This window comes from Mycobacterium sp. 29Ha (assembly GCF_032883055.1).
GTDB lineage: Bacteria > Actinomycetota > Actinomycetes > Mycobacteriales > Mycobacteriaceae > Mycobacterium > Mycobacterium gallinarum.
On the sequence record NZ_JAMQTI010000011.1, the window covers coordinates 55655 to 111769 of the forward strand.

A 56115-nucleotide genomic window follows, 5' to 3' on the forward strand; every position below is an offset into this window, starting at 1 on the left:
TGCCGTGGGACTGCGTGATCTCCGCCGAGTTGTTCCGTCACTACAAACCCGATCCCGAGGCATACCTCGGTTGCGCCGGCCTACTCGACGTTGCTCCCGGTGAGCTGATGCTGGTCGCAGCGCATCCCGGCGACCTGCGGGCCGCGCGCGACGCGGGGCTGATGACCGCCTACGTCACCCGTCCGCTCGAATACGGTCCCAACCAGCGAGCACACAAGGTCACCGACGGTGAATTCGACTTCACGGCAACGGATTTTCTCGACCTCGCCGACCAACTCGACACCTGATCACCGCGGCGTAGCGTGGAGGGGTGACCGATCAGTTGCACACCGATCTCCCGCAGGCACTCCGCAGGGCGCTGGATCTTTTGTCGGATCCGCCCGCGAATCCCGACGTCAGCAAGGGCTATCTGGACCTGCTGACCGATGAGCTCGCGACGGGCACACCAAAGAACACCGGCCTGATTCAAGCCGCGTGGGCTTCGGGGATCGGCTCGATGCTCTACGACAACGCGCAGGCGCTGGCCCGCAGGGTGGCCGGCGTGTGGCGGCTTCCGGTCGAGTGGTTGAACATCCCGTCCGGCGGGGTGGCCCTGGACGTCGGCAGTGGTCCCGGCAATGTGACCGCACAACTGGGCGAGGCGGCAGGCCCGGAAGGCCTCGCGCTCGGTCTCGACATCTCCGAGCCGATGCTGGCCCGCGCGGTCGAAGCCCAAGCGGGCCCGAACGTCGGCTTCATGCGCGCGGACGCGCAGCGGCTTCCCCTGCGCGACGAGACGGTCGACGCGACCACGTCGCTGGCCGTGCTGCAGCTGATACCTGATCCGGCGCAGACGCTCGCCGAGATGGCCAGGGTGCTCAAGCCCGGCGGGCGGATGGCCATCATGGTGCCGACCGCCGGGAACCTCGGACCGCTGCTGCGTCTGCTGCCTGAGGGCCAGGCCAACTTCTTCGCCGAGGACGAGCTCGCCGACATCCTCGAGGGCCTCGGTATGGAAGGCGTACGGTCCAAGACCCTCGCAACATTCCAGTGGGTGCGCGCCAGAAAGCCCTGACCCGTTAAGTTCGTGTCGTGAGCACCGTCGGCATCATCCTCGTAGCGCTCGCCATCGCCGTCGGCATCGTCGGCATCGTGGTGCCGCTGCTGCCCGGCACGCTGCTGGTGTTCGCCGCGATCGCGGTCTGGGCCGTCGTCGAGAACAACCTCACGGGCTGGGTGACGCTCGGGGTGGTCACCGCGCTGCTCGGCGCGGCCACCCTGATCAAGTACACCTGGCCGGTCAAGCGGATGCGGGCCAACGACGTGCGCACGCTGAGCCTGGCGGCGGGTGCGGTGCTGGGCATCATCGGCTTCTTCGTGATCCCGGTGATCGGCCTGGTGATCGGCTTCGTGTTGGGCGTCTATCTGGCCGAGTTGTCCACCCGCGGCGACCAGCGGGCGGCGTGGACGTCGACCAAGCACGCCGTGAAGGGTGTCGCGCTGTCGATGGGTGTCGAACTCGCCGGGGCCCTGTTCGCCACGGTTGCGTGGGTGTTCGGGGTCTACCTAACCCAGTAGCGAGCGGCGCAACCGATCCAGTTGTGTCCCCGTAACACCCAGAGCCTCAAGGTAATTACCCAACGAGCCGTATTGGTCGTCGATGGTTTTCCTGGACGCGTCGAGGTACACCTCACGCACGCCCAGCACCTCTTCGGTGAGCCGGGCCTCCGCGAAGGTCACGATCTCGTCGGTGGTGTCCTCGGACCGATTGCGGATCGACTCGAGGATGCTCTCCCGAAGCCGGGGCACCGCGGCGTTACTGCGCAGGAAATCCGCCATGATCGCGTCGCGGTCGACGCCGACGGCCTCGAGCACGGTCGCGACGGTGAAACCGGTGCGGTCCTTGCCCGCGAAGCAATGCGTGATGACCGGCCGTTCCTCGGTCAGCATCGAAATGACCTGCCGCACAGCCAGTTGTGCGCCGGCCAGGGTCGGGAAGCGCTCGTATTCCTCGGTCATGAACCGGCCCGCGGCGACCGCGACGTCCTCGTCGTCGGGCTTTTCCGTCATCATCCGCTCGAAGCTCTGCTCGTGCGGCGCCTCGGCACCCGGTTTGGACAGTTCGTGGAACGGCAGCCGGTGAACCACGACGCCGCCGGGTACCCGGCCCTGTCCGCGACGTTCGACCTCACGGTCGGAGCGAAGGTCGGCGACGTCGGTGATGCCGAATCGGAGCAGCGCCTCCTGACCCGAATCGTCGAGCCCGCTCAACTCGCTGGACCGGAAGAACCTGCCCGGCCGGATGCCCGCCTCTTCGGCGATGTCACGGAAGTTCCATGCCCCTGACAGGGCGTCAGGGTTCGGGGTCACCGAGAAGACCCAGCGGTGACCGCCGCGGCGAAAGCCGACTTCTCCCTGCCGAGTTCGGCCCGCGCGATGGTCCGCATGTGGACCTCGTCCGGGCCGTCGAACAGGCGCATGGCCCGGTGCCAGCCGTAGAGCCGAGCCAGCACGGTGTCGTCGCTGACGCCCGCCGCGCCGTGCACCTGGATCGCGCGGTCGATGACGTTGCACGCCATCTGCGGGGCGACCGCCTTGATCATCGCGACCTCGTTGCGCGCCTCCTTGTTGCCCTTCTCGTCGATCACCCACGCTGCCTTGTGGCACAACAGCCGCGCCTGGTCGATCTCGTTGCGTGACAACGCCACCTGCTGTTGGACCACGCCCTGCTCGGCCAACGGCTTACCGAACGCGATGCGATTGTTCACCCGGTCGACCATCAGTGCCAGCGCCCGCTCGGCCACCCCGATGGCACGCATGCAGTGATGGATGCGGCCAGGCCCCAAGCGGGCCTGAGCAATCGCGAAACCGCTGCCCTCCTCGTGGAGCAGATTCGTCACCGGCACCCGTACGTTGTCGAAGCTGACCTCGCAGTGGCCGTGCTGGTCCTGCCACCCGAAAACCGGCAGCGACCGCTCGATCGACACACCCGGCGTATCGACGGGGACAAGAATCATCGACTGCTGCTGATGGCTGGCGGCATCAGGGTTGGTGCGGCCCATCACGATGAGGAGCTTGCAGCGGGGATCGGCTGCCCCGGATATCCACCATTTGCGGCCGTTGATCACGTAGTCGCCGCCGTCGCGCAGCATCGTGGTCTGGATGTTGCGGGCGTCGCTGGAGGCCACCGCGGGCTCCGTCATCGCGAACGCACTGCGGATCTCTCCGTTGAGCAGCGGCTCGAGCCACTGCTTGCTCTGCTCGGAGTTGGCGAACAGGTGCAGGGTTTCCATGTTGCCGGTGTCGGGGGCCGCGCAGTTGGTCACCTCGGGAGCGATCTCCATGCTCCAGCCGGTGAGCTCGGCCAGCGGCGCGTATTCGAGGTTCGTCAGCCCCGACTCGGCGGGCAGGAACAGGTTCCACAGCCCGCGTTCCTTGGCCAGCTTCTTGAGGTCCTCGATCACGGGCGGGACGGTGTGGTCGTCACGGCCCTTCTCGTGCCGGTAGGCCTCGTAGTCCTTCTCCGCGGGAAAGACGTACTCGATCATGAAATCGGAGAGCCGCTTGTGGTAGTCCTGCCCTTTGGCCGACATCGCGAAGTCCATGACAGTCACGATATGACACCCGTAAAAAACGGGAATCGCGGCAGTCCATGACACGTATAACAGGGCATGACCGAAAGCCGTCCGCCGCTCCCGCCCTTCACGCACGAGACCGCCGTCCAGAAGGTGCAAGCCGCCGAGGACGCCTGGAACACCCGCGACCCGGAGCGGGTCAGCTTGGCGTACACCCCGGACTCGCAGTGGCGCAACCGCGGCGTGCATGTCGTCGGACGCGCCGCGATCGTCGCGTTCCTGACCCAGAAGTGGCAACGCGAACTCGACTACGTCCTGCGCAAGAGCCTGTGGGACTTCCACGGCAATCGGATCGCGGTGCGGTTTCAGTACGAATGCCGCGACGCAGGCGGCCAGTGGTACCGCAGTTACGGCAATGAACTGTGGGAGTTCGATTCAGACGGTCTGTCCCCCGCAAGCGGGAGGTGCCCCCAGGCGCGCCGGGAGGCCAGCATCAACGACGTCAGGATCCAGGAGGCGGAGCGCCGGTACTTCGGTCCGCGACTGGAGTCCGAGCACGGGGTCGACATCCCGCTGTGGTGAGAGGACCGGCGGGGGTCTCTTGTGGAGGGTGGTCTTGAGTTAGTCGCCCGACGGGACGTCGATGACGAACCCTTCGCCGGCGGGGTAGCTGTGATGGCGGGGCATCACGATGACCGGAGGACGGGCGATGACGTTCGGGGTCGCGACGATGCCCGGTCGCGGCTCGGGGTGGTACGAGTACGTGCCCGCGTTGGCCATCCCGGCCAGGCCGAGGGCGGCGCCACCGAGAATGCCGGCGGAGACGACGGGAAGAGCGATGAAGCGGGCGAAGATTCGGGTGGTGGTCACGGGAGTTTCTTTCCTGTCTGGTCGAGGTCTTCGGTTTTCCCTTGCCGGCTGTTCCGGCGTTGGGATAACTATTGCCCGCTGCGACCCTGCAGTCTGTCCGCTGATCGACCTTTGACCTGGGGGAATCCGATGTCCCCCGATCGGGGGACGGCGACCGATGGAAGCGGCAGCGCGAAGAACCAGGGGATGTGGCGGATCGTTTTGGTGTTCATTGCAATCCTCCTGTGTCACTTGATGTTTGGTACTTCTTGCCGGCTTGTTCCGGCGATGACTCAAGAGTGCTTGCCCGCCGCGGATCTGTATGTCGCGTAAGAGAACGGCGGCGCGGATAAACCGCGTGTCATTCATTCGGATGAACAACGCAGGTGGCTGTGCGAAGCTGGCAGCTGTGTCGACGGGCCTGACCAGCGAAAAAGTGCGAGTCGTGGTGGGTGACGACCATCCGATGTTTCGCGACGGAGTCGTCCGTGCGCTGATATCCAGCGGGTCGATCGAGGTGGTCGCCGAGGCTGACGACGGTGTTTCGGCACTCGAGGCGATCCGTACGCATCAGCCGCAGGTCGCGTTGCTGGATTACCGCATGCCGGGGATGGACGGCGCCGAAGTCGCCGCCGCGGTGGTCCGCGACGAACTGCCGACCCGCGTCCTGCTGATCTCGGCGCACGACGAGTCGGCGATCGTCTTCCGTGCGCTACAGGAGGGTGCGGCCGGATTCCTGCCCAAGGAGTCGAGCCGCTCCGAACTCGTGAACGCGGTGCTGGACTGCGCGAAGGGCCGTGACGTCGTGGCACCCAGCCTCGCCGCCGGCCTGGCCGGTGAGATACGTAAACGCGCCGAACCCGAGGGACCGGTGCTCAGTCCGCGTGAACGCGAAGTACTCAAGCTGATCGCCGCGGGCAGCAGCATCCCCGCGATGGCCAAGGAATTGTTCCTCGCGCCGTCGACCGTCAAGACCCACGTGCAGCGCCTCTACGAGAAACTCGGCGTCAACGACCGCGCCGCCGCCGTGGCCGAGGCGATGCGCCGCAAACTGCTGGAATAGCTTTGCTCGACCGCATCGCCCGATACCTCGCCGCAGAACCCGTGCGCGTCAGCGCGTTCCTCCGGCTGCCGCTGATCGCGCTGATCGGGCTGCTGGTGTGGACGTGGGACGTCGACCACTGGCTGCCCGGCGTGTATGAGGTGGTGCTGGGGATCTACGCGGCCGCCGCCGTGGTGTGGCTCGTCGTGGTGCTGCGCGGTCCGGTGCCGCGCTGGGCGGACTGGACCTCGACGACCTTCGATGTCCTCGTCGCCGTGCTGCTGTGCCTGGTTTCCGGGGGAGCGACGGCGGCCCTGCTGCCGGTCTTCTTCCTGCTGCCGGTCGCGATCGCCTTCCAGGACCGGCCGTGGCGTACCGCGATCCTCGGCACCGGCACGGCGCTGTGCTATCTCGGGGTGTGGATCGTGTACTCCAAGCGCGACGACACCGTCGGCATGCCGGACATCGTCTACTCGCACTTCGGGTTTCTGCTCTGGGCGGCGGCGGCCACCACAGCGCTGTGTCTGGTTCTGGTGTCGCGACGAGCGCGTGTGACGAGGCTGCAGGAGGTCCGTCGGCAGCTGGTGTCCGAGGCGATGCAGGCCGATGAACGGCACAACCGGGAAGTCGCCGAGCATCTGCACGACGGCCCGCTGCAGACGTTGTTGGCGGCCCGCCTCGACCTCGACGAGGTTCGCGAGCGCACCGGCGATCCTGCGCTGGAGGCCGTGCACGCCGCGCTGCAGCAGACGGCCGCCGCGCTGCGGTCCACGGTGACCGAGCTGCACCCGCAGGTGCTTGCTCAGCTCGGGCTGACGGAGGCCGTGCGAGAACTGCTGCGGCAGTTCCAGGCTCGCTCCGATTGCACCGTGGAGGCCGACCTGGCGGACGTCGGAAAGCCCGAGTCGCAGCAGCTGCTGTACCGGGCGGCGCGAGAACTGCTCAACAACATCGGCAAGCACGCGCGCGCGAGCAATGTCCGGGTGAGTCTGTCGCGGCGCCGCGACAGGGTGGTGTTGACCATCACCGACGACGGGACGGGCTTCGACCCTGCGAGTGTCGAAAGCTATGTCGCCGACGGACATATCGGGCTCGGGTCGCTGCTGGCGCGGTTCGATGCGATGGGCGGTTCGATGGAGATCGACTCCGTGGCCGGTCACGGCACGCAGGTGATCGCGACATCGCCGCCGGAGCCGATCGGCTGAAAAAACGTTGGCGCGCAATGCAGCCCCAGCGGTAGCGTCCGACGGATGAAGTGGCGAATCAGCGTGATCGCGATCGTCGTCGTGGTCGCCGCGCTGGTGGTGAACGCATTCCTCGTAGCCAGGGCGACACGTCAGGCCCAGCCGTTCGACGGCGGGCGGGTCATCGAACTCGACGGCCCGGACCTCAACGTCAAGGAGTTCGGCCCGCCTGGCGATCGCGCGGTCGTTTTGTTGCACGGCTATTCGGCGTCGGTCCAGTGGTGGGATCGCGTCGCGGCGGCGTTGCCCGCGCAACGCGTGGTCGCCATCGATCTCGTCGGCCACGGCGGGTCAGAGGCTCCCCGCAACGCCGAGAGTTACCGGATCGAAAGCCAGGCCAACGCCGTGCGCAACGCGCTCGATGCGCTCGAGGTGCGCCACGCCGTACTGGTGGGACATTCGATGGGCGGGTCCGTGGCGCTGGCTCTCGCCGGGCAGGATCCCGAACGTGTTGAGCGAGTTGTGATCTCCGATACCCCCGCCGAAATGAGCCTCGCAGAGATGCCCGCGTTGGCCGGGTTGGCTTGCGCCCCGATCATTGGGCAGGCCATCGACAGGCTGCGCCCCGTGGATGCGATCAGCGACAGCGCGTTGCAGACGGGCTTTGCCACCGATTTCGCGGTGCCGCCGCTGGCTCACCGATCGCTGGAGCAGTTGACACATTCGGGGCTGTGTCATGCCCGCGGCCAGGACGGGGCGCCCGCGGCGGTGGACCGCATCGCCCGCCTCGAGCAGCCGGTGCTGGTCGTCTGGGGTGAGCGCGACGAGCTGACGCCCACGGCGGCGAACGTCGAGCGCTACCGCGGGGCGGGGCTGACGCCGGTCGTCATTCCAGGATCGGGGCACAGCCCGATGGTCGAGGCGCCAGGCGAATTCGTGAACGCCATAACCGAATTCATCCAATAGGTTGGTCCCTCGCGAATTGTGCGCCACCATGAAGCGATGGAGCCTACGCAATGGCAGCCTCCGCATGACCCTGCACAACCGTATCCACAGTATGGACCGGCCAACCACGGGTGGCCTTCGCCGCCGCCGCAGTGGTCGCCGTACGGCCCTCCCGCCGGGCCGTCAGCGGTGTGGGCCGTCCTGCTCTGGTGCGTGGCCGTCGTCAGCCTGATCGGCTCGCTGATCTTCGGTGGTATCGCGTATGCGGGCTACTGGTCCAGCGGCTATCTCGATTCCTATGGTGTGACGACCACTGCAACCGTCACCGATGTGGAGGTCTTCACCGACACCGTCACCGTCGAGTTCACCACCGACGGTGGCACACCCGTCAGCGCCGAGATCGTCTGGTTCACGGGCAACAACCCCGATGTCGGTGACGAAGTCGAGATCACGTACGACCCTTCTGACCCGTCGTACGCCATCGAGGCGGGTGGTGATTCGGAAATCGTCATGGCGATCGTCTTCATCATTGGCGCATTCTTGGGACTGGTCGTGATGGTGGGTGCGGTCATCGGCGCGGTGATCGTTCACCGGAGAAGAGGTAAGGCTCACGGGTAGGCCATCGCTTTCAACGTTGTGCAGCGAAAGTTCGAATGAATCCCTGAATTTCGTTGATTTCGATGACCGAACCGTGCCGATCGCGCTCAGTTCGTCAGGCCGCGCGCGATGACCAGTCGCTGAATCTGGTTGGTGCCCTCGAAGATCTGCATGATCTTGGCCTCTCGCATGTACCGCTCGACGCGATAGTCGCGCGTGTACCCGGCGCCACCGAACACCTGCACGGCATCGGTGGTCACCTTCATCGCCGCGTCCGTGGCGACCAACTTGGCCACACTGGCCTGCGCCGAGTACGGGAGGTTCAGATCGCGACGACGCGCGGCATCGAGGTACGTCGCCCGTGCGCTGACCACAGCCGCACTCATGTCCGCCAACAGGAATCCCAGCCCCTGATGGTCGATGATCTTGCGGCCGAACGTCGTTCGCTCGTTCGCATAACGCACCGCTTCGTCCAGCGCCGCCTGCGCCAGGCCGGTGGCCACCGCGGCGATGCCGAGCCGGCCCGAGTCCAACGCGCTGAACGCGATCTGCAGCCCCTGGCCATCGGCACCGATACGGCGGTCCGCGCCGATGTGCGCGTTGTCGTAGAACGCAGAGGTGGTCGGGACCGCATGCAGTCCCATCTTCTCCTCGGGCTTGCCGAAGCTGAGCCCGGGCAGATCGCCGGGTACCAGGAAACACGAGATGCCCCTTGACCCTTCGCCGGTCCGCGCGAACAACGTGTAGAAGTCGGCGACCCCGCCGTGGGTGATCCAGGACTTGGAACCGTTGAGCACGTAGCCAGGCGCCGTCGCGCCGTCGGAAGACACAGCGGCGCACCGCAGGGCCGCAGCATCGGAGCCGGCCTGCGGCTCCGACAGGCTGTACGCCCCGATCTGGCTGCCGGACAGCATGTCCGGAAGCCAGCGTTGCTTCTGTTCCTCGGTACCGAACATCAGCAACGGATGCGACGACAGGCTGTGCACGCTGACCGCCACCGCCACGGCCGCCCACCGCGCCGCCAGTTCCTCGAGCACCTGCAGGTACACCTCGAACGGTTGCCCGCCGCCACCCCACTCCTCGGGCTGCGGAAGGCTCAACAATCCCGCCGCGCCGAGGGCGGGGAACACGCCGTCGGGGTAGGTCTCGTCCTTCTCATGGGTGTCGACCACCGGATCGAGAACCTTGTCGGCGATCTCACGGGTGAGCGCGATCAGGTCACGGGCATCGTCGGTGGGCAACAACCTGTCGACCGGCATGAGTGCAGACTCTAGTGGCCGGCGGAAACCGATTCCGAGAGCGCGGCGTTGATGGCGTCCACCCGGTCCTTGGCGTCGCCGAACAGCATCTGGGTGTTCTCCCGGAAGAACAGCGGGTTCTGCACGCCCGCGTAGCCCGATGCCATCGACCGCTTGAACACGATGACGTTGTTGGCGTTCCAGACCGTGAGCACCGGCATACCGGCGATCGGGCTGCTCGGGTCCTCGGAGGCCGCCGGGTTGACGGTGTCGTTGGCGCCGATGACCAGTACGACGTCGGTGTCGCTGAAGTCGTCGTTGATCTCGTCCATCTCCAGCACGATGTCGTAGGGCACCTTGGCCTCGGCCAGCAGCACGTTCATGTGGCCGGGCAGGCGTCCCGCGACGGGGTGGATACCGAACCGGACATTGACGCCGCGGTCGCGCAGCTTGCGGGTCAGGTCCGCGACGCCGTACTGGGCTTGGGCGACGGCCATGCCGTAGCCGGGCGTGATGATCACGGAGTGCGCCGAGGCGAGCAGGTCGGCCGCGCTGTCGGCGTCGATCTCGCGGTGGGTGCCGTAGTCCTTGTCATCCGCCGGGCCGGCTTCGATACCGAAGCCGCCGGCGATCACCGAGATGAACGACCGGTTCATGGCCTTGCACATGATGTAGGACAGGTAGGCACCGGAGGAGCCGACCAGCGCGCCGGTCACGATGAGCAGATCGTTGGACAGCAGGAAGCCCGACGCCGCCGCGGCCCAGCCCGAATAGCTGTTGAGCATCGACACCACGACGGGCATGTCGCCGCCGCCGATCGACGCGACCAGATGCCAACCGAGCAGCAGAGCCAGCACCGTGACGACGATCAGCAGCCACAGCTGGGGGTCGATGACGAACCACACGGTGAGCGCGGCGAACACCACCAGGGCGCCGACGTTGAGCACGTTCTTGCCGGGCAGCATCATCGGCGCGGACTTGATCCGGGCCGACAATTTCAGGTTGGCGACGATCGAGCCGGTGAACGTCACCGCTCCGATGAAGACTCCGATGACGACCTCGGCGGAGTGAATGCCCAGCATTCCTTCGGTGCCGAGCTGCACCGCTTCAGCGCCGGTGGCATCACCCTCGACGTGCAGGTAGCCGTTCCAGCCGACCAGCACGGCGGCCAGGCCGACGAAGCTGTGCAGCAACGCGATGAGCTCGGGCATGCCGGTCATCTCGACGACCTTGGCGCGCCACAGACCGATCGCGGCACCGATGACCATCGCGCCGACGAGCAGGCCGAGGCCCAGCGGTTCGATGTGCCGCGCCAGCGCGAGCGCGATCGTCGCGAGTAGCGCGACGGCCATCCCGGCGATGCCGAAACTGTTACCGGCCCTTGATGTCTCGTGCCTGGACAGCCCGGCCAGCGCCAGGATGAACAACAGCGCGGCGACGACGTAGGCTGCGGTCGCGGCAGTCTCTATGGTGAACATGCGCTTAGCTCCTCGAGAACATCGCCAGCATGCGGCGGGTCACCGCGAAGCCACCGAAGACGTTGATGCTGGCCAGCAGGATCGCCAGAAATGCAAGGACGGTGATGACTGTGCCATTTCCCCTGTCACCGTGGCCGATCTGCAGCAGTGCGCCGACGACGATGATGCCCGAGATCGCGTTGGTCACCGACATCAGCGGCGTGTGCAGCGCGTGGTGCACGTTGCCGATCACGTAGTAGCCGATGACGATCGCCAGCGCGAACACCGTCAGGTGTACCTGCAGCGCGGCGGGGGACAGTGCGATGAGGGCGAACAGCACCGCGGCGGCGGCGAAGGTGATGCCCAGCCGGCGTCGGGTCGACATCGGAGTCTTGGCGGGTTTGTGCTCGACCGGGGCGGCAGCGGCAGCCGCGGGCGCCGCGGACACCTGCACCGGTGGCGGCGGCCACGTCGTCTCACCGTCGCGGACCACGGTGACCGACCGCTGAACGACATCGTCGAAGTCCAGGGTGAGCTGTCCGTCCTTCTCCGGGGTGAGCAGCTTGAGCAGGTTCACCAGGTTGGTGCCGTAGAGCTGCGACGCGGTGGCGGGCAGACGCCCCGCCAGATCGGTGTAGCCGATGATCGTCACGCCGTGGTCGGTGACGATCGCCTGATCCTTGACGGTGCCCTCGACGTTGCCGCCGTTGGCGGCGGCCATGTCGACGAGCACACTGCCCGGCTTCATCGACGCGACCATGTCGGCGGTGATGATGCGCGGCGCGGGCTTACCAGGGATCAGCGCGGTGGTGATGATGATGTCGACCTCTTTGGCCAACTCGGCGTACAGGGCGGCCTCGCGGGCTTTGTAGTCGTCGCCCATCTCCTTGGCGTAGCCGGTCGCCGAGACCTCGGCCGTCTCCGGATCGACGGGCATGTACTCGCCGCCGAGGGAGCGCACCTGATCGGCGACCTCGGGCCGCGGGTCGGTGGCCTTGACGACCGCACCGAGGCTGCCGGCCGCGCCGACGGCGGCCAGGCCGGCGACACCCGCGCCGACCACGAGCACCCTGGCCGGCGGCACCTTGCCCGCCGCGGTCACCTGCCCGGTGAAGAACCTGCCGAAGCTGTGCGCGGCCTCGACGACCGCGCGGTACCCCGCGATGTTCGCCATCGACGACAGCACGTCCAGGGACTGCGCTCGCGAGATACGTGGCACGGCGTCCATCGCCAGCACGGTGATGGGGCGGGCGGACAGCTTCTCGACCAGTTCCGGGTTCAGCGCCGGGGAGATCAGGCTGACCAGTGTCGCGCCGTCACGTACCTTGGCGATCTCATCGTCGGAGGGGGCGTTGACCTTGAGGACGACGTCGGCCGCCCAGGGGTCACCCACACTGGCGCCGGCCTCCACGTAGGCCGCATCGGCAAAGCTGGAGGCAGCGCCTGCGCCCGACTCGACGACGACCGTGTAGCCCAGTTTGAGCAGTTGTCCGACGGTTTGCGGCGTAGCGGCAACCCGCGTCTCACCCGCCAGGGATTCGCGCGGTATCCCGATAATCATCCGAAAAGTCTCCCATCCGCCTCTTGGCGACGTTGTGCCCCTCCGCCGGTAAGCGGCTTACCCCGATTCGCAGCTGAGGCGAGCTCCCGAGGTCCACGTAAGGTTCGCGGTGATGACCGAGTCCAGACCGCCCGCCGCTGCGCTGCTGGTTCGCGCCGGCGGGGTGCGCGGGCTGGTGTACACGGCGCTACCGGTCACCACGTTCGCGGTGACGAACTCGGTGACCGGTTTGCGTCCGGCGCTCATCGCCGCGATCACCGTCGCGTCGCTCATTTTGGCGTGGCAGCTGTTCCGGAGGGAGTCCACCCGGCCCGCGATATTGGGATTCGCGGGCATCGCGGTGTGCGCGGCGTTCGCCTTGATCACCGGAAGGGCCAAGGACTTCTATCTGCCCGGCATCTGGATGTATCTCGGGTTGGCGCTCGCCTTCACCTTTTCGATCGTGATCCGCAGACCACTCGTCGGTGTCGGGTGGGCATGGATGACGGGTCGCGACGACACGTGGCGTCGAGTTCCGAAGGTTCGACTGGCGTTCGACATAGCCACCGCCGTGATGGCGACGGCATCGTGGTCACGCTTTCTGGTGCAGAACTACCTGTATGACACGGATCAGGAGGGGCTACTGGCGGCGGCGCGTATCGCGATGGGCTGGCCGATATTCGTGGTCACCTCGTCGGTGATCTATCTCGCCGTCCGGGTGAGCATCCGGGCTCTCCCTCGCGCGAGCGAGGCGTAGACGGGGGTTAGACGGGGGGATAGGCAGGCGGCGGATATACGCCACGCAGAATCCAGGCGAACCAGTTCGCGCCGTATTCCAGCTCGTCGCTCGCGTCATAATCGGGATTGGGATCCACGTCATCACCTCTCGTGTCGCGGCTGGTTCTCGCCCGAGTCTAGACCTGCCGCCGAACTGGCGACACCCTCAACGCATAAACTAGCCAACCAGTTGATTGATACCCCGGATCCGCTCCGGGCCTGCATATAGTGAGTCGCCATGCCAGCCTCGTCACCGGAAGCCTCGAACGGGATGTCACGTCGCGAGGAATTGCTGGCCGTCGCCACCAAGCTGTTCGCCGCTCGTGGGTATCACGGCACCCGGATGGACGACGTCGCCGACGCCGTCGGCCTGAACAAGGCCACGGTGTACCACTACTACGCCAGCAAAGCGCTGATCCTCTACGACATCTACAAGGGCGCTGCCGACTTCACCGTCGATGCCCTGCACGACGACCCGACCGCGTCGGCCAGGGAGACCATCTACCACTTCACCCGTCGGCTGCTGGTCGGCATCGCCAGCGACATCGAGCGCGCGGCGGTTTACTTTCAGGAAGGCCCCTACATCACGGAGTGGTTCACCGAAGAGCAGGTGGCTTACATCAGGGAGAAGGAAACCCAGGTCTACGAGCACGTGCGTGACGTCATCGACCGCGGCATCGCCAGCGGCGAGTTCTACGACTGTGACAGCCACGTTCTGGCCCTCGGCTACATCGGGATGACGCTGGGGTCCTACCGCTGGCTGCGGCCGCACGGTCGGCGCACCGCGCAGGAGATCGCCGTCGAGTTCAGTACCGCGCTGTTGCGCGGATTGATCCGCGACGAAACGGTGCGAGAGTCCGAGCCGCTGGGTGTGAACATCAGCGCAGCCAACTAGCCGGTGAGTCAGATGAGATCGAACTTGCTGTCGCGACGGGATCTCGATTTCCTGCTCTACGAGTGGCTGCGGGTCGACGAACTGACCAAGCGTGACCGCTTCGCCGAGCACTCCCGCGAGACGTTCGACGCGGTGCTCGAGCTGTGTGAGCAGTTGGCGACGCGGTATTTCGCACCGCACAACAAGAAGAGCGACGCCAACGAGCCACAGTTCGACGGTGAGAAGGTGACCGTCATCGGTGAGGTCAAGGAGGCGCTGGACGCATTCGCCCAGGCCGATCTCGTGGGCATGGGCATGGACCACGACTTGGGCGGCGCTCAGTTGCCGATGACCGTCGCCCAGGCGGCGTTCGCCTGGATTGCGGCCGCCAACGTCAGCACCTCGGGTTACGTCATGCTCACCATGGCCAACGCGAACCTGCTCGCGAAGTTCGGCACCCCCGAGCAGATCGAGACCTTCGTCAAACCCATGCTGGCCGGGCGGTTCTCCGGAACGATGGCACTGTCCGAGACACAGGCCGGTTCGTCGCTCGCCGACATCCTCACCCGGGCCGAACCGCAGCCCGACGGCACATACCGGCTGTTCGGTTCGAAGATGTGGATCTCCGGCGCCGAGCACGAGCTGACCGAGAACATCGTCAATCTGGTGCTGGCCAAGATCCCGGGCGGACCGGCGGGCACCAAGGGCATCTCGCTGTTCATCGTCCCGAAATATCTTGTCAATGACGATGGTTCGATCGGCGAGCGCAACAACGTCGTCATCGCCGGGCTGAACCACAAGATGGGGCAGCGGGGTATCACCAACACCGTCCTGAACTTCGACGGCGCCGTCGGTTATCTCGTCGGCGAGCCGCACCGCGGCATCACCTACATGTTCACCATGATGAACGAGGCACGCCTCGGCGTAGGTATGGGTGCGGTGGCACTGGGCTACACCGGATACCTCAAGTCGGTGGACTACGCCCGCGAACGTCCACAGGGCAGACCGGTGAAGGCCAAGGACCCGACGACGCCGCAGATCCCGATCATCGAACACGCCGATGTCAAGCGAATGCTGTTGGCGCAGAAGGCGTATGTTGAGGGCGGGATGGCGTTGCTGCTGTACTGCGCCAAGCTCGTCGACGTGCAGCACAGCGCCGAAACCGACGCCGAGCGCGATGCGGCGACGCTGCTGCTCGACATCCTCACGCCGGTCGGGAAGAGCTGGCCGTCGCAGTGGTGCCTGGAGGCCAACAGCCTCGCGATTCAGGTACACGGTGGCTACGGCTATACCCGCGAATACGACGTCGAACAGCACTACCGCGACAACCGGCTGAACGCCATTCACGAGGGCACCCATGGCATTCAGAGCCTCGACCTGCTGGGCCGCAAGGTGACCCAGCGCGGCGGCGCCGGCCTCGCGGCGCTCGGGGCGGCGATTGCTCAGACAGTCGACGCCGCGAACGCCGCGGGCGGGGATGCCGCGCAACTGGCACCTCGGCTCAGTGCACCCTGGGAGCGCCTGGTCGAGGTGACCGCCGCAATGTTCGCGTCCGGCGACATCGACGCCGCGCTGGCCAACAGCGTCGCGTACCTCGAGGCGTTCGGCCACATCGTGGTCGCCTGGATCTGGCTCGAGCAGGTGGTCGCCTGCAACGGCCGCACCGGCGACTTCTACGACGGCAAACGGCAAGCTGCGCGGTACTTCTTCCGGAGCGAACTGCCCAAGACGGGTCCTCAACTCGATCTGCTTGCCGCGTTGGACCGCACCTCGCTGGACATGCGCGACAGCTGGTTCTGACTGGATTTCCCACGGCGGAGTAGGCCGGATCACACAGTCGTGCCGTTTGATCCCCCGGGGTAGTCGGGAAGCCCATATGAATATGCAATCGACACTTGACTCACTTACCGAATGGCTGCTGACGAAGGGCCTGCACATCGCGCTGGTGCTGGTGTTCGCGATCATCGCCACGCGGGTGATCCGGTTCATCGCGCGTCGTATCAGCAAGCGATGGGACAGCGGCGACGCCGCCGACTCGGTGCTGCGACCCGAGAGCGTCAAACACCGCCGGGCGGTTGCCTCGGTGATCTCGTCGGTCGCCATCGCCGTGCTCTACGTCGTCGTCGCCGTCGACATCGCCAATCAACTCGGGCTGCCGATCGGCTCGCTGGTGGCGCCCGCGGCGGTGCTCGGTGCCGCGCTCGGTTTCGGCGCCCAGCGCATCGTGCAGGATCTGCTCAGCGGCTTCTTCCTGATCACCGAGAAGCAGTACGGGTTCGGCGATCTGGTCGCGCTGACCGTGACGGCGGGTGGTGAGGCCCGCGGCACGGTCGAGGACGTGACGCTGCGTGTCACGAAACTCCGCACCAGCGACGGTGAGGTATTCACCGTGCCGAACGGCCAGATCGTCAAATCGCTCAACCTGTCCAAGGATTGGGCGCGCGCGGTGGTCGACGTCCCGGTCCCGACGTCGGCCGACATCAACATCGTCAACGACGCGCTGCGGGAGGTGTCGACCATGGCCATGCACGACGACGGCCTGCCCGAGCTGCTGCTCGACGAGCCGCAACTGATGGGTGTCGAGAGCATCGAGAAGGACACCGTGAACCTGCGCGTGGTGGCACGCACGCTGCCCGGCAAGCAATTCGAGGTGAGTCGTCGTCTGCGCGCCCTGATCGTCTCGGAGCTGCGGCGCGCGGGCGTCGCGGATGCCGAAGCCGCGGCTAGTCGAACAGGATGATCTGCCGCACGGCCTTGCCGTCGGCGAGTTGATCCATGCCGGAGTTGATGTCGTCGAGCGTGATCGTCGCCGACACCAACGACTCGACCGGTAGCCGGCCCGCCCGCCACAGACCGACGAAGTGCGGGATCTCGCGCGCGGGCACGGCAGATCCGAGATAGCTGCCGATCAGCGACCGCCCCTCTGCGACAAAGCCCAACGGCGACAAGTTGACTCGCGCATCCGGGCGGGGGAGTCCGACACAGACGGTGCGGCCGCCCGCAGCGGTGAGGTCCACGGCGGTCTCCACCGCCTGCGCATGCCCGACCGCCTCGATCACGACGGCGGCCTTGAGCCCGGCCTCGCGCGCTTCGTCGGCCGTGTACGCCTCGTGGGCGCCCATGGTGCGGGCCAGCTCGAGCTTGGCGGGTAGCTGATCGACACCGATGACGCGGACATCGTCGTGCGAGAGAGCGGTCAGCACCGCAGCCATGCCCACCCCACCGAGGCCCACGACGATCACGGTTTCACCCGGTCGTGGCCGCCCGGCGTTGATCACCGCGCCGCCGCCGGTCAGAACCGCACAGCCGAGCAGCGCCGCGACCTCCGCGGGTACGTCGGCGGGCACCGGAACGACCGAACGGTGATCGACGACGGCGTGCGTGGCGAAGCCCGAGACGCCGAGGTGATGATTGACCGGCTGACCGTCGCGGGAGAGCCTGCGTTCACCGGTCATCAGGGTGCCGGCCGTATTGGCGGCGGTCCCGGGAATGCACGGGGTGAGCCCGTTGGTGGCGCACGCCTCGCAGGCACCGCACCGCGGCAGGAAGGTCATCACCAGGCGCTGACCGACGGCCGAGTTCGAACCCCCGGGTCCGACCTCCTCGACGACGCCCGCCGCCTCGTGTCCCAACAGCATCGGCACGGGCCGGACTCTGCTGCCGTCGACGACGGACAGGTCGGAATGGCACATTCCGGCGGCTTCGATGCGGACGAGCAGTTCACCCTCGCCCGGGGGAGCCAGGTCGAGGTCGTGCACTACCAGCGGCCTGGTTTCGGCGTACGGCCTTTCGAGCCCGATCTGTTCGAGTACGGCGCCGCTTATCCTCATGACTACAGCCTGCCCGCACTGACGCTGAGTCGACAATCCGCCGGCGAATTCGCATTACGCTGCTGGTGATGCTGGAAAGGTCCGAGATCCGGTTTCTGCCCGTCGGCGGACGCCGGGTGGCGTACGAGGTGCGTGGCAGCGGTCCACCGCTGGTCGCCCCGGCATGGTGGGTCAGTCACCTCGAACTCGACTGGCAGAACCCCGATTTCCGTCGATTCTGGGACGGAATCGCCGAGGGATACACCTTGATCCGGTACGACCGGCTCGGAGTCGGCATGTCGGACCACACGCTGCACGACTCCGACCTGACCCTCGACAGCGAGGTCGCGACGTTGCGCGCGCTCGTCGACGAGCTCGGGCTCGAACGCGTCTCGCTCATCGGCGGCTCGTCCGGGAGCTGCACGGCGGTCGCGTTTGCCGCGGCGTTTCCCGATCGTGTCGAGCGGATGGTGTTGTACGGGTCGTACCCGGATGGAACGGCGATCACGGCGCCTGGGGTCGGCGACGCGATACTGGCTGCGATACAAGCACATTGGGGCTTGGGATCACGCGTGCTCGGCGACATCTTCCTCGGCGGGGCCAACGCTGATGAGCAGGAGCATTTCGGTCGGCTGCAGCGTGAGTCTGCGACGGCCGAGACCGCGGCAGCGGTGTTGGCTCTCGTCTACCGGCTCGATGTTCGAGACCAGCTTCCGCTCGTCCGCGCGCCGACGTGGGTGGTGCATCGCCGTGACGACCGTGCCGTGCCGTACCGACTCGGGCGCGAGGTCGCGGCGGCGATTCCGGGCGCGACATTCATCCCGCTGAAAGGGAGCGCGCACTTCCCGTGGCATGGTGACGCCGATTCCGTTGTTCGCGCATGTCGCGAAGCGCTAGGACCGGCACCGGCGCTGCCACACGCGACGAGTGCGCAGGAGCAGGTCCTGTCGGCTCGTGAGCGCGAAATCCTCTCGTGCATTGCGCGTGGTCTCAGCGATCGCGAAATCGCGGAACACCTCGTGCTCAGCTCGCACACCGTCCACCGTCACGTCGCGAACATCCGCCGCAAGCTGGGCCGCACTTCTCGAACTGCCGCCGTCGCCGAAGCCGCGCGTCTCGGAATCTTGTGACGTGGCCGCAACGGGCCATCTGCACAAGATGGCCGCATCGGGCGATGCGCGCGCCCGGTGGCCGCGCCTAGCTTTGCGGAATGACCGACATCGCCAGCATCAAATCGACTGCGCGGGAGAACCAGCCGTCCGCCGCGTGGCTGCGGATCTTCGCCCTCGTGTATGACCCGTTCCTCTGGCTGGGTGAAACCGCAGGCATGCGTCGACGGCGTGCAGCCTTGCTCGCCGACGCCTACGGTCGCGTCGTTGAGATCGGCTCCGGGACCGGGCTGAACATCGCGCACTATCCCGAGGCGGTCACCGAGCTGCTGCTGACCGAACCCGAGCCGGGAATGCGCAAGAAGCTCTCGCGTCGGACAGACCAAAATCGTTGTGCCACAGAAATTGTCGATGCTCCAGCAGAGCGACTACCATTCGCCGACGCATCAGTGGATACCGTCGTTTCCACGCTCGCCCTGTGCACGGTCGACGACCCCGAAGCTGCGCTGCACGAGATTGCGCGCGTACTCCGGCCCGGCGGCCAGCTGCTGTTCATCGAACATGTGCGGGCGGGCTCGCGGTTGCTGGCGGCGGTCCAGGACAAGCTGGCCGGACCGTGGCGCCACTTCGCAGGTGGCTGCCGCTGCAACCGCGACACCGTCGGGCGGATGCGCGCCTGCGGCTTCACCGTCGCGGCCCAACACGTGGTGTGGCGCGGCATGCCGGCGATCGTCCACCCCCTTGCCATGGGTCGTGCGACACGAGATCACGGGCGCCCGCAGACTGTGAGGTAGCGGCGGCGCCTGCGAGACTGCTGCCATGAAGGAGCGCGAGCTCACCGGTGCCGACTTTCCGGTGCACTGGCCGGTGTCGACGAGGTGGACCGACAACGACATGTTCGGCCACCTCAACAACGCGGTGTACTACGCACTGTTCGACACGGCGATCAACGGCTGGATCAACACCAACTGCGGTATCGACCCGACGGATGTGCCCTGGTTGGGTGTCGTCGCCGAATCGGGTTGCAAGTACTTCGCCGAATTACGGTTCCCTGAACCACTTTTCGTCGGGTTGGCAGTGGCCCGGCTGGGCACCAGCAGCGTGACATACCGAATGGGGTTGTGGCAGGCGGGTGGGCCCGACGCACCCGTCGCGGCGGTCGGCCACTGGGTGCATGTGTACGTCGACCGGGCGAGCCGCCGACCCATGCCGATCCCGGCGGTGATCCGCTCGCTGCTCGAAAAGGCGTGCGTCGACTAGTCGATATGCTCGTGCAATGCCGTTTGTGAGCAAGACCGTCGAGGTCACCGCCCCCGCCGAGGCGATCATGGGGATCGTCGCGGACTTCGAGTCGTATCCGGTGTGGAACGAGGAGATCAAGGGCTGCTGGGTGCTGGCGCGCTACGACGACGGCCGGCCCAGCCAGCTGCGTCTCGACGTTGTCGTCCAGGGGCAGTCTGGCACCTTCATCACCGCGGTCTACTACCCCGACCAGAATCAGATCCAGACAGTGCTGCAGCAGGGTGAGTTCTTCGAGAAGCAGGAGCAGAAGTTCGCGGTCGTCCCGATGGGGGCGACGTCGCTGCTGACGGTCGACCTCGACGTCGAGACCAAACTGCCGATCCCCGCGCAGTTCGTGAAGAAGGCGATCGGCGACACGCTCGATTACCTGGCGGACAATCTGAAGGCCCGCGCCGAGGAACTCACCGCTTGATAGCGGGCCCGAGTGTGGGCTCGTTGCACGCAAATGAGGTGAATTGCGTGCGGGTAACCCACGTTCGCGCCAAGAACTCAGCCCCACAACTTCGTCTCGTCGAGCCGGGCGATCAGCCGCTGCGCGCCGTCGTCGAACTCGCCGCCGGTCAGCCTGACCACCGTCTCGACATCGCCCTTGCGCAGCGCCGCGATCATCGCGCGGTGCGTGGCGATCGCGGAAACCCCCCACTGCGGGCTTTCCGTATAGATGTGGCCTGGCAAATATCGCGCAACATGTAAGAGGAACCACGCGAGCTTGATGCGACCGGTGCATCGGTTGAACGCCCGGTGGAACGCGAACTCCGCGGACGCGATCGCGTCGGGCTCATGGTGGTCGACGGCCTCGGCCAGTGCTTCGTTGAGCTGCTCCAGCTCGGCTATCTGCGCCGGGGTGATCCGCTCGGCCGCCGTCGCCGCCAACTCCCTGGCGATCGTGGCCTGCAACCAAAAGATGTCCTCCACATCGCCGCGGGTCAGGGGAACCACGACGTGACCGCGGTGCGGTTCGAGCGCAACCATGCCCTCGCCGCGCAGGGTGCGTAGCGCCTCGCGGACCGGCGTGATGCTGACGCCCAGCTCAGCGGCGGTCTCATCGAGTCGGATGAAGGTCCCCGGCCGCAGGACACCGGTCATGATGTCGGTGCGCAGCCGGGCGGCCACCTGTTCGGACAGCTGCTCGCGCCGCACCTCGCGTCGGGGCTTCGCCCGTGCTTTCGAGGGTGCGTTCACTGGCTCTCCGGTCCGTCTGGCATAGGGTTGTACCCGAGCCGCCGAGGCCATACTGTGACCGGGGCAACACCAAATCTGATCAAATATCCTTGATCAAATACGAACGCAGCGCAACCGGGCCGGTGGGCCCCAGCTTGGGAGGGGAGGGGACACTCGCCGTTGACATCGCCTTCGATGCCCGCCCCGACTGAACAGCCCTACCTCGCACGACGGCAGAACTGGACCAACCAGCTCGCGCGGCACGCCTTGATGCAGCCCGGCGAAACCGCCCTGCGTTTCCTCGGCCGCACCACGACCTGGGGTGGACTCGATAGCCGCGTCACCGCCCTCGCAGGTGCCCTGAGCAGGCGCGGAGTCCAATTCGGCGACCGCGTACTGATCTTGATGCTCAATCGCACCGAGTTCATCGAGTCGTTCCTCGCGATCAACAAACTCGGCGCCATCGCCGTGCCGGTCAACTTCCGGATGACCCCGCCCGAGATCGCCTTCCTGGTCAGCGATTGTCAGGCCGAGGTCGTCATCACCGAATCGGTGCTCGCCAATGTGGCGACCGCGGTCCGCGACATCGATCCGACGCTGACGACTGTCGTGGTGGCCGGCGGCACCACCGAAGAAGGCCTCATCGGCTACGACGACCTGATCGCCGAAGCGCGCGACGCGCCATCGGGCCTCGACATCCCCGACGACTCGCCTGCGCTGATCATGTACACCTCGGGAACCACCGGCAGGCCCAAGGGCGCGGTGCTCACCCACCACAACCTCGCCGGGCAGGCGATGACGTTCCTGTTCACCAACGGCGCCGATCTCAACAACGACGTCGGCTTCGTCGGGGTGCCGCTGTTCCACATCGCGGGCATCGGGAACATGATCATCGGCCTGCTGCTCGGCAGGCCGACGGTGCTCTACCCGCTGGGCGCGTTCGACCCGGGCGCACTGCTCGACGTCCTCGACGCCGAAGCTGTGACGGGCATCTTCCTGGTGCCAGCGCAATGGCAGGCGGTCGTCGCCGAGCAACGCGTGCGTCCGAGGAACCTGAAGCTGCGGGTCCTCTCGTGGGGTGCCGCACCGGCCTCGGATACATTGCTGCGCAGCATGTCTGAGACTTTCCCCGGGACACAGATCCTCGCCGCCTTCGGCCAGACCGAGATGTCGCCGGTGACGTGCATGCTGTTGGGCGACGACGCGATCCGCAAGCTGGGTTCGGTCGGCAAGGTTATTCCGACGGTGTCCGCGCGCGTCGTCGACGAGGACATGAACGACGTCGAGATCGGCCAGGTCGGCGAAATCGTCTATCGCGCACCCACGCTGATGGCCGGCTACTGGAACAACCCCAAGGCCACCGCCGAAGCCTTCGCAGGCGGCTGGTTCCATTCCGGCGATCTCGTCCGTCAGGACGACGAGGGCTACATCTGGGTGGTGGACCGCAAGAAGGACATGATCATCTCCGGCGGTGAGAACATCTACTGTGCCGAGGTCGAGAATGTCCTGGCCGCGCATCCCTCGATCGCCGAGGCGGCCGTGATCGGCCGCGCGGACGACAAGTGGGGTGAGGTGCCGGTGGCCGTGATCGCGCTCGGCGGCGACGGTGATCTCGGGCTCGCGGACCTCGAGAAATTCCTGTCCGAACGCCTCGCCAGATACAAGCATCCGAAGGCGCTGGAGATAGTCGACGCGCTCCCCCGCAACCCTGCTGGCAAAGTACTCAAAACGGAACTACGGGTGCGTTTCGGCGGCGGAAAGCAGATTGACGCAGGCGAAAGTGGTGCTCCCCCAACGGTTTCTGCTGGCGCACAAAAGGTTTAGGGAATTGGGACGGATTTGCTAACGGTTAAGGACACAATCTTCCAGATGCCATGCAACGCGGGGATGGCATCGGGTACAGTCCTGTGGTCTGTCTTACTACTGGCGAGTAGGGAGACGCTGGTCACAGTCAGCGGGTCGGGGCAAGGAGGCCGCGTGCGACAGGATTTGCCGTCGCGCCACGATGGGCGGGGTCTCGTCGTAGGAGGATGTCGGTGACGGCGTCGACCGACATGGTCGGTTACGTCCGCGACCAGATTCGGCCAGGTCTGACTGCGGTCGGCGGATTCGTGCGGATGTGCGTGCTCACCGCCAAAGCGACTTTCAAGCCGCCGTTCCAGTGGCGCGAGTTCATCCTCCAGAGCTGGTTCCTGATGCGGGTGGCGTTCCTGCCGACCGTCGCGGTGTCCATCCCGCTGACCGTGCTCCTCATCTTCACGCTCAACATCCTCTTGACCGAGTTCGGCGCGGCCGATATCTCCGGGGCGGGTGCCGCGCTGGCCGCCGTCACCCAGCTCGGGCCGCTGGTGACCGTGCTGGTGGTGGCCGGCGCCGGCTCGACGGCCATCTGTGCCGACCTCGGCGCCCGCACCATCCGCGAGGAGATCGACGCTCTCGAGGTGCTCGGCATTGACCCGATCCAGCGCCTGGTGGTCCCACGCGTGATCGCCTCGACGTTCGTCGCGCTACTGCTCAACGGGGCCGTGATCACCATCGGTCTGGTCGGCGGCTTCATCTTCGGCGTCTACCTGCAGAACGTCTCCGCGGGCGCCTACGTCTCCACTCTCACCCTCGTCACCGGCCTGCCCGAGGTGCTGATCTCCGTCGTGAAGGCCATGACCTTCGGTCTGATCGCCGGTTTGGTCGGGTGCTACCGCGGCCTCACGGTCGCCGGTGGCGCCAAGGGTGTGGGTACCGCGGTCAACGAGACGCTGGTGCTGTGCGTCATCGCCCTGTTCGCGGTGAACGTGGTGCTGACCACGATCGGTGTCCGATTCGGAACGGGGAGCTGACGTGTCGACAACCCAGGTCCTGCGTTCTCGGTTCCCGCGGGCGGTCTCTCGCGGAACCGGTGTCGTCATGGCCCCGGCGCGATTCCTGGACAGCGTCGGACACGTCGCGTGGTTCGTCGTCACCGCCATCGGCTCGATCGGCCACGCGCTGCGCTACTACCGCAAGGAGACACTGCGGCTGATCGCCGAGATCGGCATGGGTACCGGCGCGATGGCCGTCATCGGCGGCACCGTCGCGATCGTCGGGTTCGTCACGCTGTCGGGCTCATCGCTGGTCGCGATCCAGGGCTTCGCATCGCTGGGCAACATCGGTGTCGAGGCGTTCACCGGCTTCTTCGCCGCTCTGATCAACGTCCGCATCGCCGCACCCGTCGTCGCGGGTCAGGCGCTGGCCGCCACGGTCGGTGCCGGCGCGACCGCCGAACTCGGCGCCATGCGAATCAGCGAAGAGATCGACGCCCTCGAGGTGATGGGCATCAAATCGATCTCGTACCTGGTGTCGACGCGCATCATGGCCGGCTTCATCGTGATCATCCCGCTGTACGCGATGGCGATCATCATGAGCTTCCTGTCGGCCCAGGTGACCACGACGTTCTTCTACGGACAGTCGATCGGCACCTACGAGCACTACTTCCGGACATTCCTGCGTGCCGACGACGTCATGTGGTCATTCGTTCAGGCGATCGTCATCTCGGTCATCGTGATGCTCAACCACTGCTACTACGGCTATTTCGCCAGTGGCGGGCCGGTGGGCGTCGGCGAGGCCGTCGGCCGCTCGATGCGCGCCTCTCTGGTCGCGATCGTCTGTGTGGTCCTGTTCGCATCGTTGGCGCTCTACGGCGTCGACCCGAACTTCAATCTGACGGTGTAGCGCCATGACCGCACCCCTGAATACGCCCCGCACCCCGCCGTACAAGCTGGCTGGGCTGGTGTTGACGCTGTTGACGATCGCCGCCGTGGTGCTGGTTTACTTCCAGTTCCGCGGGGACTTCCTGCCGCGCGAGCAGCTGACGATGATGTCGGCGCGCGCCGGTCTGTCGATGGACCCCGGCGCCAAGGTCACCTACAACGGTGTCGAGATCGGCCGGGTGGCCACCGTCAACGCGGTGGACGTCGACGGTGAGCCGAGGGCCAAGATCGTCCTGGACGTCGACCCCAAGTACATCAATCTGATTCCGAAGAACGTCACCGCCGACATCAGCGCGACCACGGTTTTCGGCAACAAGTACATCTCGTTCACGTCGCCGAAAGACCCGTCACCACAACGGATCACGCCGTCGGACGTGATCGACGTGACGAAGGTGACCACCGAGTTCAACACCCTGTTCGAGACGGTCGTGGAGGTCTCGTCTCAGGTGGATCCGATCAAGCTGAATCAGACGCTGGCGGCCACCGCGGAGGCGCTCGACGGTCTGGGTGACCGCTTCGGTCAGTCGATCATCAACGGCAACGCGATCCTCGACGACATCAATCCGCAGATGCCCCAGCTCCGTCGGGACAACCAGCTGCTGGCCGATCTCGGCGAGGTCTACGCCGACGCGGCACCGGATCTGTTCGACGGCCTGCAGAACGCCGTGACCACGGCCCGCACGCTCAACCAGGAGCAGGGCACCATCGACCAGGCGCTGATGGCGGCCGTCGGTTTCGGCAACACCGGAGCCGACGTTTTCGAGCGCGGCGGCCCGTACCTGGTGCGCGGCGCGGAGGATCTGATCCGCCCGTCGGAGATCCTCGACGAGTACAGCCCGGCGCTGTTCTGCACGATCCGCAATTTCCACGACGTCGAACCCAAGGTGGCGGCGTCATTGGGCGGCAACGGCTATTCGCTGCGGACGCTGTCGGCACTCATGGGTCTCGGTGCAGGCAACCCCTACGTCTATCCAGACAACCTGCCACGCGTGAATGCCAGGGGCGGCCCCGAGGGCAAACCCGGCTGCTGGCAACCGATTACGCGCGACCTATGGCCGGCACCACACCTCGTGATGGACACCGGTGCGTCGATCGCGCCGTACAACCACTTCGAGCTGGGCCAGCCGCTCCTGATCGAGTACGTCTGGGGACGCCAAATCGGGGAGAACACGATCAACCCATGAAAATCACCGGTACAGCCATCAAGCTCGGCGCCTTCTCCCTGGTGCTGCTGCTGTTCACCGCGATCATCATCGTGGTGTTCGGGCAGATGCGTTTCGACCGCACCACCGGCTACTCGGCGGTGTTCTCCAACGCCAGCGGGCTCCGCGCCGGACAGTTCGTTCGTGCGTCGGGTGTGGAGGTCGGCAAGGTCTCCAAGGTCGAACTCATCAACGACGGCTCGCAGGTTCGGGTCGACTTCGATGTGGACCGATCACTGCCGCTGTTCGACGGCACCACCGCCTCGATCCGCTATCTGAACCTGATCGGCGACCGGTACATGGAGCTCAAGCGCGGCGAGAGCGACAAGCGGCTGCCCGGCGGGGGCACCATCCCGGTCACGCAGACCGAACCCGCCCTCGACCTCGACGCGTTGATCGGCGGATTCCGCCCGGTGTTCCGGGCCCTTGATCCGGACAAGGTCAACACCATCGCCGAGTCGATCATCACAATCTTCCAGGGCCAGGGCGGCACCATCAACGACATTCTCGACCAGACCGCAGCGCTGACGTCGACGCTGGCCGACCGTGACCAGGCGATCGGAGAGGTGATCAAAAACCTCAACACCGTGCTCGACACCACGGTCAAGCACCAGCAGCAGTTCGACGAGACCGTGCAGAATTTCGAGACCCTGATCACGGGGCTGAACGACCGCGCCGATCCCATCGCGTCATCGGTGGCCGACATCAGCGACGCCGCGGGCACCATCGCGGATCTGTTGGCGGACAACCGACCGCTGCTGCAGAGCACCGTCGGTCATCTCGAGGCGGTTCAGCAGCCGCTCGTCGACCAGCGGGACAAGCTGAACGACATCCTGACCAGGCTGCCCACCGCGTTCAAGATCATCGGCCGGGCCGGCGGCATCTACGGTGACTTCTTCAACTTCTATTCCTGCGACATCTCGATCCGGATGAACGGGCTGCAGCCCGGCGGTCCGATACGCACCGTCAAACTCTTCAGCCAGCCGTCGGGTAGGTGCACGCCGCAATGAGAACCCTGGAGGGATCGAACCGCGTCCGTAACGGGCTGATGGGCATTCTCGTCCTCATCCTGGTCATCGGTGTCGGGCAAAGTTTTGCCAGCGTCCCGATGCTGTTCGCGACACCCACGTACTACGCAGAGTTCTCCGACACCGGTGGCCTCAACAACGGCGACAAGGTGCGCATCGCGGGTGTGGATGTCGGTGTGGTGCGCAGCGCGGAGATTGCCGGTGACAAGGTGCTGATCGGCTTTTCGCTGGACGGTACGCAGATCGGCACCGAGAGCCGGGCGGCCATCCGCACCGACACCATCCTCGGCCGCCGCAATATCGAGATAGAACCGCGCGGCTCAGAACCGTTGAAAGCCAACGGGACTCTGCCGCTGGGTCAGACCACGACGCCGTATCAGATCTACGACGCGTTCTTCGACGTGACCGAAGCATCCTCGGGCTGGGACACCCAGACCGTGAAGAGGTCGCTGAATGTCTTGTCGGAGACCATCGATCAGACCTATCCGCACCTGTCCGCCGCACTCGACGGCGTGGCGCGGTTCTCCGACACCATCGGCAAGCGCGACGACCAGATCAAGCAGCTGCTGGCCAATGCGAACCAGATCGCCGGAATCCTCGGCAACCGCGGCGACCAGATCAACAAGCTGTTGGTCAACGCCCAGCAGTTGCTCGGTGCGATCAACGAACGCCAGTACGCGGTCAGCATGCTGCTCGAACGCGTCGGCTCGTTCTCCGAACAGGTCAAGGGATTCATCGACGACAACCCGAACCTGAACCGCGTGCTCGAACAACTGCGCGTGGTCAGCGATGTCCTGTCCGAGCGCCGGTTCGACCTGATGGACACGCTCACCACGGTCGCCAGCTTCGTGGCGTCCCTCGGTGAAGCCGTCGCGTCGGGTCCCTACTTCAAGGTGATGCTCGTCAACCTGCTGCCCGGCCAGATCCTGCAGCCGTTCGTCGACGCCGCGTTCAAGAAGCGCGGAATCGACCCCGAGAAGTTCTGGGGCGACGCGGGTCTGCCCGCTTGGCGGTTCCCGGATCCGAACGGGGCCCGATTCCCGAACGGCGCTCCGGCGCCCGGGCCGGCCGTCCTGGAGGGCACGCCGGAGAACCCGGGACCCGGCGTGCTGAAGGGTGCGCCATGCTCGTATACGCCGGCGCCCGACGGGATCCCGACCCCGGGCAATCCGCTGCCGTGTGCGAATCTGTCGATCGGGCCGTTCGGTGGACCCGCGTACGGTCCGCCCAACGTCGTCACGTCCGACCCCAACGTGCACGGCCCGCAGCCGTCGCCGGGTGTGCCGGCCGCCGCGATTCCCGGTCAGGTGTCGCCGGATATGCCCGGTGCCCCCGCCCCGCTGCCGCCTGCTCCGCCGGGCGCTCGCACGGTTCCGGTGGGACCGCAGCCTCCGCTGCCGCCGGACTTCACGCCGGGTATCGCTCCGCTGCCGCCGGCACTGACCGGACCGCCACCGCCGCCGGGACCCGGGCCGAACCTGCCGCCGGCCGGAGAGCCGCCACTGCCGGGCAACCCGCCGTTCCTTCCACCACTTTCACAGGGCCAGTAGGGGGTGTAACCGATGGCAACGATCTTCAACGTACGAAACATGCAGCTGCCGAAGGTATCCCGTGCTGCCGTCATCGTCGGCACGATCATCGTGATCCTGGCGCTGGTGGCCGCCATCGTCGGGTGGAACCTGTACAAGAAGTTGACGACCAACACCGTCGTCGCCTACTTCCCGGAGACGCTGGCGCTGTATCCCGGCGACAAGATCCAGATCATGGGCGTCAAGGTCGGCACGATCGAATCGATCGATCCGGCCGGCGACAAGATGAAGGTCACCTTCAACTACGACAACGGTTTCAAGGTCCCGGCCAACGCCACGGCGTCGATCCTCAACCCCAGCCTGGTCGCCTCGCGGACCATCCAGTTGTCACCGCCCTACACAGGGGGACCGGTGATGGAGGATGGCGCCGTCATCGACATCGACCGCACCCAGGTGCCGGTGGAGTACGACGAACTGCGCGACTCCATCAACCGCATCCTGCGCGACCTGGGCCCCACACCGGAACAACCGAAGGGACCGTTCGGCGACATCATCGAGTCGGCGGCCGACGGCTTCGCGGGCAAGGGTGAGCAGCTCAACAAGACCCTGAACGGTTTGTCCGAGGCGCTGTTCACGCTCAACGAAGGCCGCGGCGACTTCTTCGGCGTGGTCAAGAGCCTGGCGTTGTTCGTCAACGCGCTCTACCAGAGCGATCAGCAGTTCGTCGCGCTCAACGACGACCTGGCCACGTTCACCAATGCGTTCACCAACACCGACCGCGAGGTCGCCAACGCGCTACAGGACCTCAACACACTGTTGGCGACCACCCGCAGCTTCCTCGACGAGAACGCCGAGGTGCTGACGCACGACATCAACAACCTCGCCGACGTGACGAACGCTATCCTGCAACCCGACTCGAAGGACGGGTTGGAGACCGCGTTGCACGTGTTCCCGAACCTCGGCGCCAACCTGATGAACATCGTCTCGCCGGTCACGGGCGGTGTGAATAGCTTCCCGGTGATCAACAACTTCGCCAACCCGATCCAGTTCGTCTGCAGCTCGATTCAGGCGGGCAGCCGGCTGGGATATCAAGAGTCGGCCGAGATGTGCGCACAGTACCTCGCGCCGATTCTGGACGCGATCAAGTTCAATTACCTGCCGTTCGGCATCAACCAGACCACGACGGCGATGACCCTGCCCAAGCACATCGCCTACTCGGAGCCCAGGCTCCAGCCGCCACCGGGGTACAAGGACACCACCGTGCCGGGCATCTGGTCGCGCGACACCTTGTTCTCGCACGGCAATCACGAGCACGGCTGGGTGACGGCGCCCGGTATGCAGGGCGTCGACGTGCAGCCGTTCACCAAGAACATGATGTTCCCCGAATGCCTCGCGGAACTGATGGGCGGACCCGACTGCGTGATCCCGCCCGCGCCGCCCACCTTCGGTGGCCCGCATCAGACCGGCCCGCCGAACGCGTACACCGAGAACACTCCGCTGCCACCGCCGTGGTATCCGCAGCCTGGTCCGGTGCCCGGCCCGGCTCCGGGGGTGGTCCCGGGTGATCCGGGCAGTGCGGCGATGACAGGTCCGCTGCCCTTCCCGGGATCCGGACCAGCACCAGCCCCGGCAGCGGCGCCCGCGCCGGTCGGACCGCCACTACCCGCTGAGGCAGGCTGATGATGACCCGTGGCAGATGGAGTCGAATCGCGCTACGCACCGTTGCGCTGGTGGCGATCGCGTTGACGCTGAGTTCGTGCGGGGTGTGGCCGTGGCGCGGCATCGCCAACGTCGAGCTGCCCGGCGGTCCCGGTACCGGCTCGGAGCGGATGACGATCTATGTCCAGATGCCGGACACGTTGGCACTCAACGTCAACAGCCGCGTCCGAGTGGCCGACGTGTTCGTCGGCCGGGTGCGGTCGATCGAGCTGAAGAACTGGGTGGCGACGCTGACCCTGGACCTGGAGCCCAACCTCGGGCTGCCGTCCAACGCGCTGGCCAGGATCGGCCAGACCAGCCTGCTCGGCAGCCAGCACGTCGAGCTGGAGCCGCCGCCGGATCCGTCGGGCGAACCGCTGCGAACGGGCGACACGATTCCGTTGAAGAACAGCACGGCGTTCCCGAGCACGGAGCGGGTGCTGGCGAGCATCGCCACGATCCTGCGCGGCGGCGGTGTGTCGAACCTCGAGACGATTCAGACCGAGATCTTCAACGTGCTGAACGGCCGGGCCGACCAGATCCGCGAGTTCCTCAACAAACTCGACACGTTCACCGATGAACTGAACAAGCAGAGCCAGGACATCACCCGCGCGATCGACTCCACCAACCGGTTGCTGTCCATCGTGGCTCAGCGCAATGACACGCTGGATCAGGTGCTGACCGAATTCCCGCCGCTGATCAAGCATTTCGCGGATACGCGCGATCTGTTCGCCGATGCGGTGGAGGCGCTGGGCCGGGTCAGCCTTGCCGCGGACAACGCGCTGGCGCCCGCGAGCGACAACCTGAACACCAACCTGGGCAACCTGCAGCGGCCGCTGAAGCAGTTGGGCCGGGCGTCCCCGTATGTCATCGGCGCGCTCAAGCTGATGCTCACCGCGCCGTTCTCGATCGAGAACGTGCCGAAGGTCATCCGCGGCGACTATCTGAACGCATCGCTGATGGTCGACCTGACGCTGTCGGCACTCGACAACGCCGCCTTGTCAGGCACGGGTGTCTCGGGCATGCTGCGCGCACTCGAGCAGTCCTGGGGCCGCGATCCGGCGACGATGATCCCGGATGTCCGCTTCACGCCGAACCCACACAACGCGCCGGGCGGCCCACTGGTCGAAAGGGGTGAGTGAGCAGTGCTGACCAGATTCATCAAATTTCAGTTGGTGCTGTTCACCATCCTGACGGTCATCGCCATCACGGTGTTGGGGTGGTACTACCTGCGGATACCAAGCCTGGTCGGCATCGGGCAGTACGAACTTCACGCGCAGCTGCCCCGCTCTGGTGGTCTGTACGCCACGGCCAACGTGACCTACCGCGGCACCCAGATCGGCAAGGTCACCAGTGTCGTGCCCACCGAGAACGGCGCACGCGCGACGATGAGCATCGACGACCGGTACAAGATCCCCGCGGATGCGTCGGCCAACGTGCACTCGGTGTCGGCGATCGGCGAGCAGTACCTGGACCTGGTGTCGACGGGCAATCCCGGCCAGTACCTCAGCCCGGGGTCGACCATCACCGATAGCACCGTGCCGAGCGAGGTCGGTCCCGCGCTGGACGCGGCCAACGAGGGTCTCGCGGTACTGCCCAAGGAGAAGATCGACGCACTGCTCACCGAAACGTCGAACGCCGTAGGCGGTTTGGGGCCGGCGCTGCAAAGGCTGGTCGACTCGACCACCAACCTGGCGCAGGGCTTCAAGGACAACCTGCCTGAGGTCAACGACATCATCGCCAACTCGGCGCCGATCCTGGACAGCCAGGTTCAGTCCGGCGACAACATCGAGGCGTGGTCGCAAAACTTGAACGTCATCGCTTCGCAGACCGCGGAGCAGGATGCCGCGCTGCGTAGTGGCATCCAGGACGCCGCGCCGACGCTCGATCAGGTGAACATGGTGTTCAGCGACGTGCGGGATTCACTGCCGCAGACGCTGGCGAACCTGTCGATCGTCATCGACATGCTCAAGCGCTACAACAAGGGTCTGGAGCAGACGCTGGTGATTTTGCCGCAGGGCGCGTCGGTCGCCCAGGCCGGAACGCTGTTCGAAGACCTCGGTCAGCTGCCGCTCGTACTGGCGATCAACCAACCGCCGCCGTGTCTCACGGGATTCCTGCCGGCGTCGGAGTGGCGTTCGCCGGCGGACACGAGCATGGCGCCGTTGCCCAAGGGCACCTACTGCAAGATCCCGAAGGACTACCAGGGCAACGTCGTTCGTGGCGCACGCAACTACCCGTGCGTGGACGTGCCGGGCAAGCGCGCGGCCACACCGATGGAATGCCGCAGTCCCGAACCGTACGTGCCGCTGGGCACCAACCCGTGGTACGGCGATCCGAACCAGATTCTGTCCTGCCCGGCGCCGGGTGCCCGTTGTGATCAGGGCGTCAACCCGGGACGCGGTGTCATCCCGGCCCCGACCGTCAACAACGGTGTGAATCCGGCGTCTGCCGACGTACTGCCTCCGCCGCAGTCGACGGCGCCGATCAGTGACCCGCTCAGCCCCCCTGGCCAGGGCAGCGTCACCTGCAGTGGACAGCAGCCCAACCCGTGCATCTACACTCCGGCACCAGGGCCCCCGGGCTCCACGGCCGTCTACAGCCCGTCCAGCGGCCAGGTCGTGGGACCGGACGGCGTCAGGTACAACGTCACAAATTCGAGCAACCCAGGAGACGACGGATGGAAGGAGATGCTGGCACCAGCCAGCTGAACCCCACCGATGCTGATGAGGCGCTCGACGAGTCGTTAGCAGTAGAACCCGATAACGAAGAATCCGCCGACGATCGCTGCCCCGCGCGGCTTGGCCGCGGCTGGGTTGCCGCGATCTGCGCCGGACTGTTGGTGCTCGCCGGGGCCGGCGCGGTGGCGGGCTTTCTCTTGCTGAAGGCGAACCAGCAGAGCGAGCAGGCTGCGCGCGAGGAAGCCGCTGCCCTGCAGGCAGCCCGCGATTGTGTGGCCGCCACGCACGCGCCCGATGTGACGGCGATGAGCGCGGCACAGTCGAAGATCATCGAATGTTCGACGGGTGATTTCGGTGCGCAGGCCAGCCTTTACAGCGGGGTCCTGGTCGACGCCTACCAGGCCGCCAATGTGACCGTGCAGGTGTCCGACATGCGCGCCGCGGTGGAACGGCACAACGACGACGGATCCTTTGAGGTCCTGGTCGCGGTGCGGGTGAAGGTGACCAACTCCGAGGCCGCCGACCAGGAGCAGGGCTACCGGCTGCGGCTGCAGATGGCGCCGGCCGACGGCACCTACAAGATCGCACAGCTGGACCAGGTCACCTCGTGACAGCTGTACTGGACACTGTGGACTCGTCGCAGACCGAGGTGGAGGCCGGACCGTCGCTGGCGTCCTGGCCGGCACGGGCGGGTGCGATCGCCATCGACGTCCTCCTCGGGGTTGCGGTGATCGCGACCATGGCGGTGTCGGCGTGGAGCGCACCGTGGCTCGGCTGGTTGTGGTGGGTGTACGTCGCGACGGCGGCGGGTGTGATCGTCGCGATGGCGGTCAACCGGCTGCTGCTACCGACGATCACCGGCTGGAGCCTGGGCCGAGCGGTCTTCGGCATCGCGGTTCGCACCCAAGACGGTGCCGCTCCCGGCGTGCTGCGCCTGGTCGGCCGGGATCTGGTGCACGTGCTGGACACCGCGGCGCTGTTCGTCGGCTGGTTGTGGCCGCTGTGGGACGGCAGGCGCCGCACGTTCGCCGACCTGTTGCTGCGCACCGAGGTGCACAATGCCGAACGGCCACAACGTGATACGCGCAGACCCGCGGCAGTCGCGCTGATCGTGGCGACGGTGCTGTGCGCGGTGGCCGTCGGCTTGGGTTACCTCGTGGTGTACCGACCGGAACGGGCGGTCGACGTCGCCCGGCAGCAGATCGCCGAGCAGGGTCCCCGGATCGTCGAACAGATGCTCAGCTACAACAGCGAGTCACTGCAACAGGACTTCTCGCATGCGCAGTCGCTGACGACGGACAGCTATCGCGACCAGTTGATCGCGCAACAGCAGCTCGTGCTGCAGTCGGGTGCTACGTCGAACGAGTACTTCGCGGTCAGCAGCGCCGTGCTGTCGGCGACGGCCGAGCAGGCCTCGATGTTGATCGCGCTGCAGGGGCAGCGCGGCACCGATCCGAAGGACTTGAAGTTCATCACCGCGACGCTGCGGGTGGAGTTCGAGAAGGCAGCTGACGGCCAGTGGAAGGTCGCCAATCTCGTCGTGCTGAAGAAGCCGCAGATGAATGCGCCGGGCCAATGAGCCCGCGGCGCAGAATCGAGGCCGACGAGCCCGACTTCTTCGAGGTGAAACCGGACCCACCGCGGCGATGGGGCCTGCCGCTCATCGCCGCCCTGGCATCGGTATTGATCGCCGCGGCGCTCACGGCTGGCACCCTGATGCTCGTCAGCCACCGGGCCGACGTCCGCAACACCGCCGACAACGCCCAGGTTCTGGACTACGTACAGGCGTTCATGACGTCCTACACCACGTTGGACCCGTTCAACGCCAACGCCTATACCGACCGGATTCTGGCGCAGGGCACCGGCGAGTTCGCGAGCATGTTCAAGGAGAAGCAAAACGAGATCCTGATCCAGGTCGCACAGGCCGAACCGACCACGGGTTCCGTGGTCGCCGCGGGCGTACAGCGGTGGAACGACAACGGAAGCGCCGACGTGCTGGTCGCGACGAAGATCACGTCCAAGTCGCCGGACGGAAAGTCGACGATCGAAAGCGGAAACCGTTGGGTCGCGACCGCCATCAAGGAAGGACAACAGTGGAAGATCAGCCAGCTGATCCAGGTGATCTGACCACCGAAGCGGATGCACCGGCCGAACCACGCCGCAGCCGGTTCTCGCTACGGCGCCGCCCGAAAACGCCTGAGCTCCAGACCGTTACCGAGCCCGTCGAGCCCGTCGATGCGGACGAGCCCGCCGAGGCGCCGCGCACCCCCGTGGGCAAGAAGCGGCGCACTCCCAAAGCGGAAGCGGGGGAAGACGATTCCGAAGGTGTGCAGACACCGGAACCCGTGGAGGATACCGAGCTGCCTGAGTCGGAGGATGACACCGAACCGGCCGGCGAATCCGACGACGACCGGATTCTGGTGCCGCACCGTCCCGCCGGGAAGCGACTGCTCATCGCGGCCACCGCCGCAGCAGCGCTCTTCGTTGCGGCCGGCGCCTTCGCGGGTGCCACGGTCCAGCCCTATCTGGCCGAACGCGCGACCGTCGACACGAAGCTCGACGTCGCCCGCACCGCGGCCAGCGCGATCTCCACGCTGTGGACCTATACGCCCGACAACATGGAAGCGCTTCCGGACCGCGCCGAGGTCTTCCTCGGTGGCGACTTCGCCGACGAATACCGCAAGTACATCGACGCGATCGTCGCACCCAACAAGCAGGCCCAGGTCACCAACACCACCCAGGTGATGGGCGCCGCCGTGGAATCGCTGTCCGCCGATGAAGCCACCGCGATCGTGTACACCAACTCGGTGGCGACCAGCCCGGTGACGAAAAACATTCCCTCGCTGCGGTATCTGTCCTATCGGCTGACAATGGAGCGCGATCACGCGAAGTGGTTGATCACCAAGATGTCCACCGTGACATCGTTTGACCTCACACCGCAGTTGTAGGACGGGCCATCCGCAGACCGTGGCCGTCGAATCACCGGTGTCCGACCGGCTCACCCACGTCGCGCTGCTGTTGTTGACCTTCGCAACGGGCCTCGTCGACGCGGTCAGTGTGCTGGAACTCGGCCATGTGTTCGTGGCGAACATGACGGGCAACGTCATCTTCCTCGGTCTCTGGTTGGCCCCGCGCACGGTCGTTGACGTGACCGCCGCGTTGGTCGCGCTCGTCTGCTTCGTGGCCGGCGCGGTGTTCGGCGGCCGGTTGGCCCGCCACCTCGACCGCGAAGTGCACCGTTGGCTCGGCATCACGCTCTCACTGGAAGTCGTGATGCTCGTGACGCTGTCGATCCTCGCGGGAACCGGGGTTCTGGACTACCGCGACCACACGAAGCTGTTCCTGATCGCGGGGTTGGCCATCGCGTTCGGCATCCAGAACTCCACCGCGCGGCAGTTCGGTATTCAAGAGCTGTCCACCACGGTGCTGACGACGACGATCTCCGGTCTCGGCTTCGACAGCCGGCTGGCGGGCGGCACCGGTGACCGCGAAAAGCTGCGCTACGGCGTGGTATTCACCATTGTCGCCGGTGCGACGCTGGGTGCGACGTTGACTCGATTCGCGGTTGCACCCGTGATCACCCTGGCGGCCGCTCTGGTGGCGACCAGTGCGGCCATCTTCTGGTTCGGGCCCCGCCGCCACCCGTGCGGCCATGAGTAGCAGAGCGCTCGGCGGCGTGCTCCTCCTTCCCGGGGGCAAGCCGCAGAGCGATGAAACGTCGCGCGCACGGCAGCTCGCCAACCTGAGGATGGACTGGTTGGCGCTGGCACTTCGGCACAGGCTCGGCAGCGGTGTCCGGTTGCACCGTGTGCAGTACCGCCTGCGGGGGTGGAATGGCGCCCGGCGAGATCCCGTACCCGATGCCCAGGCGGAGCTCGACCGCATGCTCGCCGATGTCGACCGGCGCCGGGTCGTTCTCGTCGGCCATTCGATGGGCGGACGGGTCGCCGCCCACCTGAGCGCCGGCTCCGACATCGGCGGCGTGGTGGCACTGGCCCCATGGTGGCCGCGAGACGATGCCGACCTCGTGCCCGTCGGTTGTCGGCTCCTGGTCGTCCACGGCACCGGCGATACGCGGACCGATCCGCGCGCGTCGCGGGAGCAGACCCTGCGGGCCAGGGATCGCGGTGTCGACGCCGAATGGGTCGGCATCCCCAACGCCGGGCATTACCTACTCAGCGACTGGAGTCGGTGGCATCGGTTGACGGCGCAGTTTGTCGAACAACAAATTTCCTAACGTTTGCAAGTACTCGCGCAAGTGGGTGTTTAACCGCATTGACCGGTGGAAACTCCGGTTTGCGGAGGTGGGGGCTCGTGATTCGAATGATCGGTGTGTTGGGTGGATTGGTTGGTGCGGCCGTACTGTCGGCGCCCACGGCGACTGCGGACGAGGGGGAGTACTTGGCGAAGCTGCAGGACAGTTACGAATTCCTGACCCCGCAGCAGTTGCTGGCCGAGGGCGAAAGGGTGTGCGCCGCCGAACGCGCCGGCGTGCTTTCACCCGATAAGACCGCGATGGTGATGAACGACCTGGCGGTCGGTACCAACACGGCGCTCGAGATCGTCAGCGCCGCCGAGTGGGAGCTTTGTTGAGTCGGTGGCATCAGCTCCGGGAGTGACTAGTCTCGGCGTATGCCAACAGCACTCGTCACCGGCGCTTCCCGGGGGATCGGCAAGGGGATCGTCGAGCATCTGGCCGCCCGCGGCTGGGACGTCATCGCTGGTGTCCGCAGCCAGCGGGACGCCGATGCGGTAACCAAGCTCGACCCGCAGCGGGTTTCGTCGGTGATCCTCGATGTCACCTCCGCCGATGACATTGCCGCGCTCGACCAATCGCTGCCCGAACAGCTGGATGCCGTCGTCAACAACGCCGGCATCGCCGTCGGCGGAGCGATGGAGACCCTGAGCCCCGACGAGTGGCGAAAGCAGCTGGAGATCAACGTCATCGGGGCGCTGGCTGTCACCCAGGCGGTCCTGCCTCGGCTTCGGAAATCCCGCGGACGTGGCGTGTTCATCTCGAGCGTCAACGGCCGATTGTCCATGCCGCTGATCGGCGCCTACGCGGCGAGCAAATTCGCGCTGGAGGCGGCGGCCGATGCGCTGCGAATGGAGCTGAATCCCTGGAAGATCCGCGTCATCGTCGTCGAGCCGGCGCAGACCGACACCGACATGTGGCGTACCGCCGACGCGATGGTGGAAGACCTGGAGGCCGGCCTGACCCCGGAGCACCGCGGTCTCTACGCCAAGCACATCGCGGGCTTCAAGAAGATGATCCCGGTGTCGCAGAAGATCGCGGTGCCGACGGAAAAGGTGTCCGCAGTCGTCGAAGAAGCGCTCACCGCGAAGCGGCCACGCGCCCGCTACATCGTCGGACTGGTGCCCAAGGCGCAGGTGGCCTTGATGAGCGTGATGCCGACGAAGATGCGTGACATCGCGCTGCGGAAGGTTTCCGGCCAACCCTGAGATGCGGACCTTCGTCAAGCGCAATCCCGGCGCGCCGACGGGCTTCTTCGCGTGCGAAGCTGCGGGGCTGCAATGGCTTTCGTCCGCCGACGGCGGGGTGCCGTGCGCCGAGGTCGTCGACTATGACGATGGGGCGCTCACCTTGGGACGGCTCGACACCGTAGCGCCCGACCGTGACACCGCCCGCGAGTTCGGTAGGCGATTGGCGTGCACGCACGACGCGGGCGCCGATGCGTTCGGCGTCGGGCCCCCCGGTTGGCCGGAGCCGGGTTTCTTCGGACCGCTGCACCATCCTCTGCCGATGTCGCTGACCGCACACGACTCGTGGGGGACCTTCTACGCCCGTGAACGGTTGATACCCATGTCGGAGCGCGCGGCGGACCGGCTCAGCGCGTCGATCCGGCGGGACATCGATGCGGTGATCGCGCACTGTGAGAACGGGCGATTCGACGACCACGATCCGCAGGCCCGTCTGCACGGTGATCTGTGGAGCGGCAACGTGATGTGGACGCCGGACGGCGTCGTCCTGATCGACCCCGCGGCCCACGGCGGTCACCGCGAGACCGATCTCGCGATGCTCGCGCTGTTCGGTTGTCCGCACTTCGAGGCGGTCATCGACGGCTACGAGTCACAGCGGAGGTTGTCCGAGGGTTGGCGCGACCGGGTCGGCCTGCACCAGTTGTATCCGCTGCTGGCCCACGTCGTGCTGTTCGGCGGCAGCTATGCCGAGCAGACCGGGCAGGCGGCGCGCAGCGCGCTGAATGCCCGGTGCTAGACGGTATAGGTGACCCTTGGCGTTCGTTGGGGGTTGCGGGCCGGGGCCCCACTCACCCATGTTCGTGGGTTACCGAGTAGGTAGCCGCCTGCTCGGTCTATCCGACAGTGGTGGGAGGCCCCGGTGTTTACAGAGCGTACGAGTGTTGGGCTGGACGTGCACGCACGTTCAGTCGCGGCGGCGGCAATTGACGGCGTCACCGGTCAGGCGCGTCAGACCCGGTTGACCCCGTCGTATGAGCACATTCGATCGTGGTTATCGGAGCTGCCGGGTCCGGTAGCGGTGGCCTATGAAGCCGGACCGACGGGTTTCGGGTTGTACCGGGCCTTGACCGAGGCGCGCATCCGATGCGAGGTCGTCGCGCCGTCGAAACTGCAGCGACCCTCCGGTGATCGGGTGAAGACCGATGCCCGAGATGCGCTGCATTTGGCTCGCTTGCTGCGTCTGGACGAGGTCACGTCGGTGTCGATTCCGAGTGTGGAGCAGGAGGCAGCCCGCGATCTGGTGCGCGCTCGGGAGGACTGCCGCGGCGATTTGATGCGAGCGCGTCATCGGCTCTCCAAGCTGCTGCTGCGCCACGGCATCGTCTACTACGGGGGCAGGGCGTGGACCGGTGCGCACGATCGGTGGCTGAGTTCCCAGGCGGCACCGCGGTTGAGTGCGCCGGCGACGCGGATGGCCTTTGACGCCGACTATGACCAGGTGTTGACGATGCAGGCCCGGCGCGCGCGCCTGGACACGGCGATCGAGGAGATGGCCGCCGATAGTGAGTTCACCCCGATCGTGCGCCGGGTGTCGTGTCTTCGAGGGATCAGCACGTTGACCGGATTCGCGTTGGCGGTGGAGATCGGCGACTGGCATCGGTTTACTGGCAACACGATTGGTTCGTTCGTCGGGTTAACGCCATCGGAGTCCTCGTCGGGTTGCTCGCGAGCGCAGGGCCCGATCACCAAGACCGGCAACACTCATGTGCGCCGGTTGCTGGTCGAGGCAGCCTGGCATCACCGGCCCCGGTATCACGTGGGTGTGGCGATGCGGTCGCGGTGGGACCAGGCTTCGCCGGCTGCCCGCGCTCGCGGAGACCTGGGCAATCGCCGCTTGCACGGCAGGTGGGTGGGCTTCCTCGAACGTCGTAAACGATCGACAGTGGCCAATGTGGCCATCGCACGCGAACTGGCAGGCTGGTGCTGGTCGCTGGCGGTCATGGACGACTGATCGCCACCTGATCTGTTTCCTCTCCGAGTCTGGTGGTGGCAGCGCGTGGATCGACCCGCGATTCAACTATGAGCAGACCCATGGGTCGACGCTCGACGCTAGACACGCGGATGCGATCCAGCCGAAAACCCGTCCTGCGGTAGCCAACCCGCGCATATCAGTCTGACCGCGCGTCGCCCAAAGACACGCTCACCACTGATTCACTGAGGAAGCAACGAGGCGCCGTCGGACAACTCCCCGGCGGCGCCTCACCTTGCCCTCTTGACAACGTTCTCTACATATCAGTTGAACGCCAACCAGCTCGGCAGCGCCCGTTCCCGCGAATCGCACAGTACCTGCCGGGTATCGCAATTGCCGTCCGGGACACCGGCTCCCGACCACATGCCGCCGGTGTCGCGACGCAACACGATCGCCGACGAGCCACCACCGTCGAGCAGCACGGCCGTGTCGCTGCCGAGGCCACGGAACAGATCCTGCATCTGGTCGGGTGTGTAGCTGCCGCCCTGGAAGACGTACATCTCGTCCTTGGTCCTGGAATATGCGAGCGCGGTGCGGGCCGCGCTCGGACCGCCGTCGTTGAGCTGGCCCATGTCACCGGGCGCCAACAACCCGATGCCCGCGACCGCGACGAAGCGAACATTCTTGTCGAGCAGGTCCTGAATCGCCGGCGTCGCGGCGTCGTAATCGTCGGGACTTTTCGGCGGCACCACGTAGGGGGCGCCTGCGACGGGAAGGATCATGGTGGACAACGCTTTCCAGTTCTCGTTGCCGCCCGAGAGACCTTGCTTACCCGCATACGGGAGGGTGCCGGTCACGGCCGCGTTCGCGCGACCCTGCCCGCGGGTGTTGTCGACGTAGGCGCCCAGTGGAGAGCTGCAGCCCGTCGACTTCCATGAGCCGCCCTGTTGTCCGCGGACGTCGAAGAAGTTGGCGTTGATCGCGATGGTGGGCTGGCCCAGCGCCTGCCATGCCTGCAGCGGTGAGAAGATCTCGGATGCCTGCCAGAGGCCCTCGCCGGTGCGCGCGCGTGGATCACGTTCGCAGCGGCCCTGATAACCGCTGTGCGAGTCGACGAGCAGCCGCGGGGCGAGCCGTTGCGACGCCGACTTGATGATCATCAAGTGGCCGCCGTTGCTCAACTCGTACCAATTGCCGCCGGCGTTGAGCATCGGTGCGGGATGGCCGCTGCCGAAGTTGTAGACGAGGTAGGACCCGCGGGTGTTGGCGATGGCCCCGGCAAGCAGATCGCGGCCGCTGGCTGCGCTCGCGTTCGGGGCCCCGGCCGTCGTCGACAGCCCAGCACACAACATCAGCGCCGCGGCGCAGACCGCGAAGCGCCGAAGAATCGTGACTGAGATCGACAAAAGGGGCCTCCGGAAGACATAGCGACAAAACCACATTAACCCCGGTAGCAACACTGTCAACTTTCGTAACAACTGCATCACAATAGGGCTTCGCCCCGGCACGGCACTGTCAGCTACCTGTCATCGACTGGCGCGCGTTAGTTCCCCGAAGAACCGGGTAATCGCACCGCATGCCCACTGTCTCGCGAACGTTCTCGGTCAGGTCGTCGCCGCACCAGGTCATCGAGTACCTCAAGGATTTTGCACACGCCGTCGAGTGGGATCCGGGCACGCAGCAATGCACGCGCAACGACAGCGGACCAATCGGTGAAGGCGCGTCATGGCACAACGTATCGAAGATCGCAGGCATCACCGCTGAACTGACCTACACCCTCGAAAAAATGAGCGACAGCAACCTGGTGTTCGTCGGCAGAAACAAGTCGTCGACATCCACCGAGAACATCTACGTCGACGCGGCCAACACAGGTTCTGTGATCACCTACCGCAACGACCTCGAAATACGCGGCCCGATAGCACTTTTGAACCCGCTGCTGAAGTTGTACTTCGAGAAACTGGCCAGTGACACCGAGAAGCAGTTGACGTCGGTACTCAACCGTCTACAAATAGAGACCGTCTACAAATAGAGGAGAAAAAATGATCGGCACCATCCTTAGCGCGCTCGTCGTCGGCCTGATCGTCGGGGCACTGGCGCGTCTCATCATGCCCGGCAAGCAGAGCATCGGTGTGATCATGACGATCGTGCTGGGCGCTCTCGGATCCTTCATCGGCTCCTGGCTGACCTACCAGTTCGGCTACCAGAATTCGAACGGCGGCTGGGAAGTCATTCCGTTCCTCGTCGGCGTCATCGTCGCGATCGTGTTGATCGCGATCTACGTGGGCGTCACTGGAAAGCGGGGCGCCAAAAACACCACGGTCCGTTAGCGCGGAGGGGCCAGGCGGTAGACGGCGTCGGCGTAATCGTCGGTGATGTAGACCGCGCCGTCCGGTCCGGTCACCGCGGCCACTGGACGGCCCCACCGCGAACCGTCCGCGGACTGAAACCCACCGACGAGCGTCTGCTGATCGCCCAAGACCCCGTTGCGCCACGGAAAAAACGACACCTCGGGCGCACGGGGCGGCTCCCGGTTCCACGATCCGTGGACGCCGACGAGCGCCCCGCTGGTGTAGGGCGCGGGTAGTACGTCGGTGGTGAAGCTCATGCCGAGTGGGGCGGCGTGAGCCCCGAGGCTCTGTTCAATCGGCGGCAGGGACGCGCAGTCCATGCGATCGCCGTCGGCGTTGGTCTGCACGTCACGAATCAACGGCAGATTGGCCGGACCGCCATCGGGATTGCAGTAGGGCCAACCCAATTCGCGTCCCGGCGTCAGCCGGGCCACCGATTCGGGTGGATGTTCGTCGACGTACTCTGGATCGATCTCGCCGGTGCGTGGATCGGCGACGTTGTCGCGGTTGTTGACCGCGGTCCACAACGACCCGTCCGGCGCGATCGCCAGGCCGGTGCCGTTGCGGACGCCCGTCGCGAAGGGTTCTGCCGGTCCGCCGGCGGCGGGAACGCGCATGATGGTGGCGCGCGGCGGATCCGCGTCGCGATCCTCCGCTGAGACGTTGCCCGTCGACCCGATGGAGAAGTACACGGCGCCGTCGGGGCCGATGACGACGCTTTTGAGTGCGTGCGAATAGGCACCGCGAAGGTCCGGGCTGTTCGCGTCGGGCAGGCCCCCGGCGACGGTCCGCCGATTGATCGCCATGCCGTCGGCATAGTCGTAGACGTCGACCTGGTCGCTTTCCGCGACGTACAAGGAGTTTCCGGCGAAGGTCAACCCGTGAGGCTGGTCGAGTCCATCGAGTAGCACGGACCGCGTTGGCGACCCATCGGTGGGTTGCAGGCGTACGACTTCGCCTGTGCTGGGGACGGATACGAGTAGAGCACCGTCGGGCGTCCATGCCATCAGTCGCGGCTTGGGCATGCGGGCCCACACCGACATCGTCCATCCCGGTGGCACCAGTGCCTGCCGAGGCTCGTCGAACGGGGTCTGCGCCAGCTCGTCGCCGACCTGCACGGTCACTGAAGTCAGGCTTGCGGCGGTTTCGGTCGACGGCGCCGTCTCTGTGGGCACGGAGTTCGATGTCCCCGGTGATGGGGCCGGTGCCGTCGAGCACGCTGAAATGAGAGCAGCGCCGACGATGGCGATTCCAATTCTGTTACGCCGCAGCCAAACCCGCATGCATCTCCCAGACCAGTATTTCAGCGGGTTCGGTGGCGGTGACGCGCTGGCCGCCCGAAGCGGTGAATCGCACGGCGTCGCCCTCGTGCAACGGCCCCGCCCCCTCGAGGGTGACGTCACCGCGGGGTACGAACAGGTGCAGGTACGGCGCCGAGGGCAGTTCGACGCTCTCGCCGGCCTGCAGCCGCGCGCCGTGCAGCGCCGCATACTTGTTGCGGATGGTGATGGCGGCCTGGTCGCTGTGCTCGGGCATGCCCGAGGCGATGGTCACCAGGCCGCCACGCAACAGCTCGTCGTCGATCTCGAGCTGCTGGTATCCGGGCTCGATGCCCGACTCGTCGGGAACCACCCACATCTGCACGAAATGCACAGGGTCAGCATGGGATTGCTCACCGGTCAGTGTCCAGGAGTCGTTCTTCTCCGAATGCAGGATGCCGCGTCCGGCCGACATGCGTTGCGCCAGGCCGGGATAGATCACGCCGGAGTGCCCCGTCGAGTCCTGATGTACGAGCGATCCCTGCAGCACCCAGGTCACGATCTCCATATCGCGGTGCGGGTGGGTATCAAAGCCGGTCCCCGGCTTGACGATGTCGTCGTTGTTGACGAGCAGCAGGCCGTGGTGGGTGTTCTCTGGTGCGTAGTGGCTGCCGAACGAGAACGAGTGTTTGGAGTCCAGCCATGCGATCTTGGTTTTCGCGCGGTCGTCGGCGCGACGGACGTCTATGGTCGGGGTGGTCATCAGCGATCCTCTCGCTCCGGGCCCAGCCTAGGTGCGGCCACTGGACACGACAACATGGATGATGTGTCATGTATTCCATGTGGCTGACCGACGAGCAACAGGAGATCTGGCGCGACTACCTGGCGATGGCGAGCCGGCTGCAGACGGCGATGCACCGCCAGCTCCAGCAGGACTGCGAGCTGTCGCTCTCGGACTACGACGTGCTGGTCGCCCTGTCCGAGCGCGGGCCACTGCGGATCAACGAACTCGGCGATGCGTTGGCGTGGGAGCAGAGCCGGTTGTCGCACCAATTACGCCGGATGCGTGGTCGGGGTCTGGTCGCGCGTCAGGGCAGTGAGGACGACCGCCGTGGTGCGACCGTCGACCTCACCGACGCCGGCCGTGCTGCGCTCGAGGTGGCCGCGCCGGGGCATGTCGAGTTGGTGCGCACCGCGATGTTCGACGGAATGCCGGACGCGCAGCTGCGGGCCTTCGGCGCGGTGGCCAAGGCCGTCTCCGAGCGGCTGACTACCAGTCCGCCTCGTCGAACGTGATGACGCCGCGGATGTTGTTGCCGTCGAGCATGTCCTGATAGCCCTGGTTGATGTCCTCAAGACGGTAGGTCCTGGTGATCATGTCGTCGATGTTGAGCAGGCCCGACTTGTACAGCCCGGTGAGCTTAGGAGTATCGACGTGCGAGCTGCCACCGCCGAAGATGTTGCCCTTCAACGTCTTCTGCAACATGGTGAACAGGAACATGTTGAGCTTGACGTCGGCGTCCATCATCGAACCCATGCCGGTCAGCACGCAGGTGCCGGTCTTGGCGGTGAGGATCATCGCCTCTTCGATGTACTCGCCCTTCATGTCGCCGACCGCGATGATCGTCTTGTCGGCCATCAAGCCGTGTGTCACGTCGATCATGGGCGCGATCGCCTCGGCCATCGACGGGTAGACGTGCGTTGCGCCGAACTTGATCGCCTGGTCGCGCTTCCACTCGTTCGGATCGATGGCGATGACGTTGCGGGCGCCCGAGATCACCGCACCCTGAAGTGCGCTCATGCCGATGCCGCCGACGCCGATGATGGCGACGGTCTCGCCGGGCTGTACGTCGGCGACGTTGGTGGCCGACCCGAAGCCCGTCGGCACCGCGCAACCCATGATCGCGGCGGTTTCGAACGGGATGTCCTTGTCGATTTTGACGACGGAATCCTTGTGGACCGTCATGTACGGGGCGAAGGTGCCGAGCAGGTTCATCGGCGAGACCTCGGTGGTGCCGGCGTGCACGCGCGAGGTGCCGTCGGCGATCGCCTTGCCGCCGAGTAGCACCGCGCCGCGATCGCACAGCGATCGATAGCCCTTCAGGCACGGCGGACACTCGCCGCAGGCCGGGATGAACGCGAGGATGACGTGGTCGCCCTCCTCGATGCCTGTGACGTTGCGGCCGACCTCGGTGACGACGCCGGCGCCCTCGTGGCCGCCGAGCGCGGGCAGGGCGATCGGGGTGGCGCCGGTGGTCAGGTGATAGTCGGAGTGGCACATACCCGCGGCGTGGACGCGGATCTGCACCTCATCGTCCACGGGATCGCCGATCTCGATCTCATCGACGCGGAACGGCGTGTTGAGCTCCCACAGCAGAGCGCCCTTGGTCTTCATGACCCATGAGGATAGAACACGTTCCAGAAAAGCCGCCAATCATCGCCTTGAGCTGCACCTTCGCGCGCTACCCCCTATCGTCGAGCGGCCAGTTATGCGCGAAATAAGGTTCCGGTACGAACATCCGCGTATCTGTGGATAACAACTCGGATCTCGCGCTGATCTGTCGGAGCGGGTTGAGATCTTTCGCCCATGGACGGAATCGACGGGCCGTTTCTGGGCAGCGAGGCGATCGCCGGCGGACGGGTCACCAGGCGGGCGCTGCAGCGCCAATTCGCGCGGGTGTATCGCGACGTCTACCTGCCGGAGGCGCAGCCGATCACACCCGTCGTCCGCGCGAAGGCAGCGTGGTTGTGGGCACGCCGTGACGCCACACTGGGTGGGCTTTCCGCCGCGGCGATGCTCGGTTCGAAATGGATTGGCCCCGAGGAACCGGCTGATCTGTTCCGCCTAGGTGACGCCGTCGACGGAATCAACATTCATCGCGACCAACTCAATGCGGAGGAAGTGTGCATAGTCGGCGGCATCCCAACTACCACTCCCGCCAGGACGGCATTCGATCTCGCACGCAGAGACACACTTGAGCGTGCCATCATGAGGCTCGACGCTCTGGCGAACGCAACTCGGCTGAAGTGTCCCGATGTTGTAGAAGTCATCGAACGCCATGCGGGTGCACGGGGCATCGTGCAACTACGCCGCGCCGTGGAACTGATGGACGCCGGTGCGGAGTCACCGCAGGAAACACGGACGCGACTGCTGCTGATCGCCGCTGGATTCCCGCGACCTACGACCCAGATCCTCGTCTACAACGAGTTCGGAGACCTTGTCGGTCGTATCGACCTGGGCTGGCCGGAATGGAAGGTGGGTGTTGAGTACGACGGTCCCCAACACTGGGCGACCTCGGAAGCCCACGCTCGAACCATCGAGCGGATCGCCGATCTCGAGGCGGAGGGCTGGACCATCGTCCGACTCAGCCGCGACATCCTCCGCTATCGCCGTGGCGTCTTCCTCGCTCGAGTGCAGAAAGCCATGGGGACTGCGGGCTGGCCTTTTGTCGACGAGATCAGACTTGACGCACAGATGCCGGTGGATCTTGTGCCATAAGTCTGATCTCGAGCCCAAAGCGGCGTCAGAGCGTGGCGGGCAAGCCCCACTTCTCGAACGACTCCATATGGAAGGCAACCACATGGGTGATGCCTTCGTCGGTCGTGGCGAGCACATGCATCTGGAACGGCTCGTGCGCACCGGTTTCGCGGTTGAGCATGTATATCGCTCCGGCCGGCTGGCCGTTGGCCACCGTGGGGAGTAACCGCATATCGCCGGGCAACTCGGCCGGGCAGTGCGTCTTCGAGAGCAGGACGATGTTCTCCGGGCCCTGGTACCAGCCGTCGAACGGCGGCATCTCCCAGACGGCGTCGGCGGTGAACAGCTCGACGAGCTTGTCCATGTCATAGGTCTCGAACGCGTCGATGTAGCGCGCCAGTAGATCCTGGGCTTCCTTTGACTCCGGGACCTGCAGATGGTCGTCCTCGCTGGGCCCGACGGCATCGAGTTGCGCACGGGCGCGCTGCAGCAGGCTGTTGACCGCCGCCGTCGAGGAGCCGATGGCGTCGGCGACCTCCGCGGCCTTCCACTGCAGCACCTCACGCATCACGAGCACCGCGCGTTGGCGGGCGGACAGGTGCTGCAGCGCCGCGACGAACGCGAGCCGCACCGATTCACGCGAGCCGACGATGTTCGACGGGTCGGTCGAATCGTCGGGAATGGGTTCCAGCCACGGCACCTCGTCGCGCGCGACGATGTCGTCAACCGGATCGGAGCTGGGCGCGCCGAGCCCCGTCGGCAGCGGCCGGCGCTGACGGCTGTCCAACGCCGTCAGACACGTGTTGGTGGCGATCCGGTACAGCCAGGTACGCACGGATGATTTGCCCTGGAACCCCTTGTACGACTTCCATGCCCGCAAGTAGGTTTCCTGCACCAGATCCTCGGCGTCATGTAGCGACCCGGTCATCCGATAGCAGTGCGCGAGCAGCTCGCGGCGATAGCGCTGCGCATCGGCCAAGAATGCGTCTTCTGCGCTGTCGTCGTCCAGATTGTGGGCCAGGACCGTCACCTCGCCGAGCTTAGTCACCATGGGTGACAACCGTCACCGGCGTGCGATTGGGCAGCCCGATACTCTCCCTGGGTGGCAACTACCCGCACCGAACGCAGCTTCCAGGGCATCGGCGGCGTCCGCATCGTCTACGACGTATGGACCCCGGAGGTGGCCCCGCGCGGTGTCGTCGTCCTCTGCCACGGCTACGCCGAACACGCCCGCCGCTACGACCACGTCGCCGAGCGATTCGGCGAGGCGGGGCTGATCACCTACGCGCTGGACCTACGCGGGCACGGTCGCTCCGGCGGCAAGCGGGTGTACCTGCGCAACATCGACGAGTACACCGGCGACTTCCGCACCCTGGTCGGCATCGCCAGAACAGACCACCCCGGGCTGTCGCTGATCGTGCTCGGCCACAGCATGGGCGGTGGTGTCGTGTTCGCCTACGGAGTCGAGCACCCCGACGAATACACCGCGATGGTGCTGTCGGGGCCTGCCGTCGACGCCCAGGACGCCGTCTCGTCGTTCATGATCCGCGTGGCCAAGGTGGTCGGCAGCATTCTGCCGGGCCTGCCCGTCGAGGACCTCCCGACCGAAGCGGTATCCCGCGACCCGGAGGTGGTTGCGGCATACATGGCCGATCCGCTGGTCCATCACGGCAAGCTGCCCGCGGGTATCGGCAAGGCGCTCATCAAGGTCGGCGAGACCATGCCGCAGCGCGCCTCGGCGCTCACCGCGCCCTTGCTTGTCGTGCACGGAGAGCAGGACAAGCTGATCCCGGTCGCCGGCAGCCGTCACCTACTGGAATGCGTCGCATCGACCGACGCTCACCTGAAGGTGTACCCCGGGCTCTACCACGAGGTGTTCAACGAGCCCGAGAAGGCGTTGGTGCTCGACGACGTCACCTCGTGGATCGAGGCCAAGCTGTGAAAGCCCTTGCGGGCCTGTTACTTTCGCTGGCGCTCTTGGTGTCGGCATGCGGATCCGACGACGAACCGTCTGGCTGGGTCGACCAAGACGTGACGTTCTCTGCCGACGGCCTGACCATTCACGGCACGTACCGCCACGAGCGCGGCGGCGCACAGCGACCTGCGGCCCTGCTGATCTCCGAGAGCGGCAACACCGACCGCAACGGCGACAACGCGGTGGCGGGCCCCGTCGGAAACATGCGGCAACTCGCCGAACTGTTGTCCGACAAAGGCGTAGCGAGCCTGCGGTACGACAAAATCGGCACCGGGAAGACGGGTCTCGGACCGTATTCGCAGCGGCCCCAGGATGTCGTCAGCGCCGTCTACACCACCGGCGCGAAGGCCGCGGTGAGCTACCTCGCCGAGCAGTCCGCTACCGACACGTCGCGCATCTCGGTATACGCGGTGGGAGAAGGCACTGTCCACGCGGTGGCTCTGGCGACCGACGCGAACGTCGGCGCACCGAAGATCCACTCGCTGGCCCTGTTGCATCCGCTACCCGGCAGGTATCTGGACATCATCACCAACCGGGTGCGCGCCAGCGCCTCTCCGGAGGCGCTGACCACCTGGCTGGCCGCCGTGGACGAGGTCCGCACCAAGGGGACGGTGCCCCCGAACCTTCCGGAGGGACTGGGCGCGCTCGTCAATCCCGGCAACGTCAAGGCGGTGATCGAGGCCGACAAGATCGACCCGCTGACGCTGGCCGCCAAGGTGCCCGCAGGCACGCCCGTCCTGCTCACGTGTTCAGACGCCGACAAGCAGGCGACGTGCGAATCGATCCGGCCGCTCGCCGATGCGCTCGAACACACGGCGCTGACCGTCGTCGAACTCGAGGGCGTCAGCCATGTGCTGCGCGACGATCCGACCGACAACGTCGCCAACTACTCCAAGCAGGATCCACTTTCTCCACAGCTTGTCGAAGCGCTTGACGCGTTTGTCGGCAAGTAGACCTAATCTGGCGCTCATGACGTGCAAGCGAGTAGTGAAGGCGGATCGCGCATGACTGACGACAAGATGCTGGCACGCATCGCCGCTCTGCTGCGCCAGGCCGAGGGGACGGACAACACGCACGAGGCCGACGCGTTCATGGCGGCGGCACAGCGGCTGGCCACCGCGACGTCGATCGACCTGGCGGTCGCGCGGTCGCATGCATCCAACCGCACCAAGGCGCAGATGCCGGTGCAGCGCACCATCACGATCGGCAACGCGGGCACCCGCGGCCTGCGCACCTATGTCCAGCTGTTCACCGTGATCGCGATGGCCAACGACGTGAAGTGCGACGTCGCGTCGAATTCGACGTTCGTGTACGCGTACGGGTTCGGTGAGGACATCGACGCCAGCCATGCGCTCTACGCCAGCCTGGTGATGCAGATGGTGCGCGCGTCGGAGGCCTACATCGCCTCCGGTGCGCACCGGCCGACGCCCACGATCACCGCGCGCATCAACTTCCAGCTCGCCTTCGGCGCGCGCATCGGCAAGCGGCTGTCCGAGGCGCGCGAAGAGGCGCAGCGGGAGGCCACCGGAGGACGCTGGCGCAGGAAGGCCCCCAGCACGGCTATCGCGTTGCGGAACAAGGACATCGAGCTCAAGGACTTCTACCAACAGACCTCGGCGGCGCGGGGCACGTGGCGACCCACCAGCGCGACGGCGGGGTATTCGTCCGCGGCGCGACGCGCGGGTGATCGCGCGGGCCGCAAGGCGCGGCTGGGTAGCAGTGGGGAGCTCTCCGGTGCCCGCACGGCCCTGGAGACGTGAGCGATCAGAGACACCCAGCGGGCGAAGGTCTACGCCGCAGAGGAATTCGTCCGGACGTTGTTCGACCGGGCGGCTGAGCACGGCAACCGGGTGATCGACTTCTTCGGGACGCAGTTGACCCTGCCACCCGAGGGCCGGTTCGCGTCGGTGGAGTCGGTGCAGCGCTACGTCGACGACGTGCTCGGCATGACGCCGGTCCGTGAGTCGTGGCCCGGCCCGGGAGCGTTGACGGTGCGTGCCCGGCGTGGCGTCAGCGCGGCGCACTACGAGCGTGCCGACGACGGCGCGCGCATCGCGGTGCCGGAGAAACGCACGACGTGGGCGCTGCGCGAACTGGTGGTCCTGCACGAGATCGCCCACCACCTCTGCGCCGCCGAACCGCCGCACGGACCCGAGTTCGTCGCGACGTTCTGTGAACTCGCCGGCGTGGTCATGGGTCCGGAAGTCGCTCACGTGCTGCGCGTGGTGTACGCGAAAGAGGGTGTCCGATAACGTGTCCCGTGTGACCGAGCCTGAGCCCCGCCCGGACCCCAAGGCGCTCGATCAGCTCTTCAACGCTGTTCTGCGCACCGAGGACGAGGCGCTGACCGCGGCGCGGGAGTCGGCCGACGCGGCGGGGATGCCCGCCATCGAGGTGTCGGCGCAACACGGGAAGCTGCTGTACCTGCTCGCCACGGCGGCGCGCGCAACCCGGGTTTTGGAGATCGGCACGCTGGCCGGCTACAGCACCATCAACCTCGCCCGCGCCGTTGGGCCGTCCGGTCGCGTCGTCACGCTGGAGTACGAACCCACCCACGCCGAGGTGGCTCGCCAGAACCTGGCCCGCGCGGGTGTCGAGGACCGGGTGGAGGTGATCGTGGGCGCCGCCCTGGATACCTTGCCAGTCCTGGCCGAGCGCGGCGAGGCCTTCGATCTGTCGTTCATCGACGCGGACAAAGAGAACAACGTCGCCTACGTCGAGTGGGCGATCAAGCTGGGGCGGCCGGGCTCAATCATCGTGGTAGACAACATCGCACGGTTCGGGCGGGTGCTCGAACCTGCGACCGATGACCATCAGGCCCGCGCCGTGCGCGACATGCTGGAGATGATGGGTGCGCATCCGCGTCTGGACACCGCGGCAATCCAGACGGTGGGCACCAAGGGCTGGGACGGCTTCGCGGTCGCGGTGGTCAGCTAGCAAGTGATCGCGCACAGTCGCGCAGCGCGCTGACGATTCGTCGCTCGTTCGCGTCGAAGCGGTCGCTGGGTGCCGGCACCGAGATCGCAACGATGTGCCCGCCGGTGGTCCTGGCGGCAATACCGGCCGCGGAGATCCCGGCGGTGTGCTCGTCGCGGTCGAACGCGATGTCGCTCAGCCCCGCGGACGGGTCGGTCAGCAGCTCGAGCGCGGCCTTGCCGTTGGCCGTGGTCTCCAGCGGGAACCGCACACCCACCGCCGAAACCGCCCGCAGCCGGTGCGCGGACTGCACCTGGTCGATGAACAACATCTGCTGACCCCGCAGCACGGACAGGTCCACCGTTTCGCCGGTCGTGCGCGCCAACCTGTCCAGCGTCGGCCGGAACTGCGTCGCGAGGCTCGCGTCGTCGGCACCGCCCAGCCCGAGCAGTCGTTCGCCAAGGCTGATCCTGCCCTCGTCGTCGATGCTCGCGAAACCGATCTCGACCAGTCCGACCATCAACCGTCGCACGGTGGATTTGGCCAGGCCGAGCCGCCCGCCCAGGTCGACCAGCCGAAGCTGGCCTGGTGACGCGGCGATCTCGTCCAGGGCGGCCGCCGCGCGGCGTAACACCTGAATTCCGTCTGAACGCCCGGATTCAGATGGCTGATTCTCTTCCGCAGGAGCCATTCCACCACTATATTGATCCGCAATGCGGCTTACAATGATTCGCAATGTGAATCTAGGAGGGCGAAGTGGTGGCACTACCGGTGGGGCGGCACTTCGCCCGGGGAGGCGACGGGTACGAGGACGCCCGACGGTCGACGGTATGGAATCAACGCGTGCCGGATCGCTATCCGGCGATGATCGTGCAGGCTCACGACGACGACGACGTCATCGCCGCACTCGCCTATGCGAAAGCCCACGATCTTCAGGTCGGGATCCGGTCAGGCGGACACAGCTGGGCGGCCAACCATCTGCGCGACGGCGGTCTGCTGCTCGATATGCACGGGTTCGACCAGGCCACCATCGACAAGGGCAAGATGCTCGCCGTGGCCGGCCCCGGCAAAGGTGGCAGCATCCTGGCGGCCGAACTCGAGGAGCAGGGCCTGTTCTTCCCCGCGGGCCACTGCAAGGGCGTGTGCATCGGCGGGTACCTGCTCCAGGGCGGATACGGCTGGAACAGTCGCGTCTACGGACCGGCGTGCGAAAGCGTGATCGGTCTGGACGTGATCACCGCCGACGGCGAGAAGCTCTACGTCGACGCGGAGAACCATCCCGACCTGTATTGGTCGGCACGAGGTGCCGTCCAGGGTTCTTCGCGGTCGTCACGGCCTTTCACCTCAAGCTGTACCCGAAGCCGGCCGTCTGCGGCATGAGCCTGTACGCCTATCCATTCGACTGCGCAGAGGAGGTGTTCACGTGGGCGCGTGACATCAGTGCCGACGTGGATCGCAGGGTGGAACTGCAGATCGTCGCCACCAGAACCGTGCGGGACGCCGGGATCGACGGGCCCGCGATCGTGCTCGCGTCGCCGGTGTTCACCGACACTGAGGCCGAAGCCGAGGAAGCGCTCGCCCTGTTGGGCACCTGCCCGGCCATCGATAAGGCACTGGTCAAAGTGCCTTATGCGCCAACGGATCTGCCCACTTGGTACACCGCGGTGATGGGCAACTATCTAGACGACCACCGCTACTCCGCAGACAACATGTGGACCTCGGCACCGGCGGCGGACCTGATGCCCGGCATTCGTCGGATCCTCGACACCCTCCCTCCGCACCCCGCGCATTTCCTGTGGCTCAACTGGGGGCCGTCACCGGCCCGGCAGGACATGGCCTACAGCGTCGAGGCCGAGATCTACCTGGCGCTCTACGGCGGCTGGATGGACGAGGCCGACGACGACAAGTACGCCAACTGGCCGCGCGACAACATGGCCGAGATGGCGCATCTGGCCACTGGAATCCAGTTGGCCGACGAGAATCTCGGACAGCGTCCCGCGAAGTTCGCCACCGACGAGGCCATGGCACGGTTGGACAACGCCCGAGCCGCATACGACCCCGACGGCCGCTTCTACCCATGGATGGGACGGGTCTGATGAGCGCCTACCTCGGTTACCGCGATGCCGACGGTGACACCCCGTGGGGCACGTACTTCAATCCCGAAATGGCCGAACTGCCAAGACATGTGGTCGTCGCGCTGGAGCACGGACCCCAGGCCGACCAGACGCTGCTCGGATTCGATTCCGCGGGAACGATTCTCGATCAGGGGTATCAGCAGACCGAGAACGGATACGGTCAGCTGCGCGGCGGCGGTTTCCAGGTGTCGGTGCGCACCGAGATGCCCGGCGTCACGCCCGCCATGTGGGACTGGTGGTTCGGCTGGCACGGCAGTGAGACGACGCGCTACAAACTGTGGCATCCGCGCGCGCATGCGTCGGCGCGCTGGTCCGACCACGGCGGTGACGGCAGCTGGGTCGGCCGGACGTCGTTGATCGAGGAGTACCTCGGATCGTCGTACGCCAAGGCCGCGATCCAGTTCGTCGAACCGCAGGTGATCGGCCTGGAACCGACTCGCCTCGGCTCAGACGTCGCGGTGTGCGCACGGCTGGGATCGGCGGAGGTGCCCGTCGACATCGGCTGGTTCGTCCATCACATACGGTCCACCGCCGACGGCGCGGAGATGCGGTCCCGATTCTGGATGGGCGGACCCCACATCGGCCTGCGGAAGGGAAATATGTTGGCTGACGCGGTGATTCGGCCCGTCGCCGCCCACCAGTTGCCCGATCCGCGCGATCTTCTCGTGCACTGCGCCCAGGAGATGAACCACCTGGCCGGCTTCCTGCCCGCGGTGTATGCCCAATTCGCGGGTGCATGACATTCCGGTGTGTTATTGACACAGGTATGCCCAGGACACGAGCCATCAGCGCAATCGGAGCATGTGCCACGTTGCTCGCGGCACCAGTAGCCCAGGCGGCACCCAGACCCGCGCCGCCGCTGCTGTACGGGTGGTACAACGTGTCCGTCGACTTCGCGCAGCAGACCTTCAACGGTCAGCCGACACCCATGCAGTCCAAGACTTTCCTCGTCGAATACACCGCCAACTGCGACGTGAACGGCTGCGTGGTGACAATGGACAACTCGGACGATCTGTCCCGCGACCCCGGCGCCCCACCGGTTTTCGAGTACCGATGGAACAACGACCGCTGGGAAACCAGCAGCGACTATCCGTACCTGTGCGAACGCATGAATCCCGACAGCGCAGTGCAATCCGTGCGGTCGGACTACCTGATCCCGCGGCCCGATGGCAGCTTCTTCGGTCAGCGAACCATCACCGTCGAGGGCGCCGGATGCCCGGGTGAGGGGCCAGGAGTGCACTCGCTGCCGATCTCGGTGACGCCCGCCGACCCGC

General features: G+C 66.1%; 60 protein-coding genes and 2 pseudogenes (2 of these 62 only partly in view). 47 read left to right on the plus strand and 15 right to left on the minus strand.

Going from position 1 to position 56115, the window contains the following annotated elements; genetic code table 11:
* The 3 genes in view from M1248_RS15905 to M1248_RS15915 are tightly spaced (at most 23 nt apart) and all read left to right on the plus strand, a layout consistent with a single transcriptional unit that may run on beyond the window.
* A protein-coding gene (locus M1248_RS15905; protein WP_317149007.1) for a haloacid dehalogenase type II crosses the window boundary here: on the plus strand, positions 1–287 show its 3' portion. Its footprint begins 415 nt before the window's first position; only the last 287 of its 702 coding nucleotides appear in the window; the start codon falls outside the window, past its left edge; its stop codon occupies positions 285–287.
* Positions 288–310: 23 nt separating this feature from the next.
* Positions 311–1054, plus strand: coding sequence for a methyltransferase domain-containing protein (locus M1248_RS15910; RefSeq protein WP_163733340.1), 744 nt, complete (start codon positions 311–313; stop codon positions 1052–1054).
* Positions 1055–1071: 17 nt separating this feature from the next.
* Positions 1072–1557 carry a DUF456 domain-containing protein gene (locus M1248_RS15915; protein WP_163733343.1) on the plus strand — a complete coding sequence of 162 codons (486 nt, stop codon included), beginning with the start codon at positions 1072–1074 and terminating at the stop codon, positions 1555–1557.
* Here M1248_RS15915 and M1248_RS15920 read toward each other — a convergent pair.
* Positions 1546–2349 (minus strand): tyrosine-protein phosphatase, encoded by an 804-nt coding sequence (locus tag M1248_RS15920; RefSeq protein ID WP_163733346.1) that lies wholly within the window; start codon positions 2347–2349, stop codon positions 1546–1548. The two genes, M1248_RS15915 and M1248_RS15920, sit on opposite strands and share 12 nt — an antisense overlap.
* Complete coding sequence (locus tag M1248_RS15925) at positions 2346–3572, minus strand: acyl-CoA dehydrogenase family protein (protein WP_317149101.1); 1227 nt, start codon at positions 3570–3572, stop codon at positions 2346–2348. The genes M1248_RS15920 and M1248_RS15925 overlap by 4 nt, the downstream gene beginning before the upstream one ends.
* Before the next feature lie 78 nt (positions 3573–3650).
* Between M1248_RS15925 and M1248_RS15930 the strand changes: the two genes are divergently transcribed.
* On the plus strand, positions 3651–4136 hold the full coding sequence (locus M1248_RS15930) for a nuclear transport factor 2 family protein (protein WP_317149008.1): 486 nt from the start codon (positions 3651–3653) through the stop codon (positions 4134–4136).
* Between the two features lie 39 nt (positions 4137–4175).
* Here the strand turns inward: M1248_RS15930 and M1248_RS15935 are convergent, their stop codons facing one another.
* Complete coding sequence (locus M1248_RS15935; protein WP_163733352.1) at positions 4176–4424, minus strand: hypothetical protein; 249 nt, start codon at positions 4422–4424, stop codon at positions 4176–4178.
* 352 nt (positions 4425–4776) lie between these two features.
* Here M1248_RS15935 and M1248_RS15940 point away from each other — a divergent pair, with 352 nt between their 5' ends.
* The 4 genes from M1248_RS15940 to M1248_RS15955 are packed head-to-tail and all read left to right on the plus strand — an operon-like array spanning position 4777 to position 8192.
* Complete coding sequence (locus M1248_RS15940) at positions 4777–5466, plus strand: response regulator transcription factor (RefSeq protein ID WP_317149102.1); 690 nt, start codon at positions 4777–4779, stop codon at positions 5464–5466.
* A 2-nt stretch (positions 5467–5468) separates the two neighbouring features.
* Positions 5469–6650, plus strand: a complete 1182-nt coding sequence (locus M1248_RS15945) for a sensor histidine kinase (RefSeq protein ID WP_317149009.1) — start codon at positions 5469–5471, stop codon at positions 6648–6650.
* 45 nt (positions 6651–6695) lie between these two features.
* Positions 6696–7595 carry an alpha/beta fold hydrolase gene (locus tag M1248_RS15950; protein WP_163733360.1) on the plus strand — a complete coding sequence of 300 codons (900 nt, stop codon included), beginning with the start codon at positions 6696–6698 and terminating at the stop codon, positions 7593–7595.
* 36 nt (positions 7596–7631) lie between these two features.
* Complete coding sequence (locus tag M1248_RS15955) at positions 7632–8192, plus strand: DUF3592 domain-containing protein (protein WP_317149010.1); 561 nt, start codon at positions 7632–7634, stop codon at positions 8190–8192.
* Between the two features lie 86 nt (positions 8193–8278).
* Here the strand turns inward: M1248_RS15955 and M1248_RS15960 are convergent, their stop codons facing one another.
* The 3 genes from M1248_RS15960 to M1248_RS15970 are packed head-to-tail and all read right to left on the minus strand — an operon-like array spanning position 8279 to position 12427.
* Complete coding sequence (locus M1248_RS15960) at positions 8279–9430, minus strand: acyl-CoA dehydrogenase family protein (protein ID WP_317149011.1); 1152 nt, start codon at positions 9428–9430, stop codon at positions 8279–8281.
* 11 nt (positions 9431–9441) lie between these two features.
* Positions 9442–10887 carry a Re/Si-specific NAD(P)(+) transhydrogenase subunit beta gene (gene pntB, locus M1248_RS15965; RefSeq protein ID WP_317149012.1) on the minus strand — a complete coding sequence of 482 codons (1446 nt, stop codon included), beginning with the start codon at positions 10885–10887 and terminating at the stop codon, positions 9442–9444.
* Positions 10888–10891: 4 nt separating this feature from the next.
* Positions 10892–12427, minus strand: coding sequence for a Re/Si-specific NAD(P)(+) transhydrogenase subunit alpha (locus M1248_RS15970; RefSeq protein ID WP_317149013.1), 1536 nt, complete (start codon positions 12425–12427; stop codon positions 10892–10894).
* A 112-nt stretch (positions 12428–12539) separates the two neighbouring features.
* On the opposite strand from M1248_RS15970, the gene M1248_RS15975 reads away from it, so the two are divergent.
* A complete protein-coding gene (locus M1248_RS15975; protein ID WP_317149014.1) occupies positions 12540–13163 on the plus strand; it encodes a DUF3159 domain-containing protein in 624 nt (207 codons plus the stop codon).
* A 7-nt stretch (positions 13164–13170) separates the two neighbouring features.
* Here the strand turns inward: M1248_RS15975 and M1248_RS15980 are convergent.
* Positions 13171–13281, minus strand: a pseudogene (locus M1248_RS15980) (CAP domain-containing protein); the annotation flags it as partial.
* A gap of 140 nt (positions 13282–13421) precedes the next feature.
* Here M1248_RS15980 and M1248_RS15985 point away from each other — a divergent pair.
* The 3 genes from M1248_RS15985 to M1248_RS15995 all read left to right on the plus strand — a co-directional run bounded on the left by M1248_RS15985 (position 13422) and on the right by M1248_RS15995 (position 16797).
* The gene (locus tag M1248_RS15985) at positions 13422–14078 is read left to right on the plus strand and encodes a TetR/AcrR family transcriptional regulator (protein WP_083128270.1); all 657 of its coding nucleotides are present in this window, start codon (positions 13422–13424) and stop codon (positions 14076–14078) included.
* Positions 14079–14090: 12 nt separating this feature from the next.
* Complete coding sequence (locus tag M1248_RS15990) at positions 14091–15857, plus strand: acyl-CoA dehydrogenase (RefSeq protein ID WP_317149015.1); 1767 nt, start codon at positions 14091–14093, stop codon at positions 15855–15857.
* A gap of 82 nt (positions 15858–15939) precedes the next feature.
* Positions 15940–16797, plus strand: coding sequence for a mechanosensitive ion channel family protein (locus M1248_RS15995; protein WP_317149016.1), 858 nt, complete (start codon positions 15940–15942; stop codon positions 16795–16797).
* Here the strand turns inward: M1248_RS15995 and M1248_RS16000 are convergent.
* Positions 16781–17887 (minus strand): alcohol dehydrogenase catalytic domain-containing protein, encoded by a 1107-nt coding sequence (locus tag M1248_RS16000; RefSeq protein WP_317149017.1) that lies wholly within the window; start codon positions 17885–17887, stop codon positions 16781–16783. The two genes, M1248_RS15995 and M1248_RS16000, sit on opposite strands and share 17 nt — an antisense overlap.
* Before the next feature lie 68 nt (positions 17888–17955).
* Between M1248_RS16000 and M1248_RS16005 the strand changes: the two genes are divergently transcribed.
* The 4 genes from M1248_RS16005 (at position 17956) to M1248_RS16020 (ending at position 20689) form a co-directional block, all read left to right on the plus strand.
* The gene (locus M1248_RS16005) at positions 17956–18996 is read left to right on the plus strand and encodes an alpha/beta fold hydrolase (RefSeq protein ID WP_317149018.1); all 1041 of its coding nucleotides are present in this window, start codon (positions 17956–17958) and stop codon (positions 18994–18996) included.
* Between the two features lie 80 nt (positions 18997–19076).
* Positions 19077–19769, plus strand: a complete 693-nt coding sequence (locus M1248_RS16010; RefSeq protein ID WP_317149019.1) for a class I SAM-dependent methyltransferase — start codon at positions 19077–19079, stop codon at positions 19767–19769.
* A 25-nt stretch (positions 19770–19794) separates the two neighbouring features.
* Positions 19795–20235: a thioesterase family protein gene (locus M1248_RS16015; RefSeq protein WP_317149020.1), complete on the plus strand. Its 441-nt coding sequence runs from the start codon at positions 19795–19797 to the stop codon at positions 20233–20235.
* Between the two features lie 16 nt (positions 20236–20251).
* Complete coding sequence (locus M1248_RS16020) at positions 20252–20689, plus strand: SRPBCC family protein (protein ID WP_317149021.1); 438 nt, start codon at positions 20252–20254, stop codon at positions 20687–20689.
* A 77-nt stretch (positions 20690–20766) separates the two neighbouring features.
* On the opposite strand, the gene M1248_RS16025 is transcribed toward M1248_RS16020, so the two are convergent.
* On the minus strand, positions 20767–21459 hold the full coding sequence (locus M1248_RS16025) for a GntR family transcriptional regulator (RefSeq protein ID WP_317149022.1): 693 nt from the start codon (positions 21457–21459) through the stop codon (positions 20767–20769).
* A 174-nt stretch (positions 21460–21633) separates the two neighbouring features.
* Here M1248_RS16025 and fadD5 point away from each other — a divergent pair, with 174 nt between their 5' ends.
* From fadD5 to M1248_RS16120, 19 genes are all read left to right on the plus strand, one after another.
* Entirely contained in the window at positions 21634–23262 is a 1629-nt protein-coding gene (gene fadD5, locus M1248_RS16030; protein ID WP_317149023.1) for a fatty-acid--CoA ligase FadD5, read from the plus strand.
* A 212-nt stretch (positions 23263–23474) separates the two neighbouring features.
* Complete coding sequence (locus M1248_RS16035) at positions 23475–24272, plus strand: ABC transporter permease (RefSeq protein WP_317149024.1); 798 nt, start codon at positions 23475–23477, stop codon at positions 24270–24272.
* A 1-nt stretch (position 24273) separates the two neighbouring features.
* Complete coding sequence (locus tag M1248_RS16040) at positions 24274–25143, plus strand: ABC transporter permease (RefSeq protein ID WP_317149025.1); 870 nt, start codon at positions 24274–24276, stop codon at positions 25141–25143.
* 4 nt (positions 25144–25147) lie between these two features.
* On the plus strand, positions 25148–26365 hold the full coding sequence (locus tag M1248_RS16045) for an MCE family protein (RefSeq protein ID WP_317149026.1): 1218 nt from the start codon (positions 25148–25150) through the stop codon (positions 26363–26365).
* Entirely contained in the window at positions 26362–27393 is a 1032-nt protein-coding gene (locus M1248_RS16050; protein WP_317149027.1) for an MlaD family protein, read from the plus strand. The genes M1248_RS16045 and M1248_RS16050 overlap by 4 nt, the downstream gene beginning before the upstream one ends.
* Positions 27390–28961, plus strand: a complete 1572-nt coding sequence (locus M1248_RS16055; RefSeq protein WP_317149028.1) for an MCE family protein — start codon at positions 27390–27392, stop codon at positions 28959–28961. The genes M1248_RS16050 and M1248_RS16055 overlap by 4 nt, the downstream gene beginning before the upstream one ends.
* A 12-nt stretch (positions 28962–28973) precedes the next feature.
* Positions 28974–30620 carry a virulence factor Mce family protein gene (locus tag M1248_RS16060; protein ID WP_317149029.1) on the plus strand — a complete coding sequence of 549 codons (1647 nt, stop codon included), beginning with the start codon at positions 28974–28976 and terminating at the stop codon, positions 30618–30620.
* The gene (locus tag M1248_RS16065; protein WP_317149030.1) at positions 30620–31780 is read left to right on the plus strand and encodes a virulence factor Mce family protein; all 1161 of its coding nucleotides are present in this window, start codon (positions 30620–30622) and stop codon (positions 31778–31780) included. Before M1248_RS16060 ends, M1248_RS16065 begins: the two co-directional genes overlap by 1 nt.
* A gap of 3 nt (positions 31781–31783) precedes the next feature.
* Positions 31784–33349 (plus strand): MCE family protein, encoded by a 1566-nt coding sequence (locus tag M1248_RS16070; protein ID WP_317149031.1) that lies wholly within the window; start codon positions 31784–31786, stop codon positions 33347–33349.
* Entirely contained in the window at positions 33319–33930 is a 612-nt protein-coding gene (locus M1248_RS16075; protein WP_317149032.1) for a hypothetical protein, read from the plus strand. Before M1248_RS16070 ends, M1248_RS16075 begins: the two co-directional genes overlap by 31 nt.
* The gene (locus M1248_RS16080; protein ID WP_317149033.1) at positions 33927–34898 is read left to right on the plus strand and encodes an RDD family protein; all 972 of its coding nucleotides are present in this window, start codon (positions 33927–33929) and stop codon (positions 34896–34898) included. The genes M1248_RS16075 and M1248_RS16080 overlap by 4 nt, the downstream gene beginning before the upstream one ends.
* A complete protein-coding gene (locus M1248_RS16085) occupies positions 34895–35446 on the plus strand; it encodes a mammalian cell entry protein (RefSeq protein WP_317149034.1) in 552 nt (183 codons plus the stop codon). Before M1248_RS16080 ends, M1248_RS16085 begins: the two co-directional genes overlap by 4 nt.
* Positions 35413–36267 carry a mammalian cell entry protein gene (locus tag M1248_RS16090; protein ID WP_317149035.1) on the plus strand — a complete coding sequence of 285 codons (855 nt, stop codon included), beginning with the start codon at positions 35413–35415 and terminating at the stop codon, positions 36265–36267. The genes M1248_RS16085 and M1248_RS16090 overlap by 34 nt, the downstream gene beginning before the upstream one ends.
* Before the next feature lie 19 nt (positions 36268–36286).
* Positions 36287–36979, plus strand: a complete 693-nt coding sequence (locus M1248_RS16095; RefSeq protein ID WP_317149036.1) for a YoaK family protein — start codon at positions 36287–36289, stop codon at positions 36977–36979.
* Complete coding sequence (locus tag M1248_RS16100) at positions 36972–37556, plus strand: dienelactone hydrolase family protein (protein ID WP_317149037.1); 585 nt, start codon at positions 36972–36974, stop codon at positions 37554–37556. Before M1248_RS16095 ends, M1248_RS16100 begins: the two co-directional genes overlap by 8 nt.
* An 86-nt stretch (positions 37557–37642) precedes the next feature.
* Positions 37643–37912, plus strand: a complete 270-nt coding sequence (locus M1248_RS16105; protein WP_317149103.1) for a hypothetical protein — start codon at positions 37643–37645, stop codon at positions 37910–37912.
* A gap of 39 nt (positions 37913–37951) precedes the next feature.
* Positions 37952–38782, plus strand: a complete 831-nt coding sequence (locus tag M1248_RS16110; RefSeq protein WP_317149038.1) for an SDR family NAD(P)-dependent oxidoreductase — start codon at positions 37952–37954, stop codon at positions 38780–38782.
* A gap of 1 nt (position 38783) precedes the next feature.
* The gene (locus M1248_RS16115; RefSeq protein WP_317149104.1) at positions 38784–39557 is read left to right on the plus strand and encodes a fructosamine kinase family protein; all 774 of its coding nucleotides are present in this window, start codon (positions 38784–38786) and stop codon (positions 39555–39557) included.
* 123 nt (positions 39558–39680) lie between these two features.
* The gene (locus M1248_RS16120) at positions 39681–40772 is read left to right on the plus strand and encodes an IS110 family transposase (protein ID WP_317149039.1); all 1092 of its coding nucleotides are present in this window, start codon (positions 39681–39683) and stop codon (positions 40770–40772) included.
* A gap of 281 nt (positions 40773–41053) precedes the next feature.
* On the opposite strand, the gene M1248_RS16125 is transcribed toward M1248_RS16120, so the two are convergent.
* Positions 41054–42082, minus strand: a complete 1029-nt coding sequence (locus tag M1248_RS16125; protein ID WP_317149105.1) for a phosphodiester glycosidase family protein — start codon at positions 42080–42082, stop codon at positions 41054–41056.
* Positions 42083–42306: 224 nt separating this feature from the next.
* Between M1248_RS16125 and M1248_RS16130 the strand changes: the two genes are divergently transcribed.
* Together M1248_RS16130 and M1248_RS16135 are read left to right on the plus strand one after the other, a co-directional pair.
* A complete protein-coding gene (locus M1248_RS16130) occupies positions 42307–42759 on the plus strand; it encodes an SRPBCC family protein (RefSeq protein ID WP_317149040.1) in 453 nt (150 codons plus the stop codon).
* 10 nt (positions 42760–42769) lie between these two features.
* Complete coding sequence (locus M1248_RS16135) at positions 42770–43057, plus strand: GlsB/YeaQ/YmgE family stress response membrane protein (RefSeq protein WP_317149041.1); 288 nt, start codon at positions 42770–42772, stop codon at positions 43055–43057.
* Here the strand turns inward: M1248_RS16135 and M1248_RS16140 are convergent.
* On the minus strand, positions 43054–44361 hold the full coding sequence (locus tag M1248_RS16140) for a gluconolaconase (RefSeq protein WP_317149042.1): 1308 nt from the start codon (positions 44359–44361) through the stop codon (positions 43054–43056). The two genes, M1248_RS16135 and M1248_RS16140, sit on opposite strands and share 4 nt — an antisense overlap.
* Positions 44339–45100, minus strand: a complete 762-nt coding sequence (locus M1248_RS16145; RefSeq protein WP_317149043.1) for a pirin family protein — start codon at positions 45098–45100, stop codon at positions 44339–44341. The genes M1248_RS16140 and M1248_RS16145 overlap by 23 nt, the downstream gene beginning before the upstream one ends.
* A 68-nt stretch (positions 45101–45168) precedes the next feature.
* Between M1248_RS16145 and M1248_RS16150 the strand changes: the two genes are divergently transcribed.
* Positions 45169–45633 (plus strand): MarR family winged helix-turn-helix transcriptional regulator, encoded by a 465-nt coding sequence (locus tag M1248_RS16150; protein WP_317149044.1) that lies wholly within the window; start codon positions 45169–45171, stop codon positions 45631–45633.
* On the opposite strand, the gene M1248_RS16155 is transcribed toward M1248_RS16150, so the two are convergent.
* Positions 45608–46732 (minus strand): NDMA-dependent alcohol dehydrogenase, encoded by a 1125-nt coding sequence (locus M1248_RS16155; protein ID WP_317149045.1) that lies wholly within the window; start codon positions 46730–46732, stop codon positions 45608–45610. The two genes, M1248_RS16150 and M1248_RS16155, sit on opposite strands and share 26 nt — an antisense overlap.
* A gap of 192 nt (positions 46733–46924) precedes the next feature.
* Here M1248_RS16155 and M1248_RS16160 point away from each other — a divergent pair, with 192 nt between their 5' ends.
* The gene (locus M1248_RS16160; RefSeq protein WP_317149046.1) at positions 46925–47836 is read left to right on the plus strand and encodes a hypothetical protein; all 912 of its coding nucleotides are present in this window, start codon (positions 46925–46927) and stop codon (positions 47834–47836) included.
* A 25-nt stretch (positions 47837–47861) separates the two neighbouring features.
* On the opposite strand, the gene M1248_RS16165 is transcribed toward M1248_RS16160, so the two are convergent.
* Entirely contained in the window at positions 47862–48866 is a 1005-nt protein-coding gene (locus tag M1248_RS16165; protein ID WP_410506677.1) for a sigma-70 family RNA polymerase sigma factor, read from the minus strand.
* A 51-nt stretch (positions 48867–48917) separates the two neighbouring features.
* Here M1248_RS16165 and M1248_RS16170 point away from each other — a divergent pair, with 51 nt between their 5' ends.
* From M1248_RS16170 to M1248_RS16190, 5 genes are read left to right on the plus strand one after another with little or no spacing between them, the layout of a single operon-like run.
* Entirely contained in the window at positions 48918–49757 is an 840-nt protein-coding gene (locus tag M1248_RS16170) for an alpha/beta hydrolase (RefSeq protein WP_317149048.1), read from the plus strand.
* On the plus strand, positions 49754–50743 hold the full coding sequence (locus tag M1248_RS16175) for a hypothetical protein (protein ID WP_317149049.1): 990 nt from the start codon (positions 49754–49756) through the stop codon (positions 50741–50743). Before M1248_RS16170 ends, M1248_RS16175 begins: the two co-directional genes overlap by 4 nt.
* A 51-nt stretch (positions 50744–50794) precedes the next feature.
* On the plus strand, positions 50795–51550 hold the full coding sequence (locus M1248_RS16180; RefSeq protein ID WP_163733478.1) for a DUF2786 domain-containing protein: 756 nt from the start codon (positions 50795–50797) through the stop codon (positions 51548–51550).
* Between the two features lie 3 nt (positions 51551–51553).
* Positions 51554–52042: a TIGR04338 family metallohydrolase gene (locus M1248_RS16185; RefSeq protein WP_163738036.1), complete on the plus strand. Its 489-nt coding sequence runs from the start codon at positions 51554–51556 to the stop codon at positions 52040–52042.
* A 1-nt stretch (position 52043) separates the two neighbouring features.
* On the plus strand, positions 52044–52727 hold the full coding sequence (locus M1248_RS16190) for an O-methyltransferase (RefSeq protein WP_317149050.1): 684 nt from the start codon (positions 52044–52046) through the stop codon (positions 52725–52727).
* On the opposite strand, the gene M1248_RS16195 is transcribed toward M1248_RS16190, so the two are convergent.
* A complete protein-coding gene (locus M1248_RS16195) occupies positions 52720–53397 on the minus strand; it encodes an IclR family transcriptional regulator C-terminal domain-containing protein (RefSeq protein ID WP_163733483.1) in 678 nt (225 codons plus the stop codon). The genes M1248_RS16190 and M1248_RS16195 overlap by 8 nt on opposite strands.
* Positions 53398–53462: 65 nt before the next feature.
* On the opposite strand from M1248_RS16195, the pseudogene M1248_RS16200 reads away from it, so the two are divergent.
* The 3 genes and pseudogenes from M1248_RS16200 to M1248_RS16210 form a co-directional block, all read left to right on the plus strand.
* Positions 53463–54802 (plus strand): annotated as a pseudogene (locus tag M1248_RS16200) (FAD-binding oxidoreductase).
* Positions 54802–55581: a DAPG hydrolase family protein gene (locus M1248_RS16205; RefSeq protein WP_317149051.1), complete on the plus strand. Its 780-nt coding sequence runs from the start codon at positions 54802–54804 to the stop codon at positions 55579–55581. The pseudogene M1248_RS16200 and the gene M1248_RS16205 overlap by 1 nt, the downstream one beginning before the upstream one ends.
* Positions 55582–55607: 26 nt before the next feature.
* Positions 55608–56115, plus strand: the 5' portion of a protein-coding gene (locus tag M1248_RS16210; RefSeq protein ID WP_163733492.1) for a hypothetical protein. Its footprint extends 20 nt past the window's final position; only the first 508 of its 528 coding nucleotides appear in the window; it begins with the start codon at positions 55608–55610; the stop codon falls past the right edge of the window.

Excerpts from the sequence above, each read along its gene's own strand:
- M1248_RS16000 (WP_317149017.1), bottom strand. The coding sequence starts at position 17,887 with ATGAGGATAAGCGGCGCCGTACTCGAACAGATCGGGCTCGAAAGGCCG.
- M1248_RS16140 (WP_317149042.1), bottom strand. The coding sequence starts at position 44,361 with ATGCGGGTTTGGCTGCGGCGTAACAGAATTGGAATCGCCATCGTCGGC.
- M1248_RS16020 (WP_317149021.1), top strand. The coding sequence starts at position 20,252 with ATGCCGTTTGTGAGCAAGACCGTCGAGGTCACCGCCCCCGCCGAGGCG.
- M1248_RS16055 (WP_317149028.1), top strand. The coding sequence starts at position 27,390 with ATGAGAACCCTGGAGGGATCGAACCGCGTCCGTAACGGGCTGATGGGC.
- M1248_RS16125 (WP_317149105.1), bottom strand. The coding sequence starts at position 42,082 with ATGTTGTGTGCTGGGCTGTCGACGACGGCCGGGGCCCCGAACGCGAGC.
- M1248_RS15930 (WP_317149008.1), top strand. The coding sequence starts at position 3,651 with ATGACCGAAAGCCGTCCGCCGCTCCCGCCCTTCACGCACGAGACCGCC.
- M1248_RS16085 (WP_317149034.1), top strand. The coding sequence starts at position 34,895 with ATGAGCCCGCGGCGCAGAATCGAGGCCGACGAGCCCGACTTCTTCGAG.
- M1248_RS16180 (WP_163733478.1), top strand. The coding sequence starts at position 50,795 with ATGACTGACGACAAGATGCTGGCACGCATCGCCGCTCTGCTGCGCCAG.
- M1248_RS15925 (WP_317149101.1), bottom strand. The coding sequence starts at position 3,572 with ATGTCGGCCAAAGGGCAGGACTACCACAAGCGGCTCTCCGATTTCATG.
- M1248_RS16205 (WP_317149051.1), top strand. The coding sequence starts at position 54,802 with ATGAGCGCCTACCTCGGTTACCGCGATGCCGACGGTGACACCCCGTGG.
- M1248_RS15985 (WP_083128270.1), top strand. The coding sequence starts at position 13,422 with ATGCCAGCCTCGTCACCGGAAGCCTCGAACGGGATGTCACGTCGCGAG.
- M1248_RS16045 (WP_317149026.1), top strand. The coding sequence starts at position 25,148 with ATGACCGCACCCCTGAATACGCCCCGCACCCCGCCGTACAAGCTGGCT.
- M1248_RS15960 (WP_317149011.1), bottom strand. The coding sequence starts at position 9,430 with ATGCCGGTCGACAGGTTGTTGCCCACCGACGATGCCCGTGACCTGATC.
- M1248_RS16195 (WP_163733483.1), bottom strand. The coding sequence starts at position 53,397 with ATGGCTCCTGCGGAAGAGAATCAGCCATCTGAATCCGGGCGTTCAGAC.
- M1248_RS16005 (WP_317149018.1), top strand. The coding sequence starts at position 17,956 with ATGCTGGAAAGGTCCGAGATCCGGTTTCTGCCCGTCGGCGGACGCCGG.
- M1248_RS16075 (WP_317149032.1), top strand. The coding sequence starts at position 33,319 with ATGGAAGGAGATGCTGGCACCAGCCAGCTGAACCCCACCGATGCTGAT.
- M1248_RS16155 (WP_317149045.1), bottom strand. The coding sequence starts at position 46,732 with ATGAAGACCAAGGGCGCTCTGCTGTGGGAGCTCAACACGCCGTTCCGC.
- M1248_RS15940 (WP_317149102.1), top strand. The coding sequence starts at position 4,777 with ATGAACAACGCAGGTGGCTGTGCGAAGCTGGCAGCTGTGTCGACGGGC.
- M1248_RS16160 (WP_317149046.1), top strand. The coding sequence starts at position 46,925 with ATGGACGGAATCGACGGGCCGTTTCTGGGCAGCGAGGCGATCGCCGGC.
- M1248_RS16100 (WP_317149037.1), top strand. The coding sequence starts at position 36,972 with ATGAGTAGCAGAGCGCTCGGCGGCGTGCTCCTCCTTCCCGGGGGCAAG.
- M1248_RS16135 (WP_317149041.1), top strand. The coding sequence starts at position 42,770 with ATGATCGGCACCATCCTTAGCGCGCTCGTCGTCGGCCTGATCGTCGGG.
- M1248_RS16105 (WP_317149103.1), top strand. The coding sequence starts at position 37,643 with ATGATCGGTGTGTTGGGTGGATTGGTTGGTGCGGCCGTACTGTCGGCG.
- M1248_RS16065 (WP_317149030.1), top strand. The coding sequence starts at position 30,620 with ATGATGACCCGTGGCAGATGGAGTCGAATCGCGCTACGCACCGTTGCG.
- M1248_RS16010 (WP_317149019.1), top strand. The coding sequence starts at position 19,077 with ATGACCGACATCGCCAGCATCAAATCGACTGCGCGGGAGAACCAGCCG.
- M1248_RS16165 (WP_410506677.1), bottom strand. The coding sequence starts at position 48,866 with ATGGTGACTAAGCTCGGCGAGGTGACGGTCCTGGCCCACAATCTGGAC.
- pntB (WP_317149012.1), bottom strand. The coding sequence starts at position 10,887 with ATGTTCACCATAGAGACTGCCGCGACCGCAGCCTACGTCGTCGCCGCG.
- M1248_RS15970 (WP_317149013.1), bottom strand. The coding sequence starts at position 12,427 with ATGATTATCGGGATACCGCGCGAATCCCTGGCGGGTGAGACGCGGGTT.
- M1248_RS15950 (WP_163733360.1), top strand. The coding sequence starts at position 6,696 with ATGAAGTGGCGAATCAGCGTGATCGCGATCGTCGTCGTGGTCGCCGCG.
- M1248_RS16150 (WP_317149044.1), top strand. The coding sequence starts at position 45,169 with ATGTATTCCATGTGGCTGACCGACGAGCAACAGGAGATCTGGCGCGAC.
- M1248_RS15975 (WP_317149014.1), top strand. The coding sequence starts at position 12,540 with ATGACCGAGTCCAGACCGCCCGCCGCTGCGCTGCTGGTTCGCGCCGGC.
- M1248_RS15955 (WP_317149010.1), top strand. The coding sequence starts at position 7,632 with ATGGAGCCTACGCAATGGCAGCCTCCGCATGACCCTGCACAACCGTAT.
- M1248_RS16060 (WP_317149029.1), top strand. The coding sequence starts at position 28,974 with ATGGCAACGATCTTCAACGTACGAAACATGCAGCTGCCGAAGGTATCC.
- M1248_RS15990 (WP_317149015.1), top strand. The coding sequence starts at position 14,091 with ATGAGATCGAACTTGCTGTCGCGACGGGATCTCGATTTCCTGCTCTAC.
- fadD5 (WP_317149023.1), top strand. The coding sequence starts at position 21,634 with ATGCCCGCCCCGACTGAACAGCCCTACCTCGCACGACGGCAGAACTGG.
- M1248_RS16115 (WP_317149104.1), top strand. The coding sequence starts at position 38,784 with ATGCGGACCTTCGTCAAGCGCAATCCCGGCGCGCCGACGGGCTTCTTC.
- M1248_RS16145 (WP_317149043.1), bottom strand. The coding sequence starts at position 45,100 with ATGACCACCCCGACCATAGACGTCCGTCGCGCCGACGACCGCGCGAAA.
- M1248_RS16050 (WP_317149027.1), top strand. The coding sequence starts at position 26,362 with ATGAAAATCACCGGTACAGCCATCAAGCTCGGCGCCTTCTCCCTGGTG.
- M1248_RS16110 (WP_317149038.1), top strand. The coding sequence starts at position 37,952 with ATGCCAACAGCACTCGTCACCGGCGCTTCCCGGGGGATCGGCAAGGGG.
- M1248_RS16130 (WP_317149040.1), top strand. The coding sequence starts at position 42,307 with ATGCCCACTGTCTCGCGAACGTTCTCGGTCAGGTCGTCGCCGCACCAG.
- M1248_RS15995 (WP_317149016.1), top strand. The coding sequence starts at position 15,940 with ATGCAATCGACACTTGACTCACTTACCGAATGGCTGCTGACGAAGGGC.
- M1248_RS16015 (WP_317149020.1), top strand. The coding sequence starts at position 19,795 with ATGAAGGAGCGCGAGCTCACCGGTGCCGACTTTCCGGTGCACTGGCCG.